56 protein-coding genes and 1 tRNA gene (1 of these 57 running past the window's edge) are annotated in these 57,671 nt (G+C 50.2%); 33 read left to right on the forward strand and 24 right to left on the reverse strand.

Annotated elements, in window-relative coordinates; translation table 11 throughout:
* Positions 1–1,287 precede the first annotated feature (1,287 nt).
* The 10 genes from T496_RS0109855 to T496_RS0109900 all read left to right on the forward strand — a co-directional run bounded on the left by T496_RS0109855 (position 1,288) and on the right by T496_RS0109900 (position 12,877).
* Positions 1,288–4,575: a hypothetical protein gene (locus T496_RS0109855; RefSeq protein WP_155808846.1), complete on the forward strand. Its 3,288-nt coding sequence runs from the start codon at positions 1,288–1,290 to the stop codon at positions 4,573–4,575.
* Positions 4,576–4,769: 194 nt separating this feature from the next.
* Positions 4,770–5,246, forward strand: coding sequence for an arginine repressor (locus T496_RS0109860; protein WP_027450598.1), 477 nt, complete (start codon positions 4,770–4,772; stop codon positions 5,244–5,246).
* Between the two features lie 3 nt (positions 5,247–5,249).
* Positions 5,250–5,879, forward strand: a complete 630-nt coding sequence (locus T496_RS0109865; protein WP_027450599.1) for a GNAT family N-acetyltransferase — start codon at positions 5,250–5,252, stop codon at positions 5,877–5,879.
* Between the two features lie 25 nt (positions 5,880–5,904).
* The gene (locus T496_RS0109870) at positions 5,905–7,116 is read left to right on the forward strand and encodes an argininosuccinate synthase (protein WP_027450600.1); all 1,212 of its coding nucleotides are present in this window, start codon (positions 5,905–5,907) and stop codon (positions 7,114–7,116) included.
* 112 nt (positions 7,117–7,228) lie between these two features.
* Positions 7,229–7,567 (forward strand): endonuclease domain-containing protein, encoded by a 339-nt coding sequence (locus T496_RS0109875; protein WP_231478039.1) that lies wholly within the window; start codon positions 7,229–7,231, stop codon positions 7,565–7,567.
* On the forward strand, positions 7,564–8,583 hold the full coding sequence (gene argC, locus T496_RS0109880) for an N-acetyl-gamma-glutamyl-phosphate reductase (protein ID WP_044111084.1): 1,020 nt from the start codon (positions 7,564–7,566) through the stop codon (positions 8,581–8,583). The genes T496_RS0109875 and argC overlap by 4 nt, the downstream gene beginning before the upstream one ends.
* A 24-nt stretch (positions 8,584–8,607) precedes the next feature.
* Positions 8,608–9,735, forward strand: coding sequence for an aspartate aminotransferase family protein (locus T496_RS0109885; RefSeq protein ID WP_027450603.1), 1,128 nt, complete (start codon positions 8,608–8,610; stop codon positions 9,733–9,735).
* Positions 9,732–10,502: a pyrroline-5-carboxylate reductase family protein gene (locus tag T496_RS0109890; protein WP_027450604.1), complete on the forward strand. Its 771-nt coding sequence runs from the start codon at positions 9,732–9,734 to the stop codon at positions 10,500–10,502. The genes T496_RS0109885 and T496_RS0109890 overlap by 4 nt, the downstream gene beginning before the upstream one ends.
* Before the next feature lie 118 nt (positions 10,503–10,620).
* Positions 10,621–11,178, forward strand: a complete 558-nt coding sequence (locus T496_RS0109895; RefSeq protein ID WP_027450605.1) for a helix-turn-helix domain-containing protein — start codon at positions 10,621–10,623, stop codon at positions 11,176–11,178.
* 31 nt (positions 11,179–11,209) lie between these two features.
* Positions 11,210–12,877: an AMP-binding protein gene (locus T496_RS0109900; RefSeq protein WP_027450606.1), complete on the forward strand. Its 1,668-nt coding sequence runs from the start codon at positions 11,210–11,212 to the stop codon at positions 12,875–12,877.
* Between the two features lie 45 nt (positions 12,878–12,922).
* On the opposite strand, the gene T496_RS0109905 is transcribed toward T496_RS0109900, so the two are convergent.
* Complete coding sequence (locus T496_RS0109905; protein ID WP_044111086.1) at positions 12,923–14,326, reverse strand: alanine/glycine:cation symporter family protein; 1,404 nt, start codon at positions 14,324–14,326, stop codon at positions 12,923–12,925.
* A gap of 108 nt (positions 14,327–14,434) precedes the next feature.
* Here T496_RS0109905 and proB point away from each other — a divergent pair, with 108 nt between their 5' ends.
* From proB to T496_RS0109940, 7 genes are all read left to right on the forward strand, one after another.
* Positions 14,435–15,214 carry a glutamate 5-kinase gene (gene proB / locus T496_RS0109910; protein WP_027450608.1) on the forward strand — a complete coding sequence of 260 codons (780 nt, stop codon included), beginning with the start codon at positions 14,435–14,437 and terminating at the stop codon, positions 15,212–15,214.
* The gene (locus tag T496_RS0109915; RefSeq protein WP_027450609.1) at positions 15,201–16,388 is read left to right on the forward strand and encodes a glutamate-5-semialdehyde dehydrogenase; all 1,188 of its coding nucleotides are present in this window, start codon (positions 15,201–15,203) and stop codon (positions 16,386–16,388) included. The genes proB and T496_RS0109915 overlap by 14 nt, the downstream gene beginning before the upstream one ends.
* A 337-nt stretch (positions 16,389–16,725) precedes the next feature.
* Positions 16,726–17,073, forward strand: a complete 348-nt coding sequence (locus T496_RS0109920) for a P-II family nitrogen regulator (protein WP_027450610.1) — start codon at positions 16,726–16,728, stop codon at positions 17,071–17,073.
* A gap of 20 nt (positions 17,074–17,093) precedes the next feature.
* On the forward strand, positions 17,094–18,347 hold the full coding sequence (locus T496_RS0109925) for an ammonium transporter (RefSeq protein WP_027450611.1): 1,254 nt from the start codon (positions 17,094–17,096) through the stop codon (positions 18,345–18,347).
* A 171-nt stretch (positions 18,348–18,518) separates the two neighbouring features.
* Complete coding sequence (locus T496_RS0109930) at positions 18,519–19,223, forward strand: hypothetical protein (RefSeq protein ID WP_027450612.1); 705 nt, start codon at positions 18,519–18,521, stop codon at positions 19,221–19,223.
* Between the two features lie 120 nt (positions 19,224–19,343).
* A complete protein-coding gene (locus tag T496_RS0109935; protein ID WP_027450613.1) occupies positions 19,344–20,309 on the forward strand; it encodes a Rossmann-fold NAD(P)-binding domain-containing protein in 966 nt (321 codons plus the stop codon).
* 8 nt (positions 20,310–20,317) lie between these two features.
* A complete protein-coding gene (locus T496_RS0109940) occupies positions 20,318–21,310 on the forward strand; it encodes a TerC family protein (RefSeq protein WP_027450614.1) in 993 nt (330 codons plus the stop codon).
* A gap of 88 nt (positions 21,311–21,398) precedes the next feature.
* Here T496_RS0109940 and radC read toward each other — a convergent pair whose 3' ends face one another.
* The 3 genes from radC to T496_RS0109955 all read right to left on the reverse strand — a co-directional run bounded on the left by radC (position 21,399) and on the right by T496_RS0109955 (position 22,919).
* Positions 21,399–22,112 (reverse strand): RadC family protein, encoded by a 714-nt coding sequence (radC, locus tag T496_RS0109945; RefSeq protein ID WP_044111089.1) that lies wholly within the window; start codon positions 22,110–22,112, stop codon positions 21,399–21,401.
* A gap of 226 nt (positions 22,113–22,338) precedes the next feature.
* Positions 22,339–22,551: a hypothetical protein gene (locus T496_RS15165; protein ID WP_027450616.1), complete on the reverse strand. Its 213-nt coding sequence runs from the start codon at positions 22,549–22,551 to the stop codon at positions 22,339–22,341.
* A 59-nt stretch (positions 22,552–22,610) separates the two neighbouring features.
* A complete protein-coding gene (locus T496_RS0109955) occupies positions 22,611–22,919 on the reverse strand; it encodes a hypothetical protein (protein WP_027450617.1) in 309 nt (102 codons plus the stop codon).
* Positions 22,920–23,169: 250 nt separating this feature from the next.
* Between T496_RS0109955 and T496_RS0109960 the strand changes: the two genes are divergently transcribed.
* Both T496_RS0109960 and T496_RS0109965 read left to right on the forward strand, forming a co-directional pair.
* Positions 23,170–23,481 (forward strand): nucleotidyltransferase domain-containing protein, encoded by a 312-nt coding sequence (locus tag T496_RS0109960; RefSeq protein ID WP_027450618.1) that lies wholly within the window; start codon positions 23,170–23,172, stop codon positions 23,479–23,481.
* The gene (locus T496_RS0109965; protein ID WP_027450619.1) at positions 23,478–23,879 is read left to right on the forward strand and encodes a HEPN domain-containing protein; all 402 of its coding nucleotides are present in this window, start codon (positions 23,478–23,480) and stop codon (positions 23,877–23,879) included. Before T496_RS0109960 ends, T496_RS0109965 begins: the two co-directional genes overlap by 4 nt.
* Before the next feature lie 160 nt (positions 23,880–24,039).
* On the opposite strand, the gene T496_RS0109970 is transcribed toward T496_RS0109965, so the two are convergent.
* The 6 genes from T496_RS0109970 to efp form a co-directional block, all read right to left on the reverse strand.
* Complete coding sequence (locus tag T496_RS0109970) at positions 24,040–25,155, reverse strand: hypothetical protein (protein ID WP_027450620.1); 1,116 nt, start codon at positions 25,153–25,155, stop codon at positions 24,040–24,042.
* Between the two features lie 13 nt (positions 25,156–25,168).
* Positions 25,169–25,873, reverse strand: coding sequence for a hypothetical protein (locus tag T496_RS0109975; RefSeq protein WP_027450621.1), 705 nt, complete (start codon positions 25,871–25,873; stop codon positions 25,169–25,171).
* Between the two features lie 11 nt (positions 25,874–25,884).
* On the reverse strand, positions 25,885–26,100 hold the full coding sequence (locus T496_RS15005; protein ID WP_155808848.1) for a DUF6140 family protein: 216 nt from the start codon (positions 26,098–26,100) through the stop codon (positions 25,885–25,887).
* Between the two features lie 514 nt (positions 26,101–26,614).
* Positions 26,615–26,767 carry a nucleotidyltransferase family protein gene (locus T496_RS15350; RefSeq protein ID WP_081783615.1) on the reverse strand — a complete coding sequence of 51 codons (153 nt, stop codon included), beginning with the start codon at positions 26,765–26,767 and terminating at the stop codon, positions 26,615–26,617.
* Between the two features lie 97 nt (positions 26,768–26,864).
* Complete coding sequence (locus tag T496_RS0109980) at positions 26,865–27,944, reverse strand: glycosyltransferase (protein ID WP_027450622.1); 1,080 nt, start codon at positions 27,942–27,944, stop codon at positions 26,865–26,867.
* 33 nt (positions 27,945–27,977) lie between these two features.
* On the reverse strand, positions 27,978–28,544 hold the full coding sequence (gene efp / locus T496_RS0109985) for an elongation factor P (RefSeq protein WP_027450623.1): 567 nt from the start codon (positions 28,542–28,544) through the stop codon (positions 27,978–27,980).
* Between the two features lie 182 nt (positions 28,545–28,726).
* Here efp and rpmH point away from each other — a divergent pair, with 182 nt between their 5' ends.
* From rpmH to T496_RS0110030, 9 genes are all read left to right on the forward strand, one after another.
* Positions 28,727–28,882, forward strand: a complete 156-nt coding sequence (gene rpmH, locus T496_RS0109990; protein ID WP_027450624.1) for a 50S ribosomal protein L34 — start codon at positions 28,727–28,729, stop codon at positions 28,880–28,882.
* A gap of 137 nt (positions 28,883–29,019) precedes the next feature.
* Positions 29,020–29,688, forward strand: coding sequence for a PASTA domain-containing protein (locus tag T496_RS0109995; RefSeq protein WP_027450625.1), 669 nt, complete (start codon positions 29,020–29,022; stop codon positions 29,686–29,688).
* Between the two features lie 21 nt (positions 29,689–29,709).
* Positions 29,710–30,780, forward strand: a complete 1,071-nt coding sequence (locus T496_RS0110000) for an RluA family pseudouridine synthase (RefSeq protein ID WP_081783643.1) — start codon at positions 29,710–29,712, stop codon at positions 30,778–30,780.
* A 6-nt stretch (positions 30,781–30,786) separates the two neighbouring features.
* Positions 30,787–31,776, forward strand: coding sequence for a D-alanine--D-alanine ligase (locus T496_RS0110005; RefSeq protein ID WP_027450627.1), 990 nt, complete (start codon positions 30,787–30,789; stop codon positions 31,774–31,776).
* 41 nt (positions 31,777–31,817) lie between these two features.
* Positions 31,818–32,963, forward strand: a complete 1,146-nt coding sequence (locus T496_RS0110010; RefSeq protein ID WP_027450628.1) for a hypothetical protein — start codon at positions 31,818–31,820, stop codon at positions 32,961–32,963.
* Positions 32,960–33,616, forward strand: a complete 657-nt coding sequence (locus T496_RS0110015) for a NigD1/NigD2 family lipoprotein (RefSeq protein WP_027450629.1) — start codon at positions 32,960–32,962, stop codon at positions 33,614–33,616. The genes T496_RS0110010 and T496_RS0110015 overlap by 4 nt, the downstream gene beginning before the upstream one ends.
* A gap of 13 nt (positions 33,617–33,629) precedes the next feature.
* Positions 33,630–33,950, forward strand: coding sequence for a metal-sulfur cluster assembly factor (locus T496_RS0110020; protein ID WP_027450630.1), 321 nt, complete (start codon positions 33,630–33,632; stop codon positions 33,948–33,950).
* Between the two features lie 57 nt (positions 33,951–34,007).
* Positions 34,008–34,373 (forward strand): four helix bundle protein, encoded by a 366-nt coding sequence (locus T496_RS0110025; protein ID WP_027450631.1) that lies wholly within the window; start codon positions 34,008–34,010, stop codon positions 34,371–34,373.
* Between the two features lie 36 nt (positions 34,374–34,409).
* On the forward strand, positions 34,410–35,174 hold the full coding sequence (locus T496_RS0110030; RefSeq protein WP_027450632.1) for a UDP-2,3-diacylglucosamine diphosphatase: 765 nt from the start codon (positions 34,410–34,412) through the stop codon (positions 35,172–35,174).
* 169 nt (positions 35,175–35,343) lie between these two features.
* Here T496_RS0110030 and T496_RS0110035 read toward each other — a convergent pair whose 3' ends face one another.
* From T496_RS0110035 to folP, 4 genes are all read right to left on the reverse strand, one after another.
* Positions 35,344–36,534: an acetate kinase gene (locus T496_RS0110035; RefSeq protein ID WP_027450633.1), complete on the reverse strand. Its 1,191-nt coding sequence runs from the start codon at positions 36,532–36,534 to the stop codon at positions 35,344–35,346.
* Positions 36,535–36,668: 134 nt separating this feature from the next.
* Positions 36,669–37,679 (reverse strand): phosphate acetyltransferase, encoded by a 1,011-nt coding sequence (pta, locus tag T496_RS0110040; protein WP_027450634.1) that lies wholly within the window; start codon positions 37,677–37,679, stop codon positions 36,669–36,671.
* 39 nt (positions 37,680–37,718) lie between these two features.
* Positions 37,719–38,498 carry a diadenylate cyclase CdaA gene (gene cdaA, locus T496_RS0110045; RefSeq protein ID WP_027450635.1) on the reverse strand — a complete coding sequence of 260 codons (780 nt, stop codon included), beginning with the start codon at positions 38,496–38,498 and terminating at the stop codon, positions 37,719–37,721.
* A 39-nt stretch (positions 38,499–38,537) separates the two neighbouring features.
* The gene (folP, locus tag T496_RS0110050) at positions 38,538–39,374 is read right to left on the reverse strand and encodes a dihydropteroate synthase (RefSeq protein ID WP_027450636.1); all 837 of its coding nucleotides are present in this window, start codon (positions 39,372–39,374) and stop codon (positions 38,538–38,540) included.
* A gap of 163 nt (positions 39,375–39,537) precedes the next feature.
* Here folP and T496_RS0110055 point away from each other — a divergent pair, with 163 nt between their 5' ends.
* The 3 genes from T496_RS0110055 (at position 39,538) to T496_RS0110065 (ending at position 41,920) form a co-directional block, all read left to right on the forward strand.
* Positions 39,538–40,197, forward strand: coding sequence for an HU family DNA-binding protein (locus tag T496_RS0110055; RefSeq protein WP_155808850.1), 660 nt, complete (start codon positions 39,538–39,540; stop codon positions 40,195–40,197).
* 234 nt (positions 40,198–40,431) lie between these two features.
* Complete coding sequence (locus T496_RS0110060; protein ID WP_027450638.1) at positions 40,432–41,769, forward strand: UDP-N-acetylmuramoyl-tripeptide--D-alanyl-D-alanine ligase; 1,338 nt, start codon at positions 40,432–40,434, stop codon at positions 41,767–41,769.
* Between the two features lie 78 nt (positions 41,770–41,847).
* Positions 41,848–41,920, forward strand: a tRNA-Pro gene (locus T496_RS0110065).
* A gap of 51 nt (positions 41,921–41,971) precedes the next feature.
* On the opposite strand, the gene T496_RS0110070 is transcribed toward T496_RS0110065, so the two are convergent.
* The 6 genes from T496_RS0110070 to T496_RS0110095 form a co-directional block, all read right to left on the reverse strand.
* The gene (locus tag T496_RS0110070) at positions 41,972–42,646 is read right to left on the reverse strand and encodes an ABC transporter ATP-binding protein (protein ID WP_027450639.1); all 675 of its coding nucleotides are present in this window, start codon (positions 42,644–42,646) and stop codon (positions 41,972–41,974) included.
* A gap of 21 nt (positions 42,647–42,667) precedes the next feature.
* Positions 42,668–45,019 carry an ABC transporter permease gene (locus T496_RS0110075; RefSeq protein WP_027450640.1) on the reverse strand — a complete coding sequence of 784 codons (2,352 nt, stop codon included), beginning with the start codon at positions 45,017–45,019 and terminating at the stop codon, positions 42,668–42,670.
* A 3-nt stretch (positions 45,020–45,022) separates the two neighbouring features.
* Entirely contained in the window at positions 45,023–45,574 is a 552-nt protein-coding gene (locus tag T496_RS0110080) for a DUF3836 domain-containing protein (protein ID WP_044111093.1), read from the reverse strand.
* Positions 45,575–45,739: 165 nt separating this feature from the next.
* Positions 45,740–48,118, reverse strand: coding sequence for an ABC transporter permease (locus T496_RS0110085; RefSeq protein ID WP_027450642.1), 2,379 nt, complete (start codon positions 48,116–48,118; stop codon positions 45,740–45,742).
* Between the two features lie 15 nt (positions 48,119–48,133).
* Positions 48,134–49,387, reverse strand: coding sequence for an efflux RND transporter periplasmic adaptor subunit (locus T496_RS0110090; RefSeq protein WP_027450643.1), 1,254 nt, complete (start codon positions 49,385–49,387; stop codon positions 48,134–48,136).
* A complete protein-coding gene (locus T496_RS0110095) occupies positions 49,375–50,694 on the reverse strand; it encodes a TolC family protein (protein WP_027450644.1) in 1,320 nt (439 codons plus the stop codon). Before T496_RS0110095 ends, T496_RS0110090 begins: the two co-directional genes overlap by 13 nt.
* Positions 50,695–50,816: 122 nt before the next feature.
* Between T496_RS0110095 and T496_RS0110100 the strand changes: the two genes are divergently transcribed.
* Positions 50,817–51,341, forward strand: coding sequence for a response regulator (locus T496_RS0110100; protein WP_027450645.1), 525 nt, complete (start codon positions 50,817–50,819; stop codon positions 51,339–51,341).
* The gene (locus T496_RS0110105; RefSeq protein WP_231478040.1) at positions 51,338–52,210 is read left to right on the forward strand and encodes a sensor histidine kinase; all 873 of its coding nucleotides are present in this window, start codon (positions 51,338–51,340) and stop codon (positions 52,208–52,210) included. The genes T496_RS0110100 and T496_RS0110105 overlap by 4 nt, the downstream gene beginning before the upstream one ends.
* Positions 52,211–52,527: 317 nt before the next feature.
* Here the strand turns inward: T496_RS0110105 and T496_RS0110110 are convergent, their stop codons facing one another.
* From T496_RS0110110 to T496_RS0110125, 4 genes are all read right to left on the reverse strand, one after another.
* Positions 52,528–54,162, reverse strand: a complete 1,635-nt coding sequence (locus T496_RS0110110; RefSeq protein ID WP_027450647.1) for a helix-turn-helix domain-containing protein — start codon at positions 54,160–54,162, stop codon at positions 52,528–52,530.
* A gap of 63 nt (positions 54,163–54,225) precedes the next feature.
* A complete protein-coding gene (locus T496_RS13945; RefSeq protein WP_197018951.1) occupies positions 54,226–55,728 on the reverse strand; it encodes a bifunctional metallophosphatase/5'-nucleotidase in 1,503 nt (500 codons plus the stop codon).
* A 182-nt stretch (positions 55,729–55,910) separates the two neighbouring features.
* Positions 55,911–56,798 carry a helix-hairpin-helix domain-containing protein gene (locus T496_RS0110120; protein ID WP_027450648.1) on the reverse strand — a complete coding sequence of 296 codons (888 nt, stop codon included), beginning with the start codon at positions 56,796–56,798 and terminating at the stop codon, positions 55,911–55,913.
* On the reverse strand, positions 56,795–57,671 hold the 3' portion of the coding sequence (locus T496_RS0110125; protein WP_027450649.1) for a sodium-dependent transporter. 524 nt of this gene lie beyond the right edge of the window; the window shows 877 of its 1,401 coding nt (coding positions 525–1,401); its start codon lies off the right edge, out of view; it ends in the stop codon at positions 56,795–56,797. The genes T496_RS0110120 and T496_RS0110125 overlap by 4 nt, the downstream gene beginning before the upstream one ends.

Raw genomic sequence — 57,671 nt, forward strand, 5'->3', positions numbered from 1 at the left:
GCTAGCGTTCATCCTGAGCCAGGATCAAACTCTTCATTGTATATGTTTGTATCTTTTGATCGCCGCTCCCCTATATAATAAAGGAGGACTATCTATTATCTGTTTCAGAATGACTATCCAAAAAGTATCAAGTCTATCAACCTATTTTAAAATATGATTGACGGTTCGTTACTGTTACCCAAGTGCCTTTCAATTAAGATTAGCACTCGCTTCTTGTACTACTTCTCTGTCTATGTAAATCTTTCAAAGAACTCTTGTCTTGTTGCTTGTGAGGAGGTGTTCCTCGTAAGCGGATGCAAAGGTACGGCTTTTTTCGGAATCACCAAAACTTTTTCGGGAAAAATTTGAGAAATAATGCATTTTTTATATCTGTCTTGATATACATCAATGCACCATTACTATGCTCTCCTTATTAATATTATGCGCGTGCGAGGAAAAGGGGGACCCCAACTAATTTCCCAAAGACCCCCTCCTGACCTCCCCAAGGGGGAGGAAAAAGGGCACCGCCAAAGGTCACGAGCCCCTCTCCTGGCCTCCCCGAGGGGAGGAAAAAGCTGAAAATTGAAGTTTTTGCGCCCCTCGCCTTCGGAGAGGGGTTGGAGGTGAGGCCCTCACTTTTGCTGTTTTGCGATGCAATAGTTTTGGTCTTGTGGTGCAATACTGGCGCTTTTGACTTGCAATTCGGTAAGTTTTGATCTTTATCTAGGGGCTAGACGAGGCGATTCTAGGGTCTAGATGAAGTGAATCCAGGGGCTAGATGAGATCATTCTAGGGGCTAGACGTGAGCATTCTAGAGTCTAGATGCATCCGTTCTAAAGTCTGGATGCACCCAATCTAGAGTCTAGATGCGACTGTTCTAGACTCTAGATTGGGAGCAAAACTGCCACTATTGCGACTCAAAAGGGGCACTTTTACAAATCAAAAGGGGCACTATTGCATTTCAAAAGTGGCACTATAAGATTGTGATAGTGGCTGAATAAGGAGGCGAAGGGGGTACTTTTTTTGGGGAAAAAGGATGATAATCTTAACGAAAGGAGAAAGCGATGCTACATACCATGATAAGTGTAAAAGTAATATTTTTTATCGTTTTTTTCTCAAAAAAGTTTGCATGTATTAATAAATATTGTATCTTTGCACCGGATTTACTATAATCCATCAACTAATTTACAAAATTATCATAAACGACTGACTATACTACAAACAACAATTCCTACGACTAACAACGTACACTATAAAACTATAAACAACTTATTATACAACTTATTTATTAACTAACATTTACTAATTATGACCAAAACATTACGTTTATCATTGCTCAGCCTATTGGTGATGCTATGTGGATCTGTGTTTGCCGACACCTACACGTATGAATTTACCAACAAGGCCATTGATAGTCAAGGCACAAAAGCCTTAAACGGTGCAAACTGGACAATTGCCGGACAAGGCAATGGCAGTGATGATTATTGGGGCTTCGATAACACCAAGGGACAACAGTTTGGCAGTGGCAGCAAACCCTTTAGTTCCTTAACCCTTTCGACAGAAGATTTCAATGGAACCATTTCCGAAATCAAAGTTACAACAAGTGGTGCCTCAAGCATTGCCGGCACACTAGCAATAGAAGTTGGTGGAACAGCATTTGGCAATACCTACACACTCACATCAACATCGACAGAAGTCACTTTCACTGGCTCTGCTATGGGTAAAGTAGAATTAAAGTACACTCAGACATCTTCAAAAGCTATCTATATCAAGAAGATCATGGTCACCTATAGCACTGGTGCCGACACCGACATTGATATCAGCATCAAGGATACAGACAGCGAGCTGATGAAGGAAGCCAAGACACTGGCTGCCGATGCCGATGCTGTGGCTGTTGGCAAGTTGATTGATGCTATTGGTGCCGCTCAGGCAAGTGGCGACGAGACCGAATTGCTGGCTGCAGTTAATCAGTTTAAGGCTGACAATGCAGGAAGCGAACTTGACGTTACATCAAAGGTTGGTACCGGTACAGACAAATGGGTAAATGCCCAGAATTGTGATGCTGGAGAATTCAAGCCTTACCTTGGAAACGGCATCAATCTCATCCAGGTATTCGGTGTGACTGGTGTAGGTGATGTCCTCACACAGGAAGTTGAAGTTGAAAATGGTATCTACAACATTAGCTTGTATGCTACCTCACACAACGCATGGAATGGCCAGTATGGCGCAAACATAGCTGGTGCTCCTAACCTACAGGAAGATGCTGACGACGTGGCTTATGTATTCGCAAAATCTGGAGAGAACACTCAACAGACATGGATTACTGCCCGTAGAAATAGTGGGCTTGTTGAAACTGAGCCAGTGGCCTACTCAATCAACGGCATTGAGGTTGCTGACGGAAAACTGACCTTCGGTTTGGCTTTGGCTAAGGCTGCTATGACTGAATGGCACTCTATCCAAATCAAGAGTTTGAGTAAGGTTACCACTGCTAAGGCTAAATTCGCAGCTATCAAAGCTCTGTTGAATGACGAGATTACCGCTGCTAAGGCGCTGGTAGGTACCGAGGGCTTGGAGGCATTCAACACTGCTATTGGCAATGCCGAGACTGCTCTGAACGACAATCACCTGAACATCGCAGAAATGGAAGATGCCATTGAGACCTTGAAGAAGGCAGAGAAAGCCTTCGTTTGGGCTCAGTACACTGTGGAGAATCCATCTCCCGAAATCCTTGTAAACGGCTCATGCGATACACAGAACGAGGGCTGGACACTGAACAACATGCAGTATCAGCAGAACGGTGAGCGTCCTACTCGCTATATTGAGAAGTGGGTTAGCTCCGGCAACGACGGACATCTGCCTGACGTTTCTACCAAACAGATCTTCAAGGATATGCCCGCTGGTGCATACGTATTGAAAGGCACGGCCAATGCACAGCAGCAGAGCCACGCTGACTGGACTATTACTGGTGCATCTCTCTACGTAAACGATGCTACTGTTGCTGTAAGCGGCACATGGAAAGAGTATCAGATTGTTTACAACCACGAGGCCGAGGGTGACATCGAGGTTGGCTTCAAGACCGAAAGCACCAATGCCAACTGGGTTGGTATCGACCAACTGTCACTCGTTTACTATGGCGACTACGCTGCATACGTCATTGCTGCTCCTAGAAAAGACTATCAAGCTGCTTTGGCCGAAGCTCAGGCTGCTCTTGAGGCAGAGAAGAACGTAACAGGTTCTGAGAAGACCGCTCTGGAGGCAGAAGTTGCAAAGGCTGAGCCTACAACCGCTGAAGGATACGAGGCTGCTACAAGCGACCTGAAGGCTGCTACCAAGACCTTCACCGATGCAGCTCCCAACTACAACTACTTGGCCGCTGCCAATGCTGCAATCGTAGATCTGCCCTATGCTAACGCAGAGAAGAAGCCTGAGGCTAAGACTGCAGACAATGCTACTGCCGCTAAGCAGGCTGGCGACGAACTGTACGCAGCACTGCGCACCTACTACGAGTCTAACGCTGCTGCTGAGGGCAAGGCAGGTGCTACTGATGTAACTGAACTGATCACCAACGCTGCTGCTAACGACGGTATCAACGGCTGGACCACCACCAACGGTGAAGGTTCTACTGGCAGTATCGATATCAAAAGCAACGAGCCTTGGGTAAGCGCTGACGGTACTGCTGCTCACAACTACTTCGACGGTGGCGACTGGGGTAAGAATTCTTGGGACGTTTCATTCACTCAGGATGTGACCCTGGAGCCCGGTAAGTATCTGCTCTCTGCTATTTCACGTGCTTCTGCCGACGTTAACTTGAAGCTCGTCGCTGGTACAGACAGCGTGAAGACTGCAAGCATTGGTGCTGCTGACGGCGTATTCACTCGTGGCTGGAACATCCACAACGTTGAGTTCGAGGTTACTGAGGCTGGTGCCGTAACAATCGGTATTCGCGGTGTGACCAGCGTGCTCCACAACTGGATGTCATTCTCTGACTTCCGCCTGGTACAGCTGGAGCAGCCCAAGCAGGGCACTACCTATAATGGTTATATTGCCATCGCCACCTGTCCTGTTGCCACACCTGGAACCCAGGTACCTGGCACCGCAATCGCAACTGCCGAACAGGCTGTGACTATCGCAGAGGCTGGAGAGAACAGCGTGGAAATCACCTTCTCTGGATTCAACATGCAGATACCACCTACAACAAGCTTTGAGAACCTGACTCTTGCAGCTAATACAACACTTGATGAGAATGGCATCAAATTCAGCTCAGAGCCAACGAATGTAACCTTCGATGGCGGCGGTATGATGGCGATTAACTACTCTGCTACTATTGAGGGTACCCAGGCATCTGCCGAGGCTACACCTGAACTGGTGCTCAACATGAGACAGGCCACTATCACAACCATCGTCTTTGCTGAAACAGCAGAGAAGGCTAAGAGCCTGTTGGAGAGCGAACTGCAGAAAGCAGCTGATGCTGCCGGCATACAGAACGTGAATGCCAACAACGAGAAACAGACCATCTTCAACCTGAACGGCCAGAAGCTGAACAAGGTGCAGAAGGGCCTGAACATCGTGAACGGCAAGAAGGTGCTTCGCAAGTAATCGCACGATAACTTGGCACCCGCCAAGTCATCTATAAACAGCAAAGAGCGGCTCCGCCATGGTGGTGCCGCTCTTTTATTTATGCAGTTTATTTCCAATTATGCAAATAAATACACTTTTATTTGGTTATATACAAGAAAATATGTAATTTTGCACCGCGTTAGTGAATAAATATACTTCTTAACACAAAAACAATGAAAGAAAAAGACTACCGTTTGGAAGCACTGAGACTCATCATTTCAAGTCAACAACTTGGAAATCAGGCAGAACTGCGTGAGGCCCTGAAGAAGGAAGGTTTCAACCTGACCCAGGCCACACTGAGCCGTGACCTTAAGCAACTGAAGGTGGCCAAAGCATCGACCATCAATGGTGACTATGTTTACGTGCTGCCCAACGAGACGATGTATAAGCGCGTGACCACCCCCACCACCGCACGTGAGATGATGGAGATTCCAGGATTTGTGAACATCCACTTCTCTGGCAACATGGGCGTCATCAAAACGCGTCCGGGCTATGCCAGCGCCATTGCATGGAACATAGACTGTGCCAACATCACCAGCATACTGGGAACCATTGCTGGCGATGACACAATATTTATTGTGATAAAAGAAGGAACATCCCAGCGTGCACTGATCAACGCGCTGAGCGAGGTGGTTCCGAACATAAAATAAAACATGGAAACAAGTAAAGACATCAAGGTGATGGTGGCAGGCCCCGAGCACGAGGTTTATGTGGACACCATCTTAGAGACTATAGCTGAAGCTGCTAAGGTGAGAGGCACTGGCATCGCTAAGCGCACACATGAGTATGTGGCGAAGAAGATGCAGGAAGCCAAGGCCGTGATTGCGCTGCGCGAGAGCGACGGGCGCTTCGCTGGTTTCAGCTACATCGAGACATGGGGCAACAAACAGTATGTGACCACTTCGGGTCTGATTGTTCACCCCGACTTTCGCGGCCTGGGACTGGCTAAGCGCATCAAGGACCTGACGTTCACGCTGGCACGCACACGCTGGCCACACGCCAAGATCTTCTCGCTGACCAGCGGCGCTGCCGTGATGGCTATGAACACACAGTTGGGCTACAAGCCCGTGACCTTTGCCGAACTGACCGACGACGAATCCTTCTGGAAGGGATGCGAAGGTTGCATCAACGTGGACGTGCTGCACCGCACGGGGCGCAAGTACTGCATCTGCACGGGCATGCTGTTCGATCCCACCGAGCAACTGCCTGCCAAACTGACGCCACAGACCATCGCGCGCATCAAACAACTAGAAGAGATTGAAGAGCACAGCTCGCAAAACTAACTAAAGAAATGAAGGGACTTTAAGCATGGAACAGAAGAAGAAAAAAGTAGTAGTAGCATTCAGTGGTGGTCTGGACACATCATACAACGTGATGTACCTGACCAAGGAAATGGGTTATGAGGTGTATGCCGCATGTGCAAACACCGGCGGTTTCTCGGCAGAACAGCTGAAGAGAAACGAGGAGAACGCCTATAAATTGGGCGCGAAGGCTTACGTTACGCTCGATGTAACACAGGAATACTACGCCAAGTCTTTGAAATATATGATTTTTGGCAACGTGCTGCGCAACAACTGCTACCCTATCTCGGTGAGCTCTGAGCGCATCTTCCAGGCCATCGCCATCGCACGCTATGCCAAGGAGATTGGTGCTGACGCCATCGCACACGGCTCTACCGGTGCCGGCAACGACCAGATCCGCTTTGACATGACCTTCCTGGTGATGGCACCGGGCGTGGAGATTATCACGCTGACACGCGACCGCAACCTGACTCGTAAGGAGGAGGTAGATTATCTGAATGCTAATGGCTACTTCGCCGACTTCACCAAACTGAAGTACTCGTACAACGTAGGTATTTGGGGCACCAGCATCTGCGGCGGCGAGCTGCTCGACCCCACACAGGGCCTGCCCGAAGAGGCTTACCTGAAGCACGTGACGGCTGCCGAGAAAGAAGCCACACTGAAGATTACCTTCGACAAGGGCGAGATCGTGGCTGTGAATGGCGAGCAGTTTGACGATAAGATCAAGGCTATCCAGAAGATTGAGGAGATTGGTGCCTCGTATGCCATCGGTCGCGATGCCAACGTGGGCGACACGATTATCGGCATCAAGGGTCGCGTAGGTTTCGAGGCCGCCGCACCTAAGCTGATTATCGAGGCTCACCGCCTGCTGGAGAAATCGACACTGTCGAAGTGGCAGCAGTACTGGAAGGACCAGGTGGCCAACTGGTATGGCATGTTCCTGCACGAGAGTCAGTACCTGGAGCCCGTGATGCCCGACATCGAGGCTATGCTGACCAGCAGTCAGCGCAACGTGACGGGCACGGCCATCCTGAAGCTCCGCCCCTACGGCTTCGAGACCGTGGGCATCGACTCTGACAACGACCTGACCAAGAGCAAGCTGGGCGAATATGGTGAGACCCAGACCGGCTGGACTGCCGACGAGGCAAAGGGCTTCATCAAGGTATCGAGCACGCCGCTGCGCGTGTATTATGGGATACATAAAAACGAAAAAAGATAAAAGCCCCCAGCAGCTCCGACCCCACCCCAACCCTCCCAAGGGGAGGGGGATATTTATACTATAGATGAGTTTTCAATTCATATACAACTACGCATCACCTGATAGATACGAGATGCTACTGGAGTTTGCAAAGAAAAATAAGCAATTTCAAACTGATGCGGAACGTTTACTATGGAACTACATACGAAATAGTCAGCTGGGCGTGAAGTTCAACAGACAATACATCATAGGTGACTATATTGTAGATTTCGTATGCTTACAAAAGAAACTTATCATAGAAATAGATGGAGGATATCATTCTGAGTATGAACAGATACAAAAGGATGAACAACGCAGCGAAAGACTGGAGGAGATAGGATTTAACGTCATTCGATATAAAAACGAAACTGTTTATTCAGATATTAATGGCGTATTAAACGATATAAAAGAACAATTATATAAAAAAACATGAACGCACAAACTAGCAACAATCTCCTCCCCCTTGGGGAGGCCGGGAGGGGGTCCCTCCGTGTGGGCATCCTAGGCGCCGCCGGCTACACTGGCGGTGAACTGATTCGCCTGCTGCTGAACCACCCAGAGGCAGAGATTGTGTTTGCAAATTCGGAGAGTAACGCGGGGAATCTGGTCAGCGATGTGCACGAAGGACTCATCGGCGAGACTGATTTGAAGTTCACTGACCAAATGCCTTTTGACCAGGTGGACGTGGTGTTCTTCTGCTTCGGACACGGCAAGAGCGAACAGTTCTTGAAAGAACATACAATACCGGCCAACGTGAAGATCATCGACCTGGCACAGGACTTCCGCATCAAGGGCGACCACGACTACGTGTATGGTCTGCCAGAGATCAACAAGACCGAGATTGCACAGGCTCAGCACCTGGCTAACCCCGGCTGCTTCGCCACCGCCATTCAGGTGGCTCTGTTGCCTGCCGCCCACATGAACCTGCTGAAAGAGGATGTGGCCGTGAATGCCATCACGGGTTCTACCGGTGCCGGACAGAAGCCTGGTGCCACCACTCACTTCTCGTGGCGCAACAACAACCTGAGCATCTACAAGCCTTTCCAGCATCAGCACATCGCCGAGATACGTCAGAGCCTGAAGCAGGTGCAGGGCTATCTGGATGCCGACATCGACTTCATCCCCTATCGCGGCGACTTTGCCCGTGGCATCTTCTGCACGGCCGTGATCAAGACATCGGTCCCCGTGGAGGATATCATCGAGGCCTATAAGGACTTCTATCAGGATGCTGCCTTCACCCACTACACCGACAAGGCCATCGACCTGAAGCAGGTGGTGAACACCAACAAGGCACTGGTGCACGTGGAGAAATATGGCAACAAGCTGCTGGTCACCTCGGCCATCGACAACCTGCTGAAGGGTGCTGTGGGTCAGGCTGTGCAAAACATGAACATCATGTTCGGCATCGACGAGATGGCCGGACTGAAACTGAAGGCATCTGCTTTCTAACCAACATAAAAGAAAGGAAACAATATGAAACTATTCGACGTCTATCCACTATTCGATGTCAACATCGTCAAGGGAGAAGGTTGCAAGGTATGGGACGAGAAGGGCCAGGAGTACCTGGACCTGTATGGCGGACACGCCGTCATCTCGATAGGTCATGCACACCCCCATTATATTAAAAAGGTGTCAGAGCAACTTCAGAAGTTGGGCTTCTACTCTAACTCGGTGCACAACAACCTGCAGGTGGAGCTGGCCGAGAAGCTGGGCAAGCTGTCGGGCTATGAGGACTACCAGCTGTTTCTGGTGAACAGCGGTGCCGAGGCCAACGAGAACGCCCTGAAGCTGGCATCATTTAAGACGGGCAACACCCGCGTGCTTTCTGCCCACAAGGCTTTCCACGGTCGTACGTCGCTGGCTGTAGAGGTGACCAACAACCCCAAGATTGTGGCACCTATCAACGACAACCACCACGCTAAGTTCCTGCCCCTAGACGACATCGAGGGCTGGGTGCGCGAGATGGTGAAAGGCGGTGTGGCTGCTGCCATCCTGGAATGTATCCAGGGCGTGGGCGGCATTCGCATGGCAACACCTGAGTTTGCCCAGAGTCTGGCTTATGCCTGCAAGCGATTCGGTGCCGTGCTGATATGCGACGAGATTCAGTGTGGCTATGGCCGCAGTGGTAAGTTCTTTGCACACCAGTGGCTGGACATCAAACCCGACATCATCACCGTGGCCAAGGGTATCGGCAACGGCTTCCCCATGTCGGGCGTGCTGATTTCGCCAGAGTTCAAGCCTCAGTACGGACAACTGGGTACCACCTTTGGTGGCAACCACCTGGCTTGTTCGGCAGCACTGGCTGTGCTCGACGTGATTGAGCAGGAAGACCTGATTGAGAACGCCCGTGTGACCGGCGACTACCTGATGGAGAAGCTGCGCTCGCTGAACCACCCCATGATTAAAGAGGTGCGCGGTCGCGGTCTGATGATTGGCATCGAACTGAACGAGCCTCAGAAGCCCGTACGCGAGCGTCTGGTTTACGAGCAGCATGTGTTCACAGGCTGTTCGGGCGAGAACGTACTGCGCTTGCTGCCACCACTGACCTTCACTAAGGAGATGGCCGACGAATTCATTATACGTTTAGAGAAAGCATTATGAAAATAGCAGTTATAGGTGCTGGCGCCATGGGTGGCGCCACCGTAGAAGGCATGATCAAGGCCGACTACTTCGACAATAAGAACATCACCGTAAGCGACCCCTCAGAGGCCGTACTGAATAAATTCTCGGCACAGGGCATCGCCGTGACCACCGACAATGCGAAGGCTGCTGCCGATGCTGACGTGGTGATGGTATTCGTAAAGCCCTGGCTGGTGGAGCAGGTGCTGAAAGGCATCGCCCCCGCACTGACGGCCGAGAAGATACTGGTAGTCATCGCCGCCGGTGTGCCCTCAGCCAAGATACAGGAGTGGATTGGCATCGACATGCCTTTGTTCCTCTGCATCCCCAACATCGCTATTGCTGAACTGGCCTCAATGACATTCCTGGTTGCCGCCGCAGGCGAGCCCGCCCACACCAAGACGGTGAAGGATATCTTCGATGCTATGGGCAGCACGCTGATGACCGACGAGCAGCACCTGGCTGCAGGTACCACACTGGCCTCTTGCGGCATTGCCTACGCCATGCGCTACATCCGCGCCGCTTCGGAAGGTGGTGTAGAGCTGGGCTTCAAGGCCGACCATGCCAAAGAGATTGTGATGCAGACCCTGCTGGGCGCCGTGAAGCTGTTGCAAGCCAGCGGCATGCATCCCGAGGCAGCTATTGACCTGGTGACTACACCTGGCGGACTGACCATCAAGGGACTGAACGAGATGGAGCATGCTGGATTCACATCGGCCGTGATTCGCGGATTGAAAGCAGGAGTTTGAGTCCACCTCAGTGAGGGGACGACAGGGGTCTGAACAAGCGCAGACCTCCATAATAACATAATAAAGGGACTGATAAACGCTTGTTCAGACCCCCATCCCGAACTTAAGGGGCTTATATATGGATGAACAACTAAAACAAATTGGTGAGCGTTTGCGCGGACTGCGCGACGTGCTTGACATTCCCGTCAGCGAGATGGCCGAGACCATCGGCATCGATGCTGCTAAATATGAAAAGATAGAGAAGGGCGAGATGGACATCACCATTTCGAACCTGATGAAGATTGCCCATAAGTATGGCGTATCTACCGAGGAACTTATCTTTGCCGAGGCACCCCACATGACCTCATACTACGTGACACGTAAGGGACAGGGCATGAGCATTGAGCGTACGAAGGCCTATAAATACCAGTCGCTGGTAGGTGGTTTCGTGGGTCACAAGGCTGACGTGTTCGTGGTCACGGTAGAACCAAAGCCCGGTGCACGCACCATCTACAAGAACAGTCACCCCGGACAGGAGTTCAACCTGGTGCTGGAGGGCAAGATGGAACTGTATATTGCTGGCAAGACCATTATCCTGGAGGAGGGCGACAGCATCTACTTTGATGCAACGAAGCCTCACGGCATGCTGGCCGTTGGCGACAAAGCAGTAAAATTCCTGGCATTCACAGTAGAATAAAAGGAAGGAAAACACAAAACGCAAAAGAAATATGGTAGAGAGATTTTTAAAACAAACTCATTTCGAGTCTGTAGAGGATTACAATAAAAACTTAGAGTTCATCATACCTGAGCACTTCAACTTTGCCTACGACGTGATGGACGCATGGGCTGCAGAGGCACCCAACAAACTGGCGCTGCTGTGGACCAACGACCAGGGCGAAGAGATTCGCGCCACCTATGCCGATCTGAAAGAGCAGAGCGACCAGGCAGCCAGCTACCTGCAGTCGTTGGGTATCGGCAAGGGCGACCCCGTGATGCTGATACTGAAGCGCCGCTATGAGTGGTGGATTGTGATGCTGGCACTGTGTAAGATCGGTGCCGTAGTGATTCCTGCCACCCACATGCTGACCAAGCACGACATTGTGTATCGCAACACGCGCGCCTCAATCAAATCGATCATCTGCGTGGACGATCCTTATGTCTGCGAACAGATTCGTCTGGCTATGCCCGAGAGCCCCTCGGTGAAGGAATACATCACCATCACTGATCACGGCAAACCCATCCCCGAAGGTTTCCGCGACTACCAGTCGGAGGTGGTGAAGGCGCCTAAGTTCGAGCGTCCGGCCTTCGTCAACAACAACGAGGACACGATGATTATGTACTTTACCAGCGGTACCAGCGGCGAGCCTAAGATGGTGGCACACGACTACCTCTACGCCATGGGCCATCTGACAACAGGTGTGTTCTGGCACAACCTGCACGAAGGCTCACTCCACCTGACAGTGGCTGATACCGGTTGGGGTAAGGCCGTTTGGGGCAAGTTCTACGGACAGTGGTTTGCTGGCGCTACGGTCTTCGTGTTCGACCACGAGAAGTTCAATGCCGACACACTGTTGCGCCAGATGGAGAAATACAAGGTGACCTCATTCTGTGCACCTCCCACCATCTACCGCTTCATGATTCGCGAGGATCTTTCGAAGTATGACCTCAGCTCATTGCAATACTGCACCACCGCAGGCGAGGCACTGAACCCCGCCGTATATGATAAGTTCTACGAGAAGACGGGCATCCGCATGATGGAAGGCTTCGGTCAGACGGAGACCACGATGACTCTGGGTACCTTCCCCTGGATGACACCCAAACCCGGTTCGATGGGTATTCCCAACGCTCAGTACAACATCGACCTGCTGCGTGCCGACGGCACCCCATGTGAGGACGGTGAGAAGGGCGAGATCGTGGTTCGCGTAGGCGACAAGAAGCCTGTGGGCCTGTTCAAGGGTTACTACCGCGATGAGGAGAAGACCCGCGAGGCTTGGCACGACGGCATCTATCACACGGGCGACATGGCATGGCGCGATGAGGACGGCTACTACTGGTTTGAGGGACGTATCGACGACGTCATCAAGTCGAGTGGTTACCGCATTGGTCCGTTCGAGGTAGAGAGCGCCCTGATGACCCACCCCGCCGTGGTTGAGTGTGCCATCACCGGTGTGCCCGACGATATCCGCGGTATGGTGGTAAAGGCCACCGTGGTGCTGGGCAAGGAATGGAAGGACAAGGCTGGCGACGACCTGGTGAAGGAGTTGCAACAGCACGTCAAGAAGGAGACCGCTCCCTACAAATACCCACGCATCGTGGAGTTTGTGGATGAGTTGCCCAAGACCATCTCTGGTAAGATACGCCGCGTAGAGATCAGAAAGAAAGACGCTGAGAAATAGCAGTAACCATCAATAGAAATGGGAACCATCGCGGTTCCCATTTTTTTATTCCCAACACTCGAGTTCGTGTTCCAACTCAGGAATCTGACTGCGGTGGAACACCGGTTCCTTGACACCGCGACGCTTCTGACTGCGATAGTCGTCTAAGAGGCGGAAGACATAGCGGCCCAACAGGACAATGGCAACGAGGTTGCAAAATGTCAGGAAGGCCATAAAGAAATCAACGATGTTCCACACCAGTTCGAAACTGGCCAGGGCACCGAAGATCACCATCACACCACCTGAGAAAATGCGATAGAGGGCCATCACCTTGGTATCGTTCGTGATGAAACGGATATTGGCTTCACCATAATAATAATTACCGATGATGCTGGAGAAGGCAAACAGGAAGATGGCTACCGCCACAAAGACAGGACCTACGCTGCCCACCTCCGACTGCAGAGCCGACTGCGTCAGGGCGATGCCATTCAGTTCGGGGTCGCGATAAAGACCACTGATCAGTATGATAAAAGCGGTGCACGAGCATACCAGCAGCGTGTCGGTGAACACACCCAGCGCCTGTATCAGTCCTTGCTTGACGGGATGGCTCGTGGCTGCCGTGGCTGCCACATTAGGTGCACTACCCTCACCGGCCTCGTTAGAAAAAAGGCCTCGCTTGACTCCGTACATAATCGTGGCTCCGATACCACCGCCAGCTACCTGATGAATGCCAAAGGCATCCGACAGTATCACCTTCATAACAACGGGAATCTTCTCAATATTGGCCAAAATGATAAAGACTGCCAAGGCCACATAGCCAATGGCCATCACTGGGACCAGCACAGAACTAACCTTTGCAATGCGCTGGATGCCACCAAAGACAATGAGCAAGGCCATCAACGACAAGGCAAGACCGACCCAAACGGGCGACCATCCGAAGGCTTCCTGCATGGCGCCACAGATGGTATTGGACTGTATGGAATTGTTGGAAAGACCAAACTGACACGTGATCAGCACGGCAAAGGTGACAGCCATCCAACGCTGATGAAGACCACGCTGAATATAATAGGCAGGACCGCCAATGAACGAGTCCTTATGTTTCTGCTTAAACAGCTGGGCCAGTGTTGATTCCACGAAAGCCGTGGCCGATCCGACGAGTGCTATCACCCACATCCAGAACACGGCACCGGGGCCACCAATGGCAATGGCAGAGGCCACACCGGCCAAGTTACCAGTACCTACACGCGTGGCCACCGACACGGCAAAGGCCTGAAAAGAAGAAATATGCTTCACGCCACGCGTCGTATCGACAGCAGATTCGGTGAGCAGGCGTATCATCTCGCCCAACATACGAAACTGCACAAAACGCGTGCGCCACGTGAACCACAATCCACAGCCCACCAGGGCACCTATCAACACATAACTCCAAAGGGCATCGTTAACCTGAGTGATCAGCTGATTTATATCCATTAGAATTTTACGTATTTGCTTATTTTTTCCGTTTTAGGCTGCAAAATTACAAATATTATTCGTAAATTTGCAGCAGATTGTTATTTTTATTGAGAAAAAGGATACACAATGAAGAGAAGAATCGTTATCAAAGTGGGATCGAACGCCCTGACACGCACCGATGGGCGCCTCGACGTGACACGCATGTCGGCACTGGTGGACCAGATAGCCTGGCTGCGACAGCAGGACTTCGAGGTGATACTGGTATCGTCGGGAGCCGTGGCCTGTGGACGTCGAGAGCTGAAGGCCACCCACGAGCTGGACTCAGTGGAGCAGCGCCAGTTGTTTTCGGCATTAGGACAAGCCAAGCTGATAGGTCTGTACTACGACCTGTTTCGCGAATACCATATTCATGTAGGACAGGTGCTGACGATGAAAGAGAACTTCAGCCCAGGCGAACAGTACAAGAACCAGCAGGCCTGTATGCGCGTGATGCTGGAGAACGGCGTGCTGCCTATTGTCAACGAGAACGACACCGTGAGCGTCACCGAGCTGATGTTCACCGATAACGATGAACTATCTGGCCTCATCGCCCAGATGATGGAGGCAGACACACTGATTCTACTGTCTAACATCGACGGCATCTACACCGGCAACCCCGCAGACCCACAGTCGCAACTGATCAAGGAGGTGGCTCCAGGCAGCGACCTCTCGCAGTATATCCAGACGGAGAAGAGCTCGGCCGGACGCGGCGGTATGCAGTCGAAATATGCCACAGCGTCAAAGATTCAGGCTGCAGGCATACGCGTGATCATTGCCAATGGCAAGCGCGACAATGTCCTCATCAACCTCATAGAAGATCCAATCCACACCCCTCACACAGAATTCTTAGTACATGCAACTCACTGATACTTTCAAACGCGTGAAGCAAGCCAGCAAACGACTGAGCCTGCTCACCGACGAACAACGTAACGAGATATTGCTGGCCGTCAGCCAGGCCATCATGCAACAGCAGCAGCGCATCCTCGATGCCAACGCTCAGGACCTGGCCAAGATGGAGAAGACGAACCCGCTCTACGACCGTCTGCAACTGACGGAGAGCCGCCTGGAGGGCATTGCTGCCGACATGCGCAATGTGGCCTCGCTGCCATCACCACTGGGACATGTGACCAAAGCGAAGACGTTGCCCAACGGACTGCGTCTGTGCCGTGTGTCTGTGCCTTTCGGCGTGATTGGCATGATCTATGAGGCGCGCCCTAACGTGACGTTCGATGTGTTTTCACTATGTTTCAAGAGTGGTAATGCCTGCGTGCTGAAAGGCGGCAAGGATGCCGACTGCAGCAACCGCGAGGAGGTGGCTCTGATCCACGAAGTGCTGGAGCAGCACGGCATCTCGAAGGATGTGGTGGCGCTGCTGCCTGCCACCCACGAGGCTACTGGCGAGATGCTCAACGCCGTGGGTTACATAGACCTGTGCATACCGCGCGGCGGACGCAAGCTCATCGACTTTGTGCGCGACACAGCTCGGGTGCCGGTGATTGAGACGGGTGCCGGCGTGGTACACACGTACTTTGACAAGGAGGGTGACTTGGAGATGGGCCGCAATATTATATGTAATGCCAAGACACGGCGCGTCAGCGTATGCAATGCACTCGACACACTACTTGTCCACAAGGACCGTGAGGCCGACATCCCCCAACTGCTGGCTCCAATGCAGGGGAAGGTGACCTTCTACTATAACGATGAGAGTCTGTACGACACGGAGTTCATGGACTACAAAATGAATGTCGTCACCGTAGCCTCACTGGAAGAGGCACTGGCACACATCGACCAGCACGGCAGCGGACACAGCGAGAGCATCATCACCATGAACGAACAGACCGCCCGCATCTTCCAGTCGCACGTGGATGCCGCCTGCGTCTATTGGAATGCACCGACCTCGTTCACCGATGGTGCCCAATTTGGACTGGGCGCAGAGATAGGCATCTCGACCCAGAAACTCGGTCCACGCGGCCCCATGGCCCTGGAAGAGATCACCACCTATAAGTGGTTGATTGAAGGTGAAGGACAAGTGAGAGCGTGAGGAGCCCCCCACCTAACCTCCCCGAGGGGAGGAACTTTTAGGCGCTAAATGCCGCTTTTGCCAAGCAAAACGCCGTGAATAGAAACCCTATTCACGGCGTTTTAATATACCATACAACAAACTGTAAGTAATAACCGCGAAATAATAACAAATCGAAAGTAGTTTTAATTGTTTTGCTTTCGGTTTGCAACAAAATATTAAAACGAAGATTCATTTTGAATAAAAGAACGTGAAGATTCTGTCAAAATGGATTAATTTTGCACCCGAAAGCTTTCATATTGTAATCCCTGAAAGCGGGGACTAGTTATTAACTAATAAGGTAAAAAAGAATTGAGTTATGAAAAGGATTGAAGCAATTATCCGCAAGACGAAGTTCGACGACGTGAAAGAGGCGCTGCTACAATCGGACATTGACTGGTTTGAGTACCACAACGTGCACGGCATCGGTCAAAGTCGAGAGGAGCGCATCTACCGCGGCGTACAGTATTCAACAGACGTGATTGAGCGCGTAGCACTGACCATTGTTTGTCGCGACCAATTCGTAGCCCCCACAGTCAAGGTGATTCTGCAGGTAGCTCACACAGGAGAAGTGGGCGATGGGCGCATCTTCGTCAGCGAAGTACTAGACACATGGAGCATCCGTACAGGCGAGAACGGCGACACGGTGCTGAGAGATAAGAAATAAAAAAGAAGGAGATTACAACTATGAACGAAATTGCTTTTTCACTTGATACCGTATGGATGCTATTGGCAGCCATGTTAGTATTCTGGATGCAACCAGGTTTTGCGCTGTGCGAAGCGGGTTTTACACGAGGTAAGAACACAGCAAATATATTGATGAAGAACTTTGTGGACTTTATGTTCGGCTCACTGCTGTTCTTCTTCCTAGGCTTTGGATTTATGTTTGGCAGCGACGGTGCTGGCTTTATCGGTATGCCCAACTGGGGCGACCTGTCTTTCTACAGTGGCGATCTGCCCGTAGAGGGATTTCTGATTTTCGAGACCGTGTTCTGCGCCACCTCAGCCACCATCGTTAGTGGTGCCATGGCCGAGCGCACCAAGTTCTCTATGTACTTGATCTACAGCGCTGTGATTTCACTCTTCATCTATCCCATCGAAGGTCACTGGACATGGGGTGGCGGCTGGCTGTGCAGCGATGCTGCCGACGGCTTTATGATGAGCGTCTTTGGCGATGTGTTCCATGACTTTGCAGGTTCTGCCATCGTACACAGCGTAGGTGGTGTGCTGGCTCTGATTGGTGCCCTCGCACTGGGTCCCCGCATTGGTAAGTACACCAAGGAAGGCATGAGCCGTGCTATCCCCGGTCACAACCTGGCTATGGCTGCTCTGGGTGTCTTCATCCTTTGGTTGGGATGGTTTGGCTTCAACCCCGGTTCTCAGCTGGCTGCCAGTGGTGAGGTGAACCGTGTAGCTATCTCACATGTATTCCTGACCACCAACCTGGCTGCTGTTGCCGGTGGTATGGGCACGATGTTCCTGACCTGGTTTAAGTATGGCAAACCCTCACTCTCACTGACACTGAACGGCGTACTGGCCGGTTTGGTAGGTATCACTGCTGGTTGCGACCTGGTATCACCCATGGGTGCAGTAGTCATCGGTCTGGTATGCGGTCTTGTCCTGGTTTATGCCATCGAGTTTATTGATCACAAGCTGCACATCGACGATCCCGTAGGTGCTTCATCTGTACACGGTGTTTGCGGTATTCTCGGCACAGTGATGACCGGTTTGTTCTCTACCACCAACGGTCTGTTCTACGGTTACGGATTCGGTTTCCTGGGTGCACAGGTATTCGGTGTACTGGTGATAGACCTCTGGGCAGCTGCCTGCGGCGTAGCCCTGTTCTACGGCATCAAGAAGTTGCACGGTCTGCGCGTGAATGCCCGCATCGAGGAAGAAGGTCTGGACATCTACGAACACGGAGAGTGCTGCTATAACTAATGCTATAGATGCTATAGAAACTATAGGTACTATAGGTACTATAGGTACTATAGCCACTATAGCCACTATAGCCACCATAGAAAACAGAAGTTAAGAAGTACAACCAACGCAAAACTAAAAAAGCCAATAGGCTATAATCAACATTAATCAACCCACAAAATAGATTCTATTATGAAGAAACTGATGATATTAGCAATGGGTATGATGCTCAGCAGCACCACCTTTGCACAGGACGAAGTTGAAACAACAGTTAGTAGTGACATCGTGAGCAGCTATATCTGGCGTGGTCTGGATCTGGGAGGTGTATCGGTACAGCCCACACTGGGCGTCGGCTACAAGGGTTTGTCGCTGACAGCTTGGGGCAACGTAGGACTGGCCGAGCCCAACGACACCAAGGAGTTCGACCTGACACTGGGCTACACGCTGGGCAACCTGAACATCGGCATCACCGACTACTGGTTTAATAGTGGACTAGACCCACAGAACAGATACTTAAGATATGACGCCCACAGCACAAACCACCTGTTTGAGGCCAACATCGGCTATGACTTCGGTGTAGCCTCGGTACAGTGGTTCACAAACTTTGCGGGCAACGATGGAGCGAACAAGGACGGCGACAGAGCCTACAGCAGCTATCTGGAGTTTGTTGTACCATTTAAGATTGCCTCGGTTGACTGGACAGCTACAGCAGGTGCCGTACCTTTCGCTACCTCATTTTATGAGACTTCTGGGTTTGCCATTACTAACCTCTCCCTACGTGCGACAAAGGCGATTGCCGTGACCAATTCATTTACGATTCCTGTGTTTGCCCAGGTCACGACCAATCCATGTAGCCAGAAAGCGTATCTGGCATTTGGAATAACGTTACAGCCATAAGGAAACAGAACGTTTCTTTATTATTCTTTACGATTATTTGGTGCTGACGAAATTATTTAGTAATTTTGCCAGCACTTTTTATATTATTAAGGTACACGCATAAGAACGAAACAAAGAACGATGAAAAGCTTTATTAACGTACAGGACATCGGCCCTCTGGAGAAGGCAATGGCCGAGGCATTTGAAATTAAGAACGACCGTTTTAAGTATCAGCATCTGGGCAAAAACAAGACCCTGATGATGATATTCTTCAATAATAGTCTGCGCACCCGTCTCTCTACACAGAAGGCTGCTATGAACCTGGGCATGAACGTGATTGTGCTCGACGTGAACGCAGGTGCCTGGAAACTGGAGACCGAGCGCGGTGTCATCATGGATGGCGACAAGAGCGAGCACCTGCTGGAGGCCATCCCCGTGATGGGCTGCTACTGCGACGTGATTGGTGTACGCTCGTTTGCTGGTCTGACAGACCGCGAGTACGACTATGCCGAGACGGTGCTGCACCAGTTTATCAAATACAGCGGTAAGCCCGTGTTTGCCATGGAGACCGCTACAGTGCATCCGCTGCAGGCTTTTGCCGACCTCATCACCATCGAGGAACACAAAACAGTGAAGAAGCCAAAGGTGGTTCTGACCTGGGCGCCTCACTGCCGTGCTTTGCCTCAGGCCGTGCCCAACTCGTTTGCTGAGTGGATGAATGCGGCCGACGACGTAGATCTTGTCATCACCCACCCCAAGGGCTATGAGCTGGATCCTAAGTTCGTGGGCAATGCCCGTGTGGAGTACGACCAGAAGAAAGCTTTCGAGGGTGCCGACTTCATCTATGCCAAGAACTGGAGTAACCCTGGCGTGACCAACCCCGCCGACTATGGTAAGATTACCTGCGAGGACCGCTCGTGGACGGTAGATACCGAGCACATGTCGTGGACCAACAACGGTAAGTTCATGCACTGTCTGCCCGTGCGCCGCAACCTGATTGTCACCGACGATGTCATCGAGAGTCCCAACTCGCTGGTCATCCCCGAGGCAGCCAACCGCGAGATCAGTTGTTCGGTGGTACTGAAACGAATACTTGAATCATTATAAAAAATACAATGGAGATACTACCCCTTTGGGCGTGGATTGTGTTCTACGTTCTTGTTTTTATCATGCTGATTGCCGACCTGAAGATGTTCGGCAAGAAAGGAGAGCATGAAGTAAGCATCAAAGAAGCACTGAAGATGACCGCCATCTGGATTGGCGTGTCACTGGTCTTCTGTGCAGGCATCTATCTGTTTTATCCGGTGGATGCTCATGAGAAAGCAACAGAGTTTCTGGCAGGTTATCTGATAGAGAAATCGCTATCGATGGACAACCTGTTTGTGTTCTTGATGCTTTTCTCGTTCTTTGGCGTAGAGCGCAAATACCAGCATGAGGTGCTCTTCTGGGGTATCTTCGGCGCATTGGTGCTGCGCAGCATCTTTATCTTTGCCGGAGCAGCCATGGTAGAACGGTTCGAATGGGTGCTGGGCCTCTTCGGCTTGTTCCTGCTCTATACAGGTGGAAAGATGTTCTCTCACAGCGACGAGCAGCAAAGCGACCCATCGCAAAACATTGTGGTAAGAGTGTTTAAGAAGTTCTTCCCCGTGACCACCCAGATGCACGGCGATAAGTTCTTTATCAAAGAAGGTGCCAAAAGACTGGCCACACCGCTCTTCATCACCCTGCTGGTCATCGAGACCACCGATGTAGCCTTCGCCGTCGATTCCATCCCTGCCGTCTTCTCCGTCAGCCGCGATCCGTTCATCGTACTGACCTCCAACATCTTTGCCATCCTCGGACTGCGTGCGCTCTATTTCGCACTGGCTGCCGTGGCTCAGTATTTCACTTATCTGAAATACGGCCTGGGCATCATCCTGATCTTCGTGGGTGTGAAGATGTTGCTCGCCATGAACGAATACATCAATCAGTTGGCAGCATGGGCAGGTCTGGAGCTCAACATGCCCCACATCGAAGTGCCCACCGTTTGGTCGCTGGCATTCATCTTCGGCGTGCTGGTACTGTCGATGGCAGGCAGTTACATCACCAAACGCGCATCACGCTCATAAGTCGTATTGAATCCTATATCGCCGCCAAGTCGGCGAACTACAAAACGAACCATCTTCCATGGTTCGTTTTTTTTCTTTCTACCAGAAACTACAGCCTACCCTCTTCACGGTAAGAATAGTAGATGCCGTCGGCCACGATGACGTGGTCGGCAAAATGGATGCGCATCAGCTGACAAGCCTTGCGGACGCTCTCCGTCAGTGCATCGTCCTGTCGGCTGGGGCGGATGCTCCCACTGGGATGATTATGACAGACCGCCATGATGGTGGCATTCGACAAGACAGCCTCACGCATGATGATACGAATGTCCACGCTCACCTCGCTGATGCCGCCATGCGCAATGCGCACCTTCTTGATGAGACGAAAGTTCTGGTTCATCAACAGTACCCAGAACTCCTCCACATCCAAATCCTGCATCACCGGATGCATGTGGTTATAGATAAGAGTTGCCGTGCCTAGGTCTGGCCGTTCCTCGGCCGTCTCCAGCTGTCGGCGCTTGCCCAGTTCGCAGGCTGCCATGATGGTGATGGCCTTTGCCGGTCCCACGCCATTATACTGGCACAGGTCGTGAATACTCATCTTTCCGAGCGTGTTCAGGTTGTTGTTGCAGTCGGCAAGGATACGTTTCATCAGCGATACGGCATCTTCCCTGGGCGAACCAGAGCCAATCAGAATAGCTAACAACTCAGCATCGCTTAATGTCTGAGCGCCCAATCGCTCCATCTTCTCGCGCGGTCGGTCTTCCTCAGCCCATTGGTTGATATTTAGTTTGTTATTTCTTGTTTCGGAGTCTTCTCTTATCATAGTAGGCCACAAAGGTACGAAAAGTTGAGCGAAGAACAAAAAGAAAATTCGTTTTTTCTTCAGCACTTAACATTGTAAAAATGTAACTTGCTGGTCTTTAGTTGATTGCGTCTATAAAACACGCTAAAAGACTTAACGTAACACTTAACATAGAGTTAACATGAATGCCTAAAATTTGCCTTTTTGTTAGGTCATTGTTAGGTCAATGTTAACTCTATGTTAACTCTTATGTTAACTCTTGAGCGCCCCCAAATCTTCTGAAACGCCCATAAACAGGGACTTTTTTGAAAATGAATGTTAAGTCTTCAGGATTTTTCTGCATTTGCTCAAAAAAAATGTCCAACAGCCAGCTTGTACTTAAAAATATTCCCAGCGTGGGACTGCTTTGGTCCCAGCGTGGGAACGGATCAGTCCCACCGTGGGAATAAGTTGTTCCCATCGTGGGAAATGAGTGTAAAAAAAGGTCCGGCGATATTTTTCACCGGACTCATCTTTTATTTATTTGACGACAATCTTTCTGATTGTACCATCTCGCATCAACACAAGGTTGAGACCCTTCTGAGGTTTGCTCAGCACCTTACCATTAGGGCTATATATTCGGACAATCATTTCTTTCATCATTATATCCGTTATTCCAGTCACATAGCTAGCATGAACTGTAACATCATGAGCAGGCATTGTCTTTGGTAGGTCTATCCGCTCAAAAGTAACATAGTTGCCCTCTGGCTGTGGCTCTGCTGTGATGGTTGCTCTATATTTTTCGGTAAAGGACTCGTGTCTAAGGCTGATATTAGCCTCTAGTATCATCAGTGGTTAAGAGAATCAATAACCAGTTCCGCTGATTTCTTACATCCCACAATGGTAACGACACACGGAGTTGCATACGGAAAACACAGTGGTATTGTACAGAAACAAGTAACGATGGACGATTTGTTTGTTTAACCAGAATCGTCTTCGACGGGTATGTCGAGGATTATGAGTGGTAGGGAGTTATCAGAGTAAACAAATCTGCAAAAAGTTTGGAGGTTTCGAAAGAAATCTCTATCTTTGCAACGGAATGGATAAGAAAGTGCTTAGCAATATCAAAAGAGTGCTGGCGCAGACACTACCAAAGAATGCTACAGCAAGACTCTACGGGTCACAAGCCCGTGGAGATGCTCGTAGTGACTCTGATTGGGATATCCTGATAGTGCTTGATAAGGATAAATTGCTTCCAGACGATTATGATACTGTGACTTATCCTCTTACTAAGCTTGGCTGGGAACTTGGTGCAGAAATCAATCCTATTATGTACACCAAGAAAGAATGGGAGGCAAGCAGAATAACACCATTCTACCATAATGTTGAACAAGATGCAATAGCAATATGAGCCTGAACGACGAAGAAAGAAAAACGATGGTTGGCTTGGAATTAGAAAAAGCGAATCGCTTTCTTAAGCAAGCTGGTATGATGTGTGAGATGGAGCAGTGGGACATTGCTGCGAATCGTTATTATTATGCGTGTTTTCATGCTGTTCAGGCGTTGTTCATATTTAACGGCTTAGCAAGTCGACGTCATTCAGGGATGCTAACTCAATTAGGATTGCATTTTATCAAGACAGGGATTCTTGAAGATCGACTTGGTGCATTCCTGACAAGAATGGAGCAACTAAGGGAAAAAGGCGACTACAATTGTCTTTTCGATGTTACAAAGGAGGAATTGCTGACTTTTGTAGGGCCTGCCCACGAACTGATTGACAAAATCACCCAATTGATACAAACTCCCTAAGAATAGTAAGACACAGTTCTTTGATCAGCTCAATGAATCAAAAAACTGTAATTCTATAGTTTGATGCTTTCTTTAGTTCTAAGGGCACAAAGTGCACAATGGGTCAGTTTGGTTGTGCACTCAATAACTGAAACGCCCTTACAGCTTATAGGGTTATATCCTATTTTGAATACCTACTGCCATTCCATCTATATGTAACACCTCTAATACCGCTTGCTAAATCATAAACGCCTTTCGTTTTGGTTGAGAGTATTATGAATTTGAGCCAATGATCTTCATCACTATCGAGTTGTGTTGTCTCTCCATTACTCCATTTTATGTAAATCTCGAGCATTGGCTTGTAGTCCACTTCTGGATCTCCCCAATTTACTCCAGGTTGGTATATACATTCTATTATTTCATTCTTCCCATCGCCGTTTAGATCATAGCTCACATGTTTCTTTACTTCATGCCCATAGCTGGCCTCTTGCTCTTCTGGTGTAAACGTAGTATTGGGATCAATTACTAATAAATCTTCAGTCCCATCGGTCATAGGTTTAGTATAATCTTCATCTTCTATCCCTAAATCATCTTCAGTTCCCCATGCTTCAGGTAGCCATGGAGCTTCAGACACAAAGAATCCATTTTCTTTATTTAAACTTATTTCCAAAGGCATACAATATCCAGAATGATACACCAAGTCGACAGCCCATTTCTTATCTTTTTTCTCTTTAATTCTTATTTCGTCCACAACATCATAGTTATGTGTCTTCGCGCCAAGGCATAGCATGCTACGATATATTTTTCTATATAGTTCCGGAGTTATCTCAGTAAACTTCAAATGATTTGGTTTGAAATAAATATCAGCGATTTCGTCAATCGTATAAACACTTGTTTCTTTTATTAAATCCCTAAACTTTAGTGTACTGTCAATTTGGTGCATTTCATATTCGATATTTCCTTCACAAGAAAGCATTGTGTATAATTGAATAGATTCATCCCATCTCTCTTCAAAAGCTTTCTTAATACCAGCAGAAACAAGTGCCCCAAATGATCCATAAAACTCTTTTTCTAAATGTGAAAAGTCGTAATATGGATTTCCCGCGTAAAAATTAATTTTGTTTGTGAATACCTCGTTAACGTCACTTTTTACATACTTCAATATTGCTTGGCAGATTAAATAATCTTCAGCTTGTTGAACAACTTCATTTTCCACAAACTCCTTTACTTTTTCTTCTTTTGATGTACAAGAAGAAAACGCCAAAAGCACTATCAATAAGAACAAACAATTTCTCATACACATTCCCTTTTTAATACTTTACAATTGGAAAATATTTATTGAGAGTCTCTATAAGTGTATCAACATACTTTCGCCCTTTGCGCGAAGGATGATAGGCATCTAACAAAATAACTTGACCACTTTTGTACACATCTATCCAATCTGGAGAATTACCGATCTTCTCAAGTCCTCTATTTTCAAAATCATTTTTAAAATGATCAAATGTATTGCCAAAGACAATTACATCGGGAGCGTATATTTCAATCTGCTTGTTAAGAATTGATTTCCATTGGATATAGAATTGTTCAATGTTATTTTTAATAGATTTGCTGTACCCTGGCATCTTACTTACATTCAAATATGCTATGGACTGCATTACTCTAGCCATTTCAATTTTATTGTGGATATAGTCCATGTCATCATACATTAGACCATTCAAATATCCATACATAACATAAATGATTACTTGCCATGTTGGTTGACTAGCGGTTACTCCAAGGTCTGTAAATGACTCATTTGGAATAACCCAGCCTCCCTTTTCAAGTCCGCCACCCTCTAGCTGTCCATTTGGTTCCTTAAGTATCCACATGGTCTTATGCCTTGAACTAAGATAGCCAGCTATGTCGCAGACGCCATCATATATAGGACTTTGCTCTCCATATCCAAGCTCTTTAGCATGTTGTTCTATGTCACGCCAAATTCCATTTTGTGCTTGTTCAAGAAATTCTACTGTCATAGTGATAATAATTAATGCGAAATTACATCTATTTGGAAAAAAGTCAAACTTGGCATTGCCTTTGTAACGTCAATACCATATTTGCGAATAAAGGCCTGCCTCATGGCTTCTCTATCCTTACCATTGTTGAAATTACTAGTCTGAGATATTACTTCGACAGACATTCCTTTTTCTACTTTAACACCATTTGCTGTAATTGCTCTAATAGTAGTAACCTTACATAACATCTGTTTAGGGGGCCATTTTTTTCAGTTGCCACTTCTGTTTTAAAACCATTATCGTTGATCATCTTTCATGAACTTATGAAGAGGGACATTGCTGCTTTTTGTTGCAAATAATAATTATCACTAGTGGTAGTAATTTCTTTCTCATAACCATTTTTTTTAAGTTATTATTGATAGGTTAATAGAATACACAAAAAGAAAACGTGGACAATTTACATCGTCTACGTTATCTGAGGTATCGGCAAACACCTAAACTGCTTAAACGAGTAAATGTCCACGCCAAACGGCATGAACTCTCTACTTCAGTCCTTGCAGTTATCATTAAATTTTGCCGATTTTCAGATAACAAGAATCAAAAGTGGATGTTCAAATCCTATATGTCCTTTTTATATTTATCTTAGCCCATAGGCTTCTTTGTTTTTAGGGTTATACATTATATATTATTGATTACTGTTTCCGAATTATTATCAGTAGACTTGAATTCCATGTTTTGGGATTTGCTGTTTAAACAAGGGATTCATGTTTTCGCGCATCCATCAACATCGCTGTCTTCCCGTTGTTCGTTTCTTGCAACTGAACCAAAAAGAAGCATCGAACTAACCCTATAGTGCTCGCTGAGATACTGACGGGTTGATTTCAATTGTTCTATTGTTTGTGCTCTGTCTAACATAAGCGTTGCTCGGATTTGTTGTCAAAGATAAACAAAAAAGCCGAAAGTGCAAAGCTTTCGGCAAAAATAATTTATGATGCGTTAATGTGATTTCTTTCTATTTATATAAGTTCTTCTCGAAAGCCGTAAACTCATCTTTCTTCAGGATGCAACGTTTCCACCATGACTCAATAAAACCGAGGCCGTAGCCCATCAGTTGCGTAAAGGCAGCAGGGATGCTAAGCAAGCCTACCCAGAGACTACGGTTGCGGATACTGGAGTCGATAAAAATGACGGTACTGTAGAACAACAAAGGCAGCATGGCCAGGACGCAGAACACAAAGCCTACGCCTTGATGCATATTGTCGTCAGGGCGCAGTCCGTTGGCATCGAGCCACTCTCCCTCAATATAGAGTCCGGCTCCAAGTGCAAACAGCAGCAGACAGCCGATAACGCCAAGCGTAAAGACGGTGGGCAGCAGATGGACTAGTTTCAGCGTGCCGGGATGGCGCTTCTCGAGATTGATGCGGGCAATGCCGCTATTATATACTTGACGGAAGAACTTACGGAAATCGGTACGGCGCTTATGCCATACCCAAGCCTCAGGGATGAGGGCTGTCTTATAACCAGCCTCGACGATGCGATAAGAGAAGTCGATATCTTCACCAAAGCGCATCTTAGAAAAGCCCTCCAACTGCTGGTACACCTCACGACGGATGCCCATGTTGTAGGAGCGCGGAAAGAATTTGTCAAGTTTAGTTTTTCCACCACGGATGCCTCCGGTGGTGAAGAAAGACGTCATCGAATAGGATATGGCCTTCTGTACAGGTGTAAACGACGGATGAGCGGCATCGGGGCCTCCCCATGCATCGCAGTCGTGCTGCGCCAGCGCGTCGTCCACAGCTTTCAGGTAGCCATCAGGCAGCACCACATCACTATCCAAGACTATCAGCCAGTCGCCATGAGCCCTGGCCGCACCATAGTTGCGACTCTGCCCCGGCCCGCTGTTGTCCTTGTAGTAATAATACAAATCAAGGATGCCTGCGTACTTGTCGCAGACATCCTTGCATGGTTTCTTCGATCCGTCTTCAACGATGATAACCTCAAAGTCCTTTACCTCCTGATGGCAGAGACTCTCCAGGAGTTCTTCTACTTCATCAGGACGATTGAAGACCGGAACGATGATAGAATATTTCAATTGTCAATTCTTAATTATCAATTGTCAATTGGATTACTCCTTAGCACGAGCCAGGTAAGAACCGTCGCGGGTATCTACCTGAATCAGGTCGCCCTCGTTGATGAACAGAGGAACGCGCACCTCAACACCAGTCTCCAGCGTAGCGGGCTTCAGAGTGTTGGTAGCGGTGTCACCCTTGATACCGGGCTCAGAGTGAGTCACGCGGAGGATAGTCTTCACAGGCATCTCAGCATAGAGGATAGTACCATCGGTGGTGTCAGAAACAACCTCCACGATGTCGCTCTCCTTCATGTACTCGTGACCGATTACCAGCTCGTTGTCGATGGGAATCTGCTCGAAGGTCTCCTGGTTCATGAAGATACGACCAGAGTTGTCCTCGTAGAGATACTGATAAGGACGACGCTCGATGATCACGTCCTCCAGTTTTTCACCGATGTTGAAACGACGCTCCAACACGCGACCATCACTAACGTTCTTCAGCTTGATGATCATGATGGTGTTTCCCTTACCTGGCTTGCGATGCTGGAAATCGATGCAAACCCAGATGCTACCGTCCATACGAATGGCGGTGCCTTTCTTAATGTCTTGTGAGTTAATCATAAAAATTATAATGTATAATATTAATTTCCGGGTGCAAAGTTACGAAAAAAAGTGAAAAGTGAAAAGTGAAAAGTGAAAAAAATAGCATTTAACTTGCGTAATTAAAAAGATTTATGTAATTTTGCAGCCCAAATCGAGACGATTTCGAGAAAATAAATACTAATAAATAAAGATTCATTGCAATGAAAAGAACATTTCAACCCCACAACCGTCGCCGCGTGAACAAGCATGGTTTCCGTGAGCGCATGGCCACAAAGAACGGACGTCGCGTACTCGCTTCACGTCGCGCTAAGGGCCGTAAGAAGTTGACCGTTTCTGACGAGAACCACGGAAAATAAATTCCACTTGTCATAAACAGATAGCTAAAATGGGATGAACCGAGAGGTTTCATCCCATTTATTTTTTCATTTTACTTGCAAGATTCGTAGAATCTTTCTATCTTTGCATTCAAATCAAGAGTACAGAACACGTAGAAATGAATTTCAAAGAAATAAAAGAAAAACTCAAAGCACCTATCATCTGGGGCAACCTACTGGCAGTCTTTATCACCATCATTGCGCTATTCATTGCGCTGATCTGCTGGCTGGATTCCTATACGCACCATGGTGACGGCATCGAGATGCCCGACCTCTATGGTGTCAACTACCAGAAAGCGCAGAGCGACCTGGAGGAAGAAGGCCTGATATTGGTGGTCAACGACTCCAGCTACAACAAGGCGCTGCCCAGCGGTTGCATCCTGACACAGCAACCCGAGAAAGGCATGATGGTCAAGCAGGGACGCATCGTCTATGTGACCATCAACTCGCTGACCATGCCCCGCGTGGCCATCCCCGACCTGATAGACAATAGCAGCTACCGCGAAGCAGAGGCCAAGCTATCGGCACTCGACTTCAAAATGCTGCCTCCCAAACTGATTGACGGCGAGAAAGACTGGGTCTATGGCATCCAGCTGGACGGTCGCAATCTCTCGGCAGGCGACATGGTGGCCAAAGAGTCGCAACTGGTACTCGTCATCGGCAATGGCGCCATTGGCGACCGCGATGACATGGGCGGTTGGGGCAGCGCCGACAGCACGGGCGCCAAGTCATCGGGCAACGGTGCTTCCAACGACGACGTAGATGATTTTCTGGAAGTGTTTGAATAAACAAAGCATAGCACATTGAATATAGATAACTACATCAACGAAGACGAGGAACTTGACCTTCTGGAAGGTGAGAACGAAGTGACCGACGATCAGCAGCTTTACGAGCACATGCGCTTGGAAGTTGACCGCGGACAAGTTCCTCTACGAATCGATAAATACCTCACAGAGCATACCCAGCATTCCAGCCGCAATCGCATTCAGCAAGCGGCTGATGCTGGTTTTTTGTTTGTCAACGACCGACCTGTCAAGAGCAACTACAAGGTGCGTTCGGGCGACATTATCACCCTGATGCTCAACAGACCCCATTACGACACTACCATCGAACCCGAGGAGATTCCTCTGGACGTACGCTACGAGGACGACGACCTGATGGTCATCCACAAGCCTGCCGGCATGGTGGTGCATCCCGGTTGCGGCAATTTCCATGACACACTGGTCAACGCCATCGCCTGGCATCTGCGCAACCTGCCCTCCTACGACCCTAACGATCCGCAGGTGGGACTGGTGCACCGCATCGACAAGGACACCAGCGGTCTGCTGGTGGTGGCCAAGACGCCCGAGGCGAAGTCACATCTCGGCAAGCAGTTCTTCAACCACGACACCCACCGCTCGTACAACGCGCTGGTATGGGGCAACTTCGTGGAAGACGAGGGACGCATCGAAGGCAACATCGGTCGTGATCCGAAGGACCGCCAGCGCATGGCTGTCTTTCCACCCGACTCAGAGATCGGCAAGCCCGCCGTCACCCACTATCGTGTGCTGGAGCGCTATGGCTACACCACGCTGGTGGAGTGCCGCCTAGAGACGGGTCGCACCCACCAGATTCGTGCCCACATGAAGCACATCGGTCATCCGCTGTTCTCCGACGAGCGCTATGGCGGTTGCGAGATCCTGCGTGGCGAGCGCACTGCCTCCTACAAGGCATTCATTGCCAACTGTTTCAAGCTCTGTCCGCGCCAGGCCCTGCATGCCCGCACCCTGGGCTTCGTGCATCCCCGCACCGGTGAGCAGATGGACTTCACCAGCGACTGGCCCGAGGACCTGACGGCAGTGATAGAGAAATGGAGAGGAAGATTAAAAAATAACCAATAATACACTATGCAACTACAAAAACGCACTATTGCCATCGTCTGCGGTGGCGACTCTTCTGAGCACGACGTGTCATTGCGCTCGGCTCAGGGCCTTTATTCATTTTTTGACAAAGACCGTTACAACGTATATATCGTTGAGATTAAAGGCACCGACTGGAAGGTGCAGTTGAACGATGGTACCACTGCGCGTATCAACATGAACGACTTCTCGTTCAAGGAGGACGGCAAAACGCGCCTCTTCGACTACGCATACATCACCATCCATGGCACTCCTGGCGAGAATGGCATCCTGCAGGGCTACTTCGACCTGATCCACCTGCCCTACAGCACCAGTGGCGTACTGGTAGAGGCCATGACCTTCGACAAGTTCGTACTGAACAACTACCTGCGTGGTTTCGGTGTCAAGGTGGCCGAGAGTGTGCTGGTGCGTCGCGGACAGGAGCACGAAGTCAGCAAGAAAGCCATCATCGACATCGTGGGCATGCCTTGCTTTGTCAAGCCAGCCAACGACGGCAGCTCTTTCGGTGTTTCCAAGGTTGTTAAGCCCGACCAGCTGGCTGCTGCCATGCGCGTGGCCATGATGGAGAGCGACGAGGTGATGATCGAGCAGTTCCTCGAAGGCACCGAGATCAGCATCGGCTGCTACAAGACCAAGAACAAGTCGGTGGTCTTCCCCGCTACCGAGGTGGTGAGCCAGAACGACTTCTTCGACTATAATGCCAAGTACAATGGTCAGGTACAGGAGATCACCCCTGCCCGTCTGCCCGAAGAGACCGCTCAGCGTGTGGCAGAGCTCACCAGCAAAATCTACGACATTCTGCACTGCAACGGCATCATCCGCATTGACTATATCATCTCTAAGGACCAGAAGATTTCTATGCTCGAGGTCAACACGACACCTGGCATGACCGCCACCAGCTTCATCCCCCAGCAGGTACGCGCTGCCGGCCTTGACATCAAGGACGTGCTGACCGACATCATCGAGAACCAATTCTAGGTAAGTGAGAAGTGAGAAGTGAGAAATGAGAGGTAAGAGGTATGATAAGTAACGAGTTTGACGATATCCGGCCCTACGAGGCCGAAGAGATGAAACAGGCCTTCAACGACCTGCTCAGCGACCGACAGTTCAACATCATCATGAAGGGCTTTCTGCCTTGGTTGCCGAAGTCGTTGCGCAATGGGCTGCTGCGTCTTGCATTCACAGGTATCAAGACACCGCTGGACTTCCAGATTCGTTTCATGAAGCCGGTGGTGAACTACATCATACGCAAGCACACCGACGGTTGCTTCCTGGACAACAGCCAGATGCCGGCCGACAAGCAGCAGCCACGCTTCACCTTTATCAGCAACCACCGCGACATCGTGCTCGACTCTGCCTTTCTCGACGTGAAACTCATCGAGGCGGGCTATCCCACCACCGTAGAGATTGGCATTGGCGACAACCTGCTCATCTACCCGTGGATCAAGCGACTGGTGCGCATGAACAAGGCGTTCACCGTGCGCCGTGGGCTGACGCCCAAGGAGATGTTGCGCTCCAGCCAGCTGATGAGCAGCTATATCCACTATGCCGTGCAGCAGAAGCACGAGAATATCTGGATTGCTCAGCGCGAAGGTCGTGCCAAGGACTCTAGCGACCACACCCAGGAAGCCGTGCTGAAGATGCTGGCCATGGGTGGCGACCTGCGCGAACTGAACATCGTGCCGCTGACCATCAGTTACGAGTTTGACCCCTGCGACTACCTGAAGGCTCAGGAGTTCCAGCTGAAGCGCGACAACCCTGCCTTTAAAAAGAGCAAGCAGGACGACCTCGACAATATGAAGACGGGCATCCTGGGCTACAAGGGGCGCGTCACCTATCATTGTGGCAAGCCCATCAACACGTGGATTGACGAGCTCGAAGGTCTCCCAAAACAGGAGTACTATGCTACGCTCTGTCAGCGCATGGACCGCGCCATCCACCAGGGCTATACGCTCTACCCCTGCAACTACATAGCCCTCGACCTGCTGAACGGCAATACCGCAGAGGCCAGTCATTATAACGATGCCGACCGTCAGCGCTTCGAGCAGTATCTTGCCAAGCAAATGGCCAAGATCACCATCCCCAACAAGGATGAAGCTTTTTTGCGCGAGAAGATGCTGACCATGTATGCCAACCCCGTCAAGAACAAAATAGCTGCACAATGAAAAAACTGCTCTGTCTCGCTGTGGCCTTTTTGGCTCTATCGTCCTGCACGCAAGATGTCTATGACAAGGGTGAAGGCCCCTACTCTCACATGCTTGCCGAGATGGTGATGGCCCATGCCAACAGCAACAAGCAGATAGACTTTGTGGTGACCGACGAAGGCGAGCGCCTCGTCACCGCCCCTCCCTTCACCACCAGTTGGATCACCACTGCCGACTCTACCTATCGCGGCATCCTGTACTACAACAAGGGCGACAAACAGGCTGACGCCATCAGCTTCAATCGTGTCACCGTCTTACGTCCCCAACAGATTAAGGACATGAAGACCGACCCGCTGAAGGTGGAGACCTGCTGGGTGAGCACCAACGGCACCTACCTGAACCTCGGCGTGCGCCTGATGGTGGGCAGCACCACCGACACGGAGGCCAAGCACATAGTTGCAGCGCATCTGCTAGGCAGGAAGGTCAACACCGACGGCACAAAGACCATCCATCTGCAGTTCTATCACGACCAGAATGGTGTGCCGGCCTACTACTCGCTCCGCAGCTATTTCAGCATCCCGCTATCTGACCTGAGCGCCGACTCTGTCAGCATCAGCATCAACACGCATGAGGGCACGACCACATACGCTTTCCCCATGACCGCTACACACTAACAACACTCATAATATGACACAAGAAGAGAAAACTCAAATAGAAGAAAGGATTGTGGACGTACTGAAGACCGTTTACGATCCTGAGATCCCGGTCAACATCTATGACCTGGGCATGATCTACAAGATTGACGTCAGCGAGGACGCCACCGTCGATCTCGACATGACGTTCACTGCCCCCAACTGTCCTGCCGCCGACTTCATCCTCGAGGATGTCCGCACCAAGGTGGAGAGCGTCGATGGCGTGAAGTCTGCCAACATCAACCTCGTCTTCGAACCCGCCTGGGACCAGAGCATGATGAGCGAAGAAGCTCGAGTGGAACTGGGATTTGATTGAGTTGAGAGTTGAGAACTGAGAACTGAGAGGTATGATTAGATTTGTAGGACTACCAACATGAAACGGGAAAAAAGTATCTTACTGGAGAAATCCGAAGTTTTTTCGGGTAGAATCGTCAGAATGTATCAATACCTCACATCTCAGAAAAAAGAGTTCGTCATGTCAAGGCAAGTTTTACGAAGTGGAACCAGCATAGGTGCAAATATTGCCGAAAGCAGAAACGCTCAGAGTACCGCAGATTTCATACACAAATTAAGTATTGCTCTCAAAGAATCAGACGAGACTTTATTTTGGCTAAAAAGTTTATATAACGGAAACTATTTAAATGAAAAGGAATTCGATTCTATACATACTGACGCAGAAGAACTGGTCAAAATGTTGGTCAGTTCTATCAACACGCTCAAAAAGAAGTATCAAATCTAATCATACCTCTCAGTTCTCAACTCTCAGTTCTCAACTATGAAGAATATTTATTTTTTATCCGATGCCCACCTTGGCTCATGGGCCCTTGACCACCGTCGCATGCAGGAGCGCCGACTGGTGCGCTTCCTTGACAGCATCAAGGATAAGGCGGCAGCCATCTATCTGTTGGGCGACATGTTTGACTTCTGGTACGAGTATAAGTTTGTGGTGCCTCGCGGCTATACACGATTTCTGGGCAAGCTGTCTGAGCTCACCGACATGGGCGTGGAAGTGCACTTCTTCACGGGCAACCACGACATATGGGCGTTCGACTATCTTGAACGCGAGTGCGGCGTCATCCTGCACAAGCAGCCCCTCACCGTCGAGCTCTACGGTAAGATCTTCTACTTGGCACATGGCGACGGGCTGGGCGACCCCGACAAGAAGTTCAAGTTCATCCGTGCGGTATTCCACAATCCCGTCTGCCAACATCTGTTCTCTGCCATCCATCCCCGTTGGGGCATGTGGTTCGGACAAACATGGGCCAAGCACTCACGCATGAAGCGTCCCAATGGCGAAGAGCCGCCATACATGGGTGAGGACCGCGAACACCTTATATTATATACCAAGGAATACATGAAGGCACATCCCGACGTGGATGTATTCATCTATGGCCATCGTCATATCGAGATTGACCTACAGGTCAGCAAGAAAGCGCGTGCCATTATCCTCGGCGACTGGATCTCTCAGTTCTCCTACGTCGTTTACGATGGCGACCACCTCTTTATGCAACAATACATTGAAGGGGAAAGCGTTGTTTAAATTTAACTGAGAACTGAGAATTGAGAGGTGAGAGGTATGATTAGATTCGAGCGTATCAACCAACGCTGAAAATAATCACACCTCTCACCTCATTTATAATCGGTTCTCAACTAAAAAGTAATCATACCTCTCAGTTCTCAACTCTCAGTTCTCAGTTTAAACCCTCAGTTTACAGAAGGTTCATCGTGTCTGTAGCAATCATCAGTTCTTCGTCGGTTGGGATGACTACCACCTTGACCTTTGAATCGTCGGCAGAGATGATAGCCTCTTCACCACGCACGTTGTTCTTCTGCTCGTCGAACTTCACACCTAGGAACTCCAGGCCCTTACATACTTCAGAACGCATAGAGATCTGGTTCTCGCCAACACCGGCAGTGAAGACAATCACATCAACACCACCCATAGCAGCTGCGTAAGCACCGATATATTTCTTAATGCGATAGAAGTACATCTGCTGTGCCAGTACGGCACGGGGCTCGCCAGCCTTGGCAGCATTCTCTACGTCGCGCATATCGCTTGAACCGCCAGTGATACCGGCCACACCACTCTTCTTGTTCAGCAGATTGCTCATGCCGTCGGCATCGAGACCCAGCTTCTTCTCAAGGAAGGTCACTGCGCCACCGTCGATGTCGCCAGAGCGTGTACCCATTACCAGACCCTCCAGTGGAGTCAGACCCATAGAGGTGTCGATACACTTGCCATCGAGCACAGCAGCCACAGAGCCACCATTACCGATATGACAGGTGATCATCTTGGTACCCTCGGCCTTGATGCCCAAGAACTCGCAGGCACGAGCTGACACATAACGGTGAGAGGTACCGTGGAAGCCGTAGCGACGCACGCCATACTTCTCATAGAGCTCGTAGGGGATGGCATACATATAAGCCTTGGCAGGCATGGTCTGGTGGAAGGCAGTGTCGAACACGCCCACCTGGGGCAGACCGGGCATCAGCTCCTTCACGGCATTTACGCCCTTCAGGTTGGCAGGATTGTGCAGAGGGGCCAGGTCAGAGCACTCCTCAAAGGCCTTCAGCACCTCGTCGGTCAGCACGACAGACTGGTTGAACTTCTCGCCGCCGTGCACCATACGGTGACCTACAGCGTCGATCTCGTCGAGACTCTTAATGACACCAATCTCAGGATCGGTGAGCAGAGAGAAGATGAACTTCACGCCCTCGGTATGCTCGGGGATGTCGTGCATAATCTGTTTTTTCTCGCCATTGGCCAGCTTCACCTTTACGAAGGCATTGTCCAAACCCACGCGCTCAGCGCCACCGCTGGTCATCACGCTCTTGTCGTCCATATTATACAGGGCGTACTTGATAGACGAAGAACCACAATTCAAAACTAATATCTTCATAATTATCGACCCCCTCCCAGCCTCCCCCTGTATGGGGAGGAGTATTTACCAATAGGAGTTATAGGGGCATTCTTTAAATGATTATTCTAATTGTATCCACTCCCCTCCATACAGGGAGGGGTTGGGGGTGGGTCTTACTTCTTTGCATCCATAGCCTGACAAGCGGTGATAGCTACCATGTAGTAGATATCCTCTACTGAGCAACCGCGCGACAGGTCGTTGACAGGACGAGCAATACCCTGCAGGATAGGACCGATGGCAATAGCATCACCCAGACGCTGCACCATCTTATAGCCGATGTTACCCACCTCGAGGTTGGGGAATACCAGCACGTTGGCCTTACCGGCGATGTCTGAACCGGGAGCCTTCTTGGCACCTACTGATGGCACCAGAGCGGCGTCAGCCTGCAGCTCACCGTCGATCTTCAAAGAAGGATCAAGTTCCTTAGCCAACTTCGTAGCCTCAACAACCTTGTCCACTACCTCGTGCTTAGCGCTGCCCTTGGTAGAGAAGCTCAGCATAGCCACGCGGGGCTCAGCGAAGCCAGCCACGCTCTTGGCAGTCTGGGCGGTGCACACAGCAATCTGCGAGAGCTGGGCAGCATCGGGCATAGGTGTCACGGCAACGTCGCCAACCACCAGTACGCCATCCTCGCCATACTGCTTCTGCTTAGAGATGAGCAGCAGACCACCGCTCACGCAGGTGATGCCAGGAGCACACTTGATGATCTGCAGTGCAGGACGCAGTGTGTCGCCAGTGGTAGAGAGTGCACCAGAAATCTGACCGTCGGCACCCTCGGTCTTGATAATCATACAACCCAGATACAAGGGGTTCTTCACCAGCTCACGAGCCTGCTCGATGGTCATACCCTTCGACTTACGAATCTCGGCCAGCTTCTCTGCCAGTTCCTCGCTCTTCTCGTAGTTCTCGGGGTCGATGAGTGTGGCCTTGCCGATATGGGTCAGTCCCTTCTCCTTAGCCAGGGCCTCAACCTTTGCAGGATTACCAATCAGGATGATGTCGGCCATATCTTCGGCCAGTACACGATCTGCGGCACACAGGGTGCGCTCTTCCTCTGCTTCAGGAAGTACAATGCGCTGCTTGTTACTCTTAGCACGCGCAACAATTTGACTTAATAAATCCATTGTTTTATTTGTTTATTTTTATTTTGTAGATAATGTTTGTCATTCCATGCCCTCGGTCAGCACGGCTTCCAGTTCCTCGGCCGAGAGGCGCAGGCGGAACTGTCCGTTGCGGGCTATCGAGATGCCTCCCGTCTCTTCGCTGACCACAATACACAGGGCGTCGCTCTCTTGCGACATGCCCAGGGCGGCACGATGTCTGAGTCCGAGTTCTTTCGGGATGTCCAGGTCGTGGCTCACCGGCAGGATACAGGATGCGGCCCTGATGCGGTGGTCGCGTACGATCATGGCACCGTCGTGCAGGGGCGAGTTCTTAAAGAAGATATTTTCTATCAGTCGTTGATTGATCTCAGCGTCGAGTTCCTCACCAGTGGATACCACATCGTTCAGCGGTGTGGAACGCTCTATCACGATCAGTGCGCCCACCTTGCCTTTGGCCATCGACATACAGGCCATGACGATAGGCATGATGTTTTTCTTCAGCTTGGCTTTGTCCTCCTCTTCTACATGTGTTGGCGAGAACAGGCGTACGAAGCTCCTGATGCGACGATGGGCACCCAGGTTATACAGGAATTTCCGGATCTCGTCTTGAAACAGTACGATGATGGCTATCACACCCACGCTGACCAAGCGGTCGAGGATGGTGCCGAGCAAGCGCATCTGCAGCACCTGCGACACAAACAGCCACACCACCACAAAGATGAGCACACCCACAAACACGTTCAGCGAGCGCGACTCACGCATCAGCTTGTAAACATAGTACAAGCCTATGGCAACAAACAGTATGTCGAGGAAATCCTTCAGTCCGAATTCAAAAAACATGCTTTCTTCTTTCGTTTATCTTTATACGTTATCTCGATGCTACTTGGTGCTGCTGCCCACTATCTTGACGCACTCCACAGCTTCTTTCACGTCGTGCACACGCAGGATAGAGGCGCCTTTCATCAGGGCGATGGTGTTCAGCACGCTGGTGCCGTTCAGAGCCTGATCGGCATCTGTGCCCAGCAGGCGGTATATCATGGACTTGCGCGAGATGCCCACCAGCAGTGGCAGCTCCATCACCTGCAGCTTCTCCATCTCGCCCATCAGTCGGTAGTTGTCCTCCAGTGTCTTGCCAAAGCCGAAGCCCGGATCCAGGATGATGTCTTTCTGACCCAGGTCACGCAGCTGCTGCACCTTCTTGGCAAAGGCCATCAGCGTGTCGTGCAGGTCTTTCTGCACCGACATCAGGATGTAGGGCACCTGCAGACTGGCCACCGTGCGGAATATCTGTGGCACCTCGCCGCCTTCTGCGGCCAACTGCCGTCCCACGATGCCGGTGACACCACCCTCCGACACGTCGTTGATGATGTCGGCACCCATCTCCTCTACGGCCATGCGTGCCACGGCCGGACGAAACGTATCCACCGAGACGATGGCATCGGGCACTTCGCGCTTCACTATCTGCAAGGCGCGACGCATCCTGTCCAGCTCTTCCGCCTCGGTTACCTCGGCAGCACCGGGACGTGTCGAGAAGGCACCCACGTCAATAAAGGTGCCGCCCTCGTCCACGATTTGACGAGCGCGATCGGCAATCTCCTGTTCTGTTTGTTTTCTACTACCGGCAAAGAACGAGTCAGGTGTAGCGTTCAGTATGCCCATCACGCGCGGCTCGCTCAGATCGAGCAGTTGTCCCTTGATATTCAGTGTGTATGCCATCGTAGTATCCTATTTGCCTGCAAAATTACTTAATTATTTGCAATTAACGGCAGGAAATGGAGAAAAATAATGGCTACCAATTAAGAAAGTTTTTCGGATTTCTGTAGCATTTCGAATAAAAAAACAGTATCTTTGCACGACCTTAATAAAAACCATGAACATTATGAGCAAAACAATTCAATTCAGCGTACACCGCAACCCTCTGAAAGATGCCGAGGGAAAAGACACTTTTCAAGTGAGACACGAGAACTTCTACACAGCACGAAGAAAGGACCTGATGCACCATCTGCAGATGCACAACTCGATGAACCCGGAAATGATGGAACTGGCACTGAACGTGCTGTCATCCGAGATTGTGGACTTCCTGACCGACAACAAGCGACTGCATCTGGAGGGCATCGGCACGTTCTCGCTGAAGGTGGGGTTCAAAAAACGCTTCGACGAGGATGGCAACGAACTGAAAACGCAGTTCACCAATGCTGCCGACATCACCGGAAACGACGTCGCCATAGAGACCATCAACTTTACTCCCGACAAAGCGCTGCTCGACAAGCTGAACCTAGACGGCTACCACTTCACCAACAAGACAGGACGAGGCAGCGTGGGACACTCGGCTATCTATACCAAAGAGCAGATTATCAGACAGTTGAACATTTATCTGGACGAGCACCAAAGCATCACACGACCTGAGATGATGCATCATTTCGGCTTGACCAAGCACATGGCTACCAAGTGGCTGGACGAGCTTACCACAGAACCAGCACCCATATTGCATGGCAAGAAGACAGGTAATACCATCGTATATCGAAGGATTAGCGAATGAAAAGCAAGGCCATAGCAACTGCCGACTTAAGTCGACGGTTGCGTTGACTATAGTCGGCAATATCGCTGACTTAAGTCGGCTCAATCGTCGACTTAAGTCAGAAATCAGAAAAGTAATACTCTCACGTTAGAAAAGCAGCACTTTACGGTTGGAAAAGTGAAAGAAAAAAGTAAGCAAACGCTTGGTGGTTCGCTTACTTCTTAGTACTTTTGCAGTCAATTATAACAATAAGGTATGGACATTAAGGAACTATACAAGCTATATCAGCAGCATCCGTGCATCACCACGGATAGCCGCGACTGCCCCGAAGGCAGCATCTTCCTGGCGCTGAAAGGCGAGAAGTTCGATGGTAACCTCTATGCAGAGGGCGCCCTGCAGAAGGGGTGTGCCTATGCCATCGTTGACAATCCCGAGGTGGTCAAAGACGACCGTTACATCCTTGTTGACAACTGTCTGCAGACGTTCAAGGACATTGCCCGCGAACATCGTCGCCAGTTCAACATCCCCGTGATTGGCATCACGGGCACCAACGGCAAGACCACCACCAAGGAACTGATCAAGGCGGTGCTGTCTGAGAAGTACAACGTGCTGGCTACCGAGGGCAACTTCAACAACGACGTGGGTGTGCCCAAGACCTTGCTGCGCCTCACAAAGGAACACGAGATTGCCATCATCGAGATGGGGGCCAGTCATCCTGGCGACATCAAGACGCTGGTGGAGACGGCCGAGCCTACCTGCGGACTCATCACTAACGTAGGCCGCGCCCACCTGCAGGGCTTCGGTTCGTTCGAGGGTGTTGTCAAGACCAAGGGCGAGCTCTACGACTACCTGCGCTCGAAGGAGGACGGACTGGTGTTTATCAATGCCGACAACGACTATCTGGTGGATATGCTCACCGACGACATGTGGTGTACGCCCTACTCTACCGATCCCGACAACCAGTATGGCTGCATCTCGGGCGAGGTGCTGAGCTGCGACCCACTGCTGAAGTTCCGCTGGCGCAAGCCACTGATGGAGCTCGAGGAGACGGGCGCTTCGCAGAAGTGGCACAAGGTGCAGACCAACCTCATTGGTTCTTACAACATCGACAACCTGCTGGCAGCCATCGCCGTGGGCATCAACTTCGGTGTGGACCGCAAGCAGATAGACCACGCCTTGGAGAACTACGTACCCACCAACAACCGTTCGCAACTGGTGCAGACCGAGAGCAACCGCCTCATCGTGGATGCCTATAATGCCAACCCATCGAGCATGATGGCAGCCCTCGACAACTTCCATATGGTGGAAACCAAGGAGGGCGAGGAGAAGATGGCCATCCTGGGCGACATGCGCGAACTGGGCGAAGCCAGCGCCGAGGAGCACCAGAAGATTGTAGATCTGCTGGCAGCCAGCGGACTGAAGAATATATGGCTGGTGGGCGAGGAGTTTGGCAAGACCCACACCGACTATCGTAAGTTTGCCGATGTGGAAGCCGTGAAGGCCGAACTGCAGCAGCACAAGCCCGAGCACCAGCTCATCCTTGTCAAAGGCTCCAACGGAACCAAACTCTATCAGTTGCCAGAGCTGCTTTAAACTTTTCAGTTAAAAATTTGCTGAATCGGCAAGAAAATAGTAACTTTGCAGCCAGTTTTGGAAAAAACTGACAGCAATCGGGATGTAGCGCAGTTGGTAGCGCACTACGTTCGGGACGTAGGGGTCGGGCGTTCGAGTCGCCTCATCCCGACTGAAAGCAAAAAGAAAAGGTGGTTGAGAGAATCAACCACCTTTCTTCGTATCACAGACTGACCTCTGGCACAACCTGACCATCGAGCAGGTTGATGATACGCTGAGCATAACCAGCATCACGCTCCGAGTGTGTCACCATAACGACAGTAGTACCCTCCTGGTTCAGTTGGGTAAGCAGTTGCATCACCTCCAGACCATTCTTTGAGTCCAGATTACCCGTAGGCTCGTCGGCAAGGATCAACTTAGGATTCATCACCACGGCACGAGCAATGGCAACACGCTGCTGCTGACCACCACTGAGCTGCTGAGGGAAGTGATGAGCACGATGACTGATAGCCATGCGGCGCAGCACCTCCTCAACACGCTGCTTGCGTTCCTTCTTCGGAACACCCAGATATGTTAATGGCAACTCAACATTCTCTTCTACATTCAATTCATCAATCAGGTTGAAGCTCTGGAACACGAAACCTATCTGTCCCTTGCGCACCTTCGTGCGCTGGCTCTCCTTCAGCGCCCCCACTTCCTCACCATCGAGATAGTAAGAGCCACAGGTAGGATTGTCGAGCAAACCCAGTATATTCAACAAGGTGGACTTACCACAGCCCGAAGGACCCATGATGGCCACAAACTCACCCTTCTTCACTTCGAGCGACACACCGCCCAGTGCTACGGTTTCCACCTCTTCCGTGCGGAACACCTTCTGTATGTTTTCTAATCGTATCATTGTTTTTATATTGTTTGTTTATTATTCATTCTTAAGATAATCAACGGGATTGCTGCTGGCCACCCGATAGCAGCCTGCACATACCACCATGAGGATGACAACCACCACAGCCAAGGCGCAAAGGCCGAAGAGTACTGGCGACAGAACAGCCTTCTCGCTGAACTGCTCTAACCACAAGCGCGATACATACCAGCCACCGATGGCACCGATAACCACTGCAGGCAAAGCCAGGCGCAGAATATCGCGGATAAAGAGCTGCAACACATCGATGATATGGGCACCGTTCACCTTACGGATGGCAATCTCCTTCTGTCGGCGAGCCAACTCACCTGCCAGATAACCAATCAGTCCGATCAGGGCAATAATCAAAGCTACCATTCCACCAATCATCACAGTACTGCGGAAACGCTGCGCGTCGGTATAAAGCTGCGTCATCAACATGGTATAGGGGCGCATGGCTACATCGGGATTCTCGGGAATCAACTCGTGCAAGCGCTTGTTGGCGGCATCGAGCGCATCCATATCGTGGAAACGCACGGTGATATGGTGGGTGTACCTCATATGCTGGTCGTAGAAACAGATGCTAGGACGCGTGTCGGGATAGGTGATACTGCCGATGCGGGGATCGTCGAACACACCCACGATGGTGTAAGGACCTTCGTAAGAGGTACAGATGACCTGCTTGCCTACAGCCTGATCCCAACCAGCCAACTGCTTCATCTTCTCTTCGAACTTACGACTTACCATTGCCTCGCGCATGGTGTCGGTCTGCTGCGTAAAGGTTCGACCAGCAATCACGGGTATGCCCATCACCTCGAAGTAATCGTCGCCCACATCAAACAGGTCGGCCACATTCATGTACTCCTTGTCATCGCCTGGCAGGAAGATGTTATCACCACTCTGCATCTCAGGCAGGTAGGCATAAGATGTGGTAACACCTTTCACACCCGACAGTTTTTTGAGCTCATCAACCACCAGTCGTTTCTCTGTCAACGAGAGCTCGTCGGTATTGAGATCGGCCAGGGTGGAATAGTCGTAACCTGGATTATCGTTCACCATCAGCTGATACTGGCGACCTACTACCAGCAACAGCACAAAGAGGAAGGTGGCCGAACCGAACTGCAATCCCAGCAACAGCAGTTTCCACACGCGGTGCGAATGATTGTAGTGCTTAAAGGCGGCAGTCATGGGGATATGGGTGTAGGCCCAACCGGGCACCAGACCTGTGATAACCAGCACCACCAAACAAGTAAGGGCGATGAACCCGATGTTATGACCTGTAGTAAGGATGACCGGTAGTGGCGTGCCCGTAAGTTCCTGGATGGTATCCTGGAAGATGAACAGCAGAATGGCAGCCAATGCCAGCGATAACAGCAGGTGCAGCACACTTTCGGTCATCACGCGACCATAGATATTTCGCACCTCGGCACCATAGCAACGATGCACAGCCATCTCGCGAGCGCGGCGACTGATGCCACCAACCACCAGCAACAGATAGTTCATCACCGCACAGCCAATGAGCACCATGGCCAGCAACGAGATAATCCATATCATGCGACGTGTAGCATCGTCCTGTATATGATAGTCGGCCAACGGGCGCAGCGAATAGCCGAGATCCACGCCAGCCTTCTTCAGCACATCCTCAGGCAGGTTGTCGTGCTTCATCTTCTCAATCTGCGGCTTCAGGTCGTCGGGGGTATTACCCTTAGCCAGGCGCACATAGCCGAAGTAGCGGTCGTTGCCCACCCAGTTGTCGCGACCATCCCAGGTTATCTGGGGCAGTGTGGCCATCGATACCAGCACCTCCAAGTCGTGCAGTCGGGTATTCAGGGGGATATCCTCGTAGATACCGCCAATAGTGAGTGCCAGATTGCCACGCTTATTATAATACACCTTCTTACCAATCACGTCGCCACCCAGTTTCTCGGCTATCGACTGCGGAATCATGCAGTAGTTAGGCTGACTGAGCGTCTTCTTAGGATTACCTGCCAGAATACGGTAGGGGAACACATCGAAGAAACAGCTATCGGTAAAGAAGAAATTGGTACGTATGCGCTTATCGTCTTCGGTAACAAGTGGCAGGTCCCAACCGATGTCCGTATAGCGGGTGGCAGCCTCGACCTGGGGGCAGTAGCGTTTCATCCCATGGGCTACAGCACCCGATGTCTGTGAGTAATGCTGATATTCGCCATCTCGGATAACATCCTCATAAAGCACATAGATACGGTCGCTCGTATCGAAGTCCTTGTCCCACGACTGTTCGAAGCCAGCCTTACCTATTAATACGATACCAGTAGCCAAGCCAACGGCCAAGCACAATATTTTGATCCAATTGTGCTGGCCGCGCTGATTGAGAGATTTAAATACGTTCATAGTTTATTTCTGAGTGATATAATAGTTCATATGGTCTGAGTGACTATCCACGAGTGCCTGCCACTCCAGCTTCAGAGCATCATCGCCTCGATGACGTCCATAGACCGACACGCTGGCAATACTTTCGTCGGGCAACAGCGTGTAGCTAATCTGACCGACAGGCTGACCGAAGCTGGCCTTTGATTTGTTCCATCGGCTATAGCTGACCGTATAGATGACATTCTCGAGCGAGTAGTCATAACGGGCGGCACACTGCCACTGACTCTTTCGCCACACGAACTTAGTACGGCTGGTCAGCATGCCATCAGCAGCATATTGGTACTCATAGCGGAATATGGGTTTCCGTATGCTGTCCCCCTTGTGTTTTACCTGTTCACGATATACTTCCATCATCGTTATATTGCCATGAGCATCACGATGGGTATCACGTACATACCCCGTTTCATCCTTAATGGCTGAGTCAATAAGATGATCGACAGAGGCAGATGTCATTACTTGTGCATTTGAGATCAGAGTCATCAGGCACATCACCAAGCTAATCATAACCTTTTTCATAATCGTAAGTATTTAAATTGTTACCACTTTGTTTGTTTTTACATTGCAAATTTACGATCATTATTGGTTCGATGCAAGCTTTTTGGGGTCCCCAAAGACCGTTCGTCTAATCTTTAGACGGTATGTCGTATGATTTGTTGACACTCACTCTCCACTTACTGCTTTTTACTCTGTTTTTATACTGTTCACTGGGTTCTCATTGGCCGTGCGCCAGCTCTGAATGATGATGGTGGCAAGGGTAACGACACCCACCGCAAGGAAGGCCAATGGGAAGAGCCACCAATATACAGGTGTGCGCTCGGCAAAGCCCTGTAGCCACTGTGTGCCAATGTACCACGCCAAGGGGGCTGCCATCACAAAGCTACCTACAAGCAGCCACACATAGCGACGGCTGAGCATGACCAGAATCTGACTGGTAGAGCTGCCCATCACTTTGCGGATGCCAATCTCCTTGCGACGATACTCTGTTTCGAACATCGTCATACAGAACACGCCGATGAGCGTGATAACAAGACAGATGAAAGAGAACACCATAACCTGACGGATGAAGCGGAACTCCTCCTGGTAGGTATTTTCCAATTGCTGATCGAGGAACTTCACATCCGGCTCGTGCTTGGCACCTAACTTCATGCAGATATCCTTAATCTTCCGGCGCATTTGTACCTTATCGGTGCCTGCTGCCACACGCACGTTCATCACCCCAAGGTTATTGGTCCACCCACGACTGAGATAGGTCTCGCCATAAACGATGAAGGCCATGGGCGAGTCGTTGTTGTCCACACGGGTAGAAGCAAAGCGCACATTTTGGCACACCCCAATCACCGTGAGGTCGTCATCCAGCAGTTTTTTGTCAATCTCTACCCAGTCCCATTTCTTGCGGGCTGCTTCATTGATGATATAGCAATCGCCATCGTGCTCCATGAAGTCATGGCCTTCAATTACCTGAATGCCCATGGTGTGAAGATAGTGCCAGTCCACGGGCAGAACCGTGAACTGCACCTGATGATTCTTGTCACCGCGTCCCCAAGCCATATATCTGTCGCCAGTTCCCAGAGAAAACTGCGAATAGGCCACATCAACCACACCCGTCTGCTGCATCAGCTCCGAGCGCAGGGCATCCTGCTTGTCTAACAGTTCCCAAGTATCCGCATACAGAATCTCGTCCTTGTCGTAACCATAGTCGGAGTTGAAGATGTAGTGGCTTTGCAGATAGAGGATGCCGATATAGACCACCATCACGCTGGTGATAAGGAACTGCAGACAAAGCAATAAGGTGCGCAGTTGGCGCCCCTTAGGCGTGAGACCGAAGGAGCCTTTCAGGACGAGTGCAGGTTGGAAACTGGTTGCATAGAAAGCTGGATAGACACCAGCAACGATACCAACAACAATGGCTGCCAAACAAAGACACACCAATAGCAATGGATGATCGCCTAAGGCACTGCTGCCAACGGTGAGTTCGCTAATGAATGGCCACTGCGACAACAGATAGCTGACTATGACTGCCAACAGAAATGCTAAAAGCGAAGTACATACAGACTCAGCGACAACGCCCAGGCGGAGCGATGACACAGAACTGCCCAACACGCGACGTGTGTTGATGCTCTTGATACGCATCGGACTCTCAGCCAGCGTGAAGTTCAGAAAGTTGATGGCAGCGATTATCAGCACCAAGAGGCACGAAAGTTGGAGAATCCAGTCAACAGCCTTGTTACCTCTGTCATGCTCAGGGTCAACACCTGCGAACCAAGTCTCTGTGATGGGTTGCAGGCGCAGGTTGAGACTTTCTTTCGTTTTTTCCTCATCCCATTGATCCTCAACACCGTGTTCGATGTACATCTGATGCATATTCTCTACCAACGGGGTTAGAATCTGTTGCTTGGCTTTCTCCGTATCCATCTGCTCCCTCAAGCGCAGATAGCAGTTATAGTTGTAGTTCTGGAAGTTTCCCTCATTCTCGTCTCCCATACAGCCATAGACGTAATTGTCGATGATGCTGTTGTCAGGAAAATCTTCATAGACACCTCTCACAACAATGCTGTCCTTGTCGTTCCACATACAGCGACCCGCCACTTGCGTAGTCCCAAAATACTTTACGGCTACTGAGGCAGGAATGATCAGTCCTTTCTGGTCACCATCCTTCCAACCGAGTTTGCCGTCGAGCAGGCGTGGAGCCATAGTCTTCAGCGCATCATTGCTAACCTTACAAGACTTAAATGTAAACTCAGTACCGTCTTTCGTAAAACGACTATCATTCTGCCAACACTGCAGTAAAGCCATACCTTCCACCTGAGGCAACTTAGCCAACTCGTCTGCCAAGAAGCGGTTTACATTCGACTGCCACTTGCTGTGGTCAAACATCGCAGGCACTTCCACGCGATAAAGCTGCTGATAGTTGGTCAGTCCCTTATTGTAGGAATGATTATAGGTTACTTGCGTCAAGAACAGGTAGCAGGCAGAAAAGGCTACCGTCAGTCCTAGGAAGTTGAGCACCGTGGCCGTCTTGAATCGGCAAGCCATGTGAAGCATATTTCTAAATACATTCATATCGTAACACCTTGTTTATTTAATCACTAACACCTCATTATCCTTGAATGCCTCGTAACCACTGGTGACAACACGTTCGCCAGGTTCCAGTCCTTCAAGTACCTCGTAATACTGCGGATTTTGGCGACCGATGCGGATATTGCGGCGATAGGCTTTTTCTCCGTTTTTGTCAAGTACGAATATCCACTGTCCGCCTGTGGTCTGGAAGAAGGTGCCACGAGGGATGATCAAAGCCTGTTCAGGCTGTCCCAGTTCGAGGTCGATGTAATAGGTCTGACCAGAACGGATGTTCTCCGGACGTTCACCTTTGAAGATGAAATCGCAGCGGAACTTGCCATCGCGCACCTCCGGATATACCTTGCGTACCTGCAGCTGATATTGCTTATTGTTGCGCGTGAAGGTGGCAGTAAGTCCTTGGCGCACACGGTCGATATAGTGTTCGTCGATCATGGCCTGCACCTTATAATCAGACAAATCATTCAGCTGGCCAATCTTCTGCCCCGGCTGGATGCTTTGTCCCAGTTCCACATCGAGCAGCCCCAACTCGCCATCGATGGCAGAGCGAATCTCGAGCTTGTCCTTACGCTGTCGGACCAGCACCACATTCTTGCGCATGTTCTGCAGGTTGTCCTCCATCTGATCCATCTGAACGGTGCGATAGATAGAGTCCTGCTTCAGGCGCTTTGTCACCAGCGAGCGTTTCTTGGCAGAGAGCTGATAGTCCTCTTGCGAACGAAGATAATCCTCCTTGCTTATCAACTTCTCACCATAGAGACGTTCGTTCTGCTCGTAGGTGCGCTGCTTGCGCTGAGTATCCATATCCAGCTGTGCCTGTTCCGTCTGATTGTTCAGCCGGTCTTGCTGCATGGCGACTTGCGTATTTCTTAATAGGTTCTGCTTTTCGGCAAGTTCGGCTTCGGCATTTAGAATCTGTAAGTCGAGGCTTGAATTGCTCAAACGAACGATGACATCACCCTTGTGTACCATCGCACCCTCCTCGACCACCTTCTCCATCACGATGCCACCTTCCTCTGGCGATATCTGAACCACCTGAATAGGCATCACTTGTCCGTTGGTACGGACATAGTCCTTAAACTCTGCACTCTGCACGTCGCTGATGGTCAGGTCATCCTTGTTCACTCGAAGCGTGGAAGCATGGTTACCAAACAGCAACCAACCAACAATAAGTAATACCAGACAGCCACCAACCGCATAGGGCCAGTGCTTCATCAGGCGCTGAGTTCTTGTCTTTTCGATTACTCTGTCCATATTGTTTCACCTCTATAATATCTTATTAATTGTTCCTTGACAATAGTCATCAACTGACACTGAAGCAGCGTGGCTTTAGAATTAAGCAACTGTGCTGAAGTCGTCCGCAAGTCAATAGCTGTGCTAAGGCCTTCCTCAAACTGTCGGCGCGTCAGTTGGTAAGCCAAGCTGTCGGCCTCAACCTTGTGTTTCATCTGTTCCGTCTGTTTCTGATAGGCTTGCCAGTCGTGCCAGGCCTCACAAGCGAGTTTCTCCAGTTCCAACCGTGTCTGTTCGAAAGACTCACAAGCCATTCGATAGTTGTTCTTGGCTTTGCGGATATTGCTGACAGTCTGCAAGCGATTAAACAAGGGGATACTCAATGTAGCACCAACATACTCACCCATATTGTTCTTAAACTGACTGCGGAAAGACTGGCCTACACTGGAATGAAGGGTATGAAAATAAGTGGTGTTCAGACCCGCACTTAGCGAGAGAGCAGGAAGAAGCGCGGCACGGGCCTGACGCCACTCGTGTTTAGAGACTTGTACCTGATAGTGGGCAACATCTACAGACGGCCCTCCCACAATCCCTGAGGGGGCTTCGATTACCCTATCGGTTGAGTCAATGAACTCCATAGGAGCCAATACAATGGTATCTGCTTCGGAGGACGAGAGAGAGACTCCCATTTCCTTTCTCAACTCCAACATGGCCAAGGAGAAAAGGTTCTGCTGGCGGGTCAACTCATAGTCTGCCTCGGCTTTCTGCGACTCTACCTGTGCAACATCGGCTGCACTCTTGCGTCCCACCTCCTCCAACAGATGTATCTGTTTTAGCAGAAGTTCAGTCTCGTCCACCTTTTCTTCGGCCATCTTCACCAAGCCTTCGTAATAGACCACATTGGTATAGGCCTGAAGTGTACTGAGTGCTGTCTGATCCTGCTGTTTCCGCAGGGCGGCACGTCCCATCAGTTCACCAGCCTTTGCCGCTTTCAAGACATGCAAGCGACTGAAGCCATCAAAGACGGGCAGCGAGGTGTGTAGGGAGTAATCATTATAAAAGGTGCTGACATCAGTATAGCCATTGGTCTCAGGATCAATAGCACGACCAAAATTATACTGGACGCCGATGCCGGCATCAACAGCAGGCAGGAAGCGTCCGATGGCACTTGTCTTGGCAGCCTTGTAGTTGTCAAGTTCCAACTCTGCTCGTTTCACCTCATGATTATGTGCAACAGCATACTGCATACACTGTTGCATCGTCCATTTCTCCTGAGCCGCAACGTGCACCGATGTCATTATCAATAGCGCAATCATCGTCTTTTTCATACCGCAAAGTTAATTCTTTTACTTAATACCGCCATACTTTTTCCAGCGCAGAAGGGCAAAACGTCTAAAAATTATACAGTTAAACGTATGATTTATTGACGGGAAATGATTACTTTTGCAACATGAACAAGTACGGAACCATACTTATCGCAGACGACAACGTTTCTATTCTGACAGCGATGCGCTATTTGCTGGACAGCACTTTTGAACATGTACTGACCACCAGCCAGCCCAATGACATTCTGAAAATGATGGCTCAGCAGCCTGTTGACATAGTGCTGCTTGACATGAACTTCACGCTTGGTGTCAATAATGGTACTGAAGGATTATTCTGGCTGCGTGCCATTCGCAAGCAGCATCCTGAAACGCCAATCGTATTGCTGACAGCCTATGCAGATGTCAACCTGGCGGTAAAGGGGCTAAAGAACGGTGCTTCGGACTTCATTACCAAACCATGGGATAATGACGAACTGGTGCACAAGTTGAAGGATGTTCTTGACATGCGCAATGAGATTGTAAGTCTCGATGAAATGGAAAAGGAGCATATTCGCCGTACCATCGACCATTGTCATGGTAACCTCACACAGGCTGCAGAGATTCTGGGTATCACCCGACAGACGCTCTACAACAAGATAAAGCGGCTATGACCTGGCTATATATCATAATAGGTGTTGGATGCGCGTCGATGGTGGCATGGTTTGTCCACCACCAGCATAAGCTACGCCTTCGCGCCCACCTGATGCAGGAAGCCATCCGTAACCGAGACTTCACATTTCGCATACCTACACATGGTATGTTCTTCGGGGAACGAGCCATGCAGGAAACACTGAACCAATTAGGGGAAACCATTCGTCAGCAGGTGAATCAAAACGAAGTGGAGTCATGGGAACGGCTGACCCGCGTGCTGACTCACGAGATGATGAATGCCACTGCGCCCATCACGAGTATCAGCCAATCGCTAATGAACCGAGAGGACGTGAAGGGGACACCACTCGAGGATGGCATTCGCGCCATCTTTGAAACGTCAAAACACATGAGCAACTTTGTGGTTAACTACCGCAAGATATCGGAGTTGGAGAAGCCCAAGGTAAGCAATGTCAACCTGGGCGCCATGATTGAAGATATTAGGAAAACCTATCCACAGTTAACTTGGAATATAGACATAACGAAAGACCTGACCATAATTGCCGATGCCGGCATGCTTCGACAAGTACTCATGAACCTAGTCAAGAATGCCATTGAGGCTGACGCAAAAAAGATCGACATTGAAACAGAGGCTCATGAGAAGCCCAACAACATCCTACTCTATATCAGCAACGACGGTATGCCCATTCCAGCAGAGAACCGCCAGTCGCTCTTTGTACCTTTCTTCACAACGAAGCGTAGCGGCAGTGGGATTGGTCTTTCCCTGAGTCGCCGCATGATGATACAACAAGGCGGCTTACTCGAACTTGCAGACACGCCACATTCAGGATGTCACGTCACCTTTATCCTGTCACTCCAGAATCGCTCATAAGGAAGAAGGCGGCAATGGGATGTTTACTACTCCTATTGTCGCCTTCTTAATATATAGGTAAAGATATGTTATATTATGTCGTTGTCACACCTAAAGTGTGTTATTCTTCTTGTCATCATCAGTGGCAGTTATATCTTGTACTGCACGACAAAGATAGACATAAAAAAAAATATTCCGCAATAGGAAAGACAATTTTAACGACCCAAAAAGACAAGATTTAAACAAAAAAGACAATTTCTAAAACCCATCTGACGAAAATGATAGCCTGGGCATCGCTTACCACGACACCTTCAAAGAACTCAGAACAGTGAAATGAGTTAATGTCTATTGGCCGATTTCAGCGCATCTCTTCGGAAATCAGAAGGGCTCATGCTGAAATGCTGACGGAAGCTACTGCTGAAATACGACGTACTGCTGAAGCCACTGTCGGTGGCAATCTGCACAATACTCATATCGGGTTGCGTCACCAGCAGCATGGCCGAATAGTCAAGACGGAGCTGCTGCAGGTAGTTGCTGATGCGGCCATACTTGCTTCCCTTGGAGAAGATGCTGCCCACACGATCCTTAGACAGATGGAAGCGCTCCATGATGGACTGGCGCTCGAAGTGGGGGTTGAGGAAGAGCTTTTCGCGCACCACGACATCGTTGATACGCTGAAAGAGCTGCTCGTCGGTCAACGTATCATCATTGGTGACCTCGGGCAGCGACTCATTCTCGGTGCGCATGTTTTCCCAATACTTCTCTCGATAGTTGGCGGTCTCGGCAATCTGCTGTGCCAGGATCATGTTTTTGCGACTGATGGCCCTGCTTTTGAACACCACAACCACCACAAAGATGATGAGCAACAGTAACAGCACACAAATGCAGGCAGAGAAATACATGGCCTTTCGTGCTATATCGTGCTGATGCTCGGACTCGATGCGCTGCTGTAAAGCCTGATAGTAGGCCAGTTGTTCGCGGGCCGTGGCCTTTCGGACGCCATCCTCAATCTTCTCGAAAGCCGCCAGCATGTTGCCCTGATCGCCCAGCGAGGTGTAGGCCGCAGCTATATAGTTTTCGGCCTGAGCCCGATAAAACCGTATATAATCGGCGCGTTCCTTGTCGGTCTCGGGCTCGCGATCGCAGCCATCATGATAGATCTCCGGGTGCTGCTCGTAGTCGTCGAGATGCTCCAGGATCAGGCGTGCCAGCGGCAGTGTCTCGCTAAATTGTTCGTTGACGCCCAACTGCACAATCTTTCGTTTGCAGGCAATGATGAGGGCGTCGAGCTCGTTGAAGGCACTGCGGTCGTGATCGCTGTGGAAGGTGGCCTCCAACTCGTAGATCACGCTATCCATCTTGGCCATGCCCTCGGCTTGGCGCCCCATGGCACAGAGGGCTGCGCCAATCTCAGCTTCGGTGCGCAGCGCGTTGGTCTGCTGACTGGGGCCCATCAGGTGGCACAGGTCAACATACTGGCGCGAGCGCTTGAACCAGCGGGCGGTGTCGTTCTGCATGCGGGCAGTGTAGCTCAGCACCTCAAGCACGTCGAGCAAGTTGCGCTTGTCGGCCTTGATAGAGTCGTTTTTCAGCAGTCGCTCGCCGATTCTGCGTGCCTTGTCGAGGCGCGCATTGACTGTGCCGCCAAGTAGCGAGTCGGCCTCGTCGTACATCTGTGTTGAGCTATAGATGCGTGCACGATACTGGTCGGCCTGCCAGTCTTTTAGGTTGCCCACGATGACGGCAGAGTCCAGAATCTGCAAGGCGCGTTCGGGCTGATAGCCATAGATTCTCATGGCAGCGTCGCGAGTGTAGAGTGTGTCGGACGCTTGTGGCTTGTGTGTCGGATGCTCGGAGTTGCAGCCTGTGCACCCCGCCATCATGGTCATGACGACAACAGGCGTCAGCAGAATCCATGAACGGAGCATATCTTGAAAGATGTGTTTCGATATTGTGGTAAGGTTTTGTTTCATTTGTAATAAGGAGCTCTGAAGGTTGGATGAACAACTATATTTATCGATGAAACCGCAGAAAAATCAATCGTTGACAATGGTGATACGATGCTGAGACACGCGATACTTCTCAATGGTTGTGGGACTGAGCTTGGCTAGGTATTCTGCCACACAATCACGATTGAGAAGTTGGGTAGATACCAAGAACGGACAACACTTCAACATATCATAGAAACCACCACGAGCATAATAGTCGATGGTTGCGACGGTGTATTTCCTGTCAAGAACTAACGGCTCGTACTCATGAGTCTCCTTATTCCTTATTATCACATCACTAATGGTGTGGCTCCTACTGTGGATGGTAAACTTCATGCCCGAGACATGAGGAAAGAAACCATCTTCCAACGGAAGACTTGAGGTACACTTCACAAGCATATCAAAGAGTTGCTGTCCTGTGACCTCTATCTCGCACATCATATTAATGAAGGGCAGCGCATTGACGACATCACCATAACAGACATTACCAGCGGGAATACTGTTTCGCAAGCCACCGCCATTCATCAGACCTATTTCCGCGCCAAAGTAGTCAAGGTAAGCATCGGAAACAAGGTCACCAAGATTGGTTTCATTCAGACGAGCCAATCGATCGCCCTTGGTATCATTGATGGTCAGTTCGAAACCGACCTTGCAAAGCTGACGAGATGTGGCTTGATGCATGTCGGCCCTGACGCTATCAATCGTTGCTGCCACTTTCTCACTCTTGAAAGGAATATCAGCATCGGCAATGAGAGAAGTAACAATACGACCATCGCGGGTAATAAGCAGTTTTCCAACATTGGCAAACTGTGTGCCTGTCTGGGTTACTGGAACCAGCTGACCGTCACGGTTCTTCACATCCTCGCGCACAAAGACATGATGGGAATGTCCATCGAGTACTACATCCACGCCATGCGTCGCTGCTACTAATCCATGAGAATAAATACCGGTTTCGCCCTTCTCTTCACCCAGATGAGACAATACCACAACATAATCAGCACCTTCACTACGAGCCTTATCCACTGCCTGTTGAACCAATTGGTAAACATCGGCTGTACGCAGATCAAACAGTTGATTGCCATCGAGGTCGAAGAAGGCATAGCTTTCCATCGACATGGACTCGGGTGTTGTTACGCCAACAAACGCCACGCGTTTATTACCAAACTGCTTAATTACGTAAGGTGGTAATAACAGATTGTCTTTCTGATAGGGAAAGAGATTTGCACACACGACAGGAGCCTGCATGGAAGGCAGCAGTTCCTGTAAGCGAGGCATATAGAAATCAAATTCATGATTGCCAAGTGTCAAGGCATCATAACCAACACTGGAAATAATATCGGTGATATACTGACCACTTTTCAACGTACAAGCAACACCGCCCGACAGGTAGTCGCCACAACTTACGACAGCTGTCCATGCCGTATCACTCTTTGCCACAGCATCACGCAGACCTGCTATCTTGGCATAGCCGTCAATACCACCATGAACATCGTTATCATAGAAGATGACAATGCTTTTATCGGTGGAGGAAACACTTGTTTTTGAAGACAATCCTTTTGTGGTACTGCAGGCCGAAAAGGCGCAGCACAAAAGAAGTATTGCAACAAACTGCTGCACGAAAGATATCTTTGACTTATCCATTAAATCACGCATAGCAAAGGTTATTACGTGGCAAAAGTACAAAAAAACATTTATCTTTCCAAATAAACGCCATGCCTTTTTTTCTGCACGACTTACTGATAACTGATGTAGGGACGCAGACGGGCAATGGCCTCGGGCGGGAAGTCGGGCAAGAGGGAGAGCTGTTGCAGGTCGGTGATGGTGCCGTGCTGACGGCGATAGTCGATGATGGCACGGGCCTGGTAGTAGTTGATATAAGGATGACGGCGCAACTCGTTGAGGGAAAGATGGTTGATGGACAGCTGCCGGATGTGGCCATCGCCAGTCACCTGCAGGTATTTCTGGACATCGGCAGGCAAATCGTCAATCTCGTTCAACTGCTTGACGCTGGCATAGCCACCCAGTCGCTGCCCATAGGCCACGATGCGACGGGCATAATAGCTGCCAATGCCCGGCACGCGCTGCAGCGCTGCTGTGTCGAGAAGGTTCAGACTGACGGTCTCGCCCTCGTGGAGCTTTGCTGTATAGCGCAACGTGTCGCGCTGAGCGCCATCATCATGGGCCACCAACGTAGAGGCGGGTTGATAATCGGAAGAAATGCGGATGAAGGGCTCCAGTTCGCGATACTGCTTGACGGTGAGACCATAAAGGCGGGCAAAGTCTGTCTTTGAACGATAGATGCCACCAGAAGCTCGGTAGCGATAGATGTTGCGCACCTGCCAAGGTTGCAGGCCCAAGCGCAACAGTTGGGTGCTGTCGGCGGTGTTAGGATCGAACGGAAAGCGCTCGACGCGGTGCGCTTCGACCTGATAATACGGTTCAGCTTTCTGTGTTTGACTTGCCCCACCCCGCCACTTGGCGTCTGCAGACGAGGGCGTCTCGGCAGGTACGTCCTCGTCGAGAACACCTACTGCCACAAAGGCTACCATGCCTAGCAGCAAGAGAGCCAGGATGATACGACGGTCGCTCTTGTTGATATAGAAATAGTCGCGCAGGCTCATATCACGCCAAACTGATGGAGGAAGATGAGCAGGATGCAGATGGGACAGACGAAGCGGACTGCAAACATATAAATACCAAAGAGGCGACCACGGAAGGTTCCGCCATTGGTAAACTCATCCTTGACAATGGCCTTGGGCACATACCATCCCAGGAACAGACAGGTGAGCAGACCGCCCGTGGGCAGGAAGATCTGACCGGTGAGGTAGTCGAACCAGTTGAACAAAGACTTGCCGCCAAACACGAGCCACTCACGACCATCGCCAAACGACAGCGAGCAGAACACGCCAATCAGGGCACAGGTCAGCGTGACAAGGGCAGCACCCTTGCGGCGCGAGATGTTCAGTTCCTCATGGAAGAAGGCGGTGCTGACCTCGTGAAGAGACATCAGGGAGGTCAGGGCTGCCAGCGACAACAGGGCATAGAACAACAGGGCTACCACCTCGCCAAGGAAGGGCACGCCCGAGAAGGCCTGCTGGAACACGCTGGGCAGGGTGATGAACACCAGTCCGGGACCACAATACTGACTGGCCTGGTTGGGATCGCTCATCAGCTCGGGGGCATTGGGATAGATGGCGAAGAAAGCGGGGAAAATCATGAGACCTGCCAGGATGGCTATCAACGTGTCGATGCTGACAATCTGGAAGGCTGACTTCGTGAGGTGGGTGTCTTTCTTGAAATAGCTGGCATAGGTGCAAAGACAGCCCATACCCACACTGAGCGAATAGAACGCCTGTCCCAGTCCACCCAACAGGACATTGCTATCGACCTTAGAGAAGTCGGGATTGAATAGGAAACTGATGCCACGGCTGGCACCGGGCAGCGTGCAGGAAGCTACTGCAATCACGATGAGCAGGATGAAGAGCAGGGGCATC

Origin of the sequence: Xylanibacter brevis P6B11, assembly GCF_000621825.1 — a bacterium.
Classification (GTDB): domain Bacteria; phylum Bacteroidota; class Bacteroidia; order Bacteroidales; family Bacteroidaceae; genus Prevotella; species Prevotella brevis.

Bases quoted from the DNA above. Each gene is read 5' to 3' on its own strand.
- T496_RS0109860 (WP_027450598.1), top strand. From the start codon at position 4,770: ATGAAAGAAAAAGACTACCGTTTGGAAGCACTGAGACTCATCATTTCA.
- T496_RS0109940 (WP_027450614.1), top strand. From the start codon at position 20,318: ATGGAGATACTACCCCTTTGGGCGTGGATTGTGTTCTACGTTCTTGTT.
- T496_RS0110105 (WP_231478040.1), top strand. From the start codon at position 51,338: ATGACCTGGCTATATATCATAATAGGTGTTGGATGCGCGTCGATGGTG.
- T496_RS0109925 (WP_027450611.1), top strand. From the start codon at position 17,094: ATGAACGAAATTGCTTTTTCACTTGATACCGTATGGATGCTATTGGCA.
- radC (WP_044111089.1), bottom strand. From the start codon at position 22,112: ATGATAAGAGAAGACTCCGAAACAAGAAATAACAAACTAAATATCAAC.
- T496_RS0109915 (WP_027450609.1), top strand. From the start codon at position 15,201: ATGCAACTCACTGATACTTTCAAACGCGTGAAGCAAGCCAGCAAACGA.
- T496_RS0110080 (WP_044111093.1), bottom strand. From the start codon at position 45,574: ATGAAAAAGGTTATGATTAGCTTGGTGATGTGCCTGATGACTCTGATC.
- T496_RS0109895 (WP_027450605.1), top strand. From the start codon at position 10,621: ATGGATGAACAACTAAAACAAATTGGTGAGCGTTTGCGCGGACTGCGC.
- T496_RS0109920 (WP_027450610.1), top strand. From the start codon at position 16,726: ATGAAAAGGATTGAAGCAATTATCCGCAAGACGAAGTTCGACGACGTG.
- T496_RS0110010 (WP_027450628.1), top strand. From the start codon at position 31,818: ATGATAAGTAACGAGTTTGACGATATCCGGCCCTACGAGGCCGAAGAG.
- T496_RS0109935 (WP_027450613.1), top strand. From the start codon at position 19,344: ATGAAAAGCTTTATTAACGTACAGGACATCGGCCCTCTGGAGAAGGCA.
- T496_RS0109890 (WP_027450604.1), top strand. From the start codon at position 9,732: ATGAAAATAGCAGTTATAGGTGCTGGCGCCATGGGTGGCGCCACCGTA.
- T496_RS0110015 (WP_027450629.1), top strand. From the start codon at position 32,960: ATGAAAAAACTGCTCTGTCTCGCTGTGGCCTTTTTGGCTCTATCGTCC.
- T496_RS0110020 (WP_027450630.1), top strand. From the start codon at position 33,630: ATGACACAAGAAGAGAAAACTCAAATAGAAGAAAGGATTGTGGACGTA.
- T496_RS15165 (WP_027450616.1), bottom strand. From the start codon at position 22,551: ATGGGAACAACTTATTCCCACGGTGGGACTGATCCGTTCCCACGCTGG.
- argC (WP_044111084.1), top strand. From the start codon at position 7,564: ATGAACGCACAAACTAGCAACAATCTCCTCCCCCTTGGGGAGGCCGGG.
- T496_RS0109970 (WP_027450620.1), bottom strand. From the start codon at position 25,155: ATGAGAAATTGTTTGTTCTTATTGATAGTGCTTTTGGCGTTTTCTTCT.
- rpmH (WP_027450624.1), top strand. From the start codon at position 28,727: ATGAAAAGAACATTTCAACCCCACAACCGTCGCCGCGTGAACAAGCAT.
- T496_RS0110070 (WP_027450639.1), bottom strand. From the start codon at position 42,646: ATGATACGATTAGAAAACATACAGAAGGTGTTCCGCACGGAAGAGGTG.
- T496_RS0110035 (WP_027450633.1), bottom strand. From the start codon at position 36,534: ATGAAGATATTAGTTTTGAATTGTGGTTCTTCGTCTATCAAGTACGCC.
- T496_RS0110120 (WP_027450648.1), bottom strand. From the start codon at position 56,798: ATGAGCCTGCGCGACTATTTCTATATCAACAAGAGCGACCGTCGTATC.
- T496_RS0109930 (WP_027450612.1), top strand. From the start codon at position 18,519: ATGAAGAAACTGATGATATTAGCAATGGGTATGATGCTCAGCAGCACC.
- cdaA (WP_027450635.1), bottom strand. From the start codon at position 38,498: ATGTTTTTTGAATTCGGACTGAAGGATTTCCTCGACATACTGTTTGTT.
- T496_RS0110075 (WP_027450640.1), bottom strand. From the start codon at position 45,019: ATGAACGTATTTAAATCTCTCAATCAGCGCGGCCAGCACAATTGGATC.
- T496_RS0109870 (WP_027450600.1), top strand. From the start codon at position 5,905: ATGGAACAGAAGAAGAAAAAAGTAGTAGTAGCATTCAGTGGTGGTCTG.
- T496_RS0110030 (WP_027450632.1), top strand. From the start codon at position 34,410: ATGAAGAATATTTATTTTTTATCCGATGCCCACCTTGGCTCATGGGCC.
- T496_RS0110005 (WP_027450627.1), top strand. From the start codon at position 30,787: ATGCAACTACAAAAACGCACTATTGCCATCGTCTGCGGTGGCGACTCT.
- T496_RS0110085 (WP_027450642.1), bottom strand. From the start codon at position 48,118: ATGAATGTATTTAGAAATATGCTTCACATGGCTTGCCGATTCAAGACG.
- T496_RS0109885 (WP_027450603.1), top strand. From the start codon at position 8,608: ATGAAACTATTCGACGTCTATCCACTATTCGATGTCAACATCGTCAAG.
- T496_RS0109900 (WP_027450606.1), top strand. From the start codon at position 11,210: ATGGTAGAGAGATTTTTAAAACAAACTCATTTCGAGTCTGTAGAGGAT.
- T496_RS0110100 (WP_027450645.1), top strand. From the start codon at position 50,817: ATGAACAAGTACGGAACCATACTTATCGCAGACGACAACGTTTCTATT.
- T496_RS0110060 (WP_027450638.1), top strand. From the start codon at position 40,432: ATGGACATTAAGGAACTATACAAGCTATATCAGCAGCATCCGTGCATC.
- T496_RS0109975 (WP_027450621.1), bottom strand. From the start codon at position 25,873: ATGACAGTAGAATTTCTTGAACAAGCACAAAATGGAATTTGGCGTGAC.
- pta (WP_027450634.1), bottom strand. From the start codon at position 37,679: ATGGATTTATTAAGTCAAATTGTTGCGCGTGCTAAGAGTAACAAGCAG.
- folP (WP_027450636.1), bottom strand. From the start codon at position 39,374: ATGGCATACACACTGAATATCAAGGGACAACTGCTCGATCTGAGCGAG.
- T496_RS0109875 (WP_231478039.1), top strand. From the start codon at position 7,229: ATGCTACTGGAGTTTGCAAAGAAAAATAAGCAATTTCAAACTGATGCG.
- T496_RS0109995 (WP_027450625.1), top strand. From the start codon at position 29,020: ATGAATTTCAAAGAAATAAAAGAAAAACTCAAAGCACCTATCATCTGG.
- T496_RS0110095 (WP_027450644.1), bottom strand. From the start codon at position 50,694: ATGAAAAAGACGATGATTGCGCTATTGATAATGACATCGGTGCACGTT.
- T496_RS0109965 (WP_027450619.1), top strand. From the start codon at position 23,478: ATGAGCCTGAACGACGAAGAAAGAAAAACGATGGTTGGCTTGGAATTA.
- T496_RS0109855 (WP_155808846.1), top strand. From the start codon at position 1,288: ATGACCAAAACATTACGTTTATCATTGCTCAGCCTATTGGTGATGCTA.
- efp (WP_027450623.1), bottom strand. From the start codon at position 28,544: ATGATTAACTCACAAGACATTAAGAAAGGCACCGCCATTCGTATGGAC.
- proB (WP_027450608.1), top strand. From the start codon at position 14,435: ATGAAGAGAAGAATCGTTATCAAAGTGGGATCGAACGCCCTGACACGC.
- T496_RS0109955 (WP_027450617.1), bottom strand. From the start codon at position 22,919: ATGATACTAGAGGCTAATATCAGCCTTAGACACGAGTCCTTTACCGAA.
- T496_RS0110110 (WP_027450647.1), bottom strand. From the start codon at position 54,162: ATGAAACAAAACCTTACCACAATATCGAAACACATCTTTCAAGATATG.
- T496_RS0110025 (WP_027450631.1), top strand. From the start codon at position 34,008: ATGAAACGGGAAAAAAGTATCTTACTGGAGAAATCCGAAGTTTTTTCG.
- T496_RS0109960 (WP_027450618.1), top strand. From the start codon at position 23,170: ATGGATAAGAAAGTGCTTAGCAATATCAAAAGAGTGCTGGCGCAGACA.
- T496_RS0109905 (WP_044111086.1), bottom strand. From the start codon at position 14,326: ATGGATATAAATCAGCTGATCACTCAGGTTAACGATGCCCTTTGGAGT.
- T496_RS15350 (WP_081783615.1), bottom strand. From the start codon at position 26,767: ATGTTAGACAGAGCACAAACAATAGAACAATTGAAATCAACCCGTCAG.
- T496_RS15005 (WP_155808848.1), bottom strand. From the start codon at position 26,100: ATGTTATGTAAGGTTACTACTATTAGAGCAATTACAGCAAATGGTGTT.
- T496_RS0109865 (WP_027450599.1), top strand. From the start codon at position 5,250: ATGGAAACAAGTAAAGACATCAAGGTGATGGTGGCAGGCCCCGAGCAC.
- T496_RS0110055 (WP_155808850.1), top strand. From the start codon at position 39,538: ATGAGCAAAACAATTCAATTCAGCGTACACCGCAACCCTCTGAAAGAT.
- T496_RS0110090 (WP_027450643.1), bottom strand. From the start codon at position 49,387: ATGGACAGAGTAATCGAAAAGACAAGAACTCAGCGCCTGATGAAGCAC.